The 56,653-nt window shown below is 60.8% G+C and carries 46 protein-coding genes (1 of these 46 running past the window's edge); 12 read left to right on the plus strand and 34 right to left on the minus strand.

From position 1 onward, the window contains the following. A protein-coding gene (nifJ, locus tag MM194_RS06330; RefSeq protein WP_241343057.1) for a pyruvate:ferredoxin (flavodoxin) oxidoreductase crosses the window boundary here: on the plus strand, positions 1–3,419 show its 3' portion. 112 nt of this gene lie to the left of the window's left edge; the window shows 3,419 of its 3,531 coding nt (coding positions 113–3,531); its start codon lies off the left edge, out of view; the stop codon is at positions 3,417–3,419. 76 nt (positions 3,420–3,495) lie between these two features. On the opposite strand, the gene MM194_RS06335 is transcribed toward nifJ, so the two are convergent. Continuing rightward, positions 3,496–4,860 (minus strand): MDR family MFS transporter, encoded by a 1,365-nt coding sequence (locus MM194_RS06335; RefSeq protein WP_241343058.1) that lies wholly within the window; start codon positions 4,858–4,860, stop codon positions 3,496–3,498. A 175-nt stretch (positions 4,861–5,035) separates the two neighbouring features. Here MM194_RS06335 and MM194_RS06340 point away from each other — a divergent pair, with 175 nt between their 5' ends. Further along, positions 5,036–5,632, plus strand: coding sequence for a beta-phosphoglucomutase family hydrolase (locus MM194_RS06340; RefSeq protein ID WP_241343059.1), 597 nt, complete (start codon positions 5,036–5,038; stop codon positions 5,630–5,632). 185 nt (positions 5,633–5,817) lie between these two features. Here the strand turns inward: MM194_RS06340 and MM194_RS06345 are convergent, their stop codons facing one another. From MM194_RS06345 to tapM, 22 genes are all read right to left on the minus strand, one after another. After that, the gene (locus tag MM194_RS06345) at positions 5,818–6,522 is read right to left on the minus strand and encodes an oligogalacturonate-specific porin KdgM family protein (protein WP_241343060.1); all 705 of its coding nucleotides are present in this window, start codon (positions 6,520–6,522) and stop codon (positions 5,818–5,820) included. A 112-nt stretch (positions 6,523–6,634) separates the two neighbouring features. Further along, entirely contained in the window at positions 6,635–7,945 is a 1,311-nt protein-coding gene (locus MM194_RS06350) for a lyase family protein (RefSeq protein WP_241343061.1), read from the minus strand. Between the two features lie 12 nt (positions 7,946–7,957). Then, positions 7,958–9,364: a C4-dicarboxylate transporter DcuC gene (dcuC, locus tag MM194_RS06355; RefSeq protein ID WP_347006498.1), complete on the minus strand. Its 1,407-nt coding sequence runs from the start codon at positions 9,362–9,364 to the stop codon at positions 7,958–7,960. Positions 9,365–9,416: 52 nt separating this feature from the next. Continuing rightward, positions 9,417–10,295 (minus strand): AraC family transcriptional regulator, encoded by an 879-nt coding sequence (locus MM194_RS06360; protein ID WP_241343063.1) that lies wholly within the window; start codon positions 10,293–10,295, stop codon positions 9,417–9,419. Positions 10,296–10,820: 525 nt separating this feature from the next. Next, complete coding sequence (locus MM194_RS06365; RefSeq protein WP_241343064.1) at positions 10,821–11,618, minus strand: DUF1338 domain-containing protein; 798 nt, start codon at positions 11,616–11,618, stop codon at positions 10,821–10,823. 188 nt (positions 11,619–11,806) lie between these two features. Beyond that, positions 11,807–13,273, minus strand: coding sequence for a succinylglutamate-semialdehyde dehydrogenase (astD, locus tag MM194_RS06370; RefSeq protein WP_241343065.1), 1,467 nt, complete (start codon positions 13,271–13,273; stop codon positions 11,807–11,809). 67 nt (positions 13,274–13,340) lie between these two features. Further along, positions 13,341–14,360: an arginine N-succinyltransferase gene (astA, locus tag MM194_RS06375; RefSeq protein WP_241343066.1), complete on the minus strand. Its 1,020-nt coding sequence runs from the start codon at positions 14,358–14,360 to the stop codon at positions 13,341–13,343. Between the two features lie 76 nt (positions 14,361–14,436). Further along, a complete protein-coding gene (locus MM194_RS06380; protein WP_033131021.1) occupies positions 14,437–15,654 on the minus strand; it encodes an aspartate aminotransferase family protein in 1,218 nt (405 codons plus the stop codon). A 278-nt stretch (positions 15,655–15,932) separates the two neighbouring features. Next, positions 15,933–16,514 (minus strand): aminodeoxychorismate synthase component II, encoded by a 582-nt coding sequence (locus tag MM194_RS06385; RefSeq protein ID WP_033131020.1) that lies wholly within the window; start codon positions 16,512–16,514, stop codon positions 15,933–15,935. Between the two features lie 21 nt (positions 16,515–16,535). Continuing rightward, entirely contained in the window at positions 16,536–16,751 is a 216-nt protein-coding gene (locus MM194_RS06390; RefSeq protein WP_033131019.1) for a hypothetical protein, read from the minus strand. 122 nt (positions 16,752–16,873) lie between these two features. Further along, entirely contained in the window at positions 16,874–17,878 is a 1,005-nt protein-coding gene (gene trpS / locus MM194_RS06395; RefSeq protein WP_033131018.1) for a tryptophan--tRNA ligase, read from the minus strand. A gap of 34 nt (positions 17,879–17,912) precedes the next feature. Continuing rightward, on the minus strand, positions 17,913–18,578 hold the full coding sequence (locus MM194_RS06400) for a phosphoglycolate phosphatase (protein ID WP_241343067.1): 666 nt from the start codon (positions 18,576–18,578) through the stop codon (positions 17,913–17,915). Beyond that, positions 18,568–19,239 carry a ribulose-phosphate 3-epimerase gene (gene rpe, locus MM194_RS06405; protein ID WP_241343068.1) on the minus strand — a complete coding sequence of 224 codons (672 nt, stop codon included), beginning with the start codon at positions 19,237–19,239 and terminating at the stop codon, positions 18,568–18,570. Before rpe ends, MM194_RS06400 begins: the two co-directional genes overlap by 11 nt. 290 nt (positions 19,240–19,529) lie before the next feature. Next, the gene (locus MM194_RS06410; RefSeq protein ID WP_033131015.1) at positions 19,530–20,402 is read right to left on the minus strand and encodes a Dam family site-specific DNA-(adenine-N6)-methyltransferase; all 873 of its coding nucleotides are present in this window, start codon (positions 20,400–20,402) and stop codon (positions 19,530–19,532) included. 70 nt (positions 20,403–20,472) lie between these two features. Continuing rightward, positions 20,473–22,026 carry an AAA family ATPase gene (locus MM194_RS06415; RefSeq protein WP_241343069.1) on the minus strand — a complete coding sequence of 518 codons (1,554 nt, stop codon included), beginning with the start codon at positions 22,024–22,026 and terminating at the stop codon, positions 20,473–20,475. Next, entirely contained in the window at positions 22,016–23,098 is a 1,083-nt protein-coding gene (aroB, locus tag MM194_RS06420) for a 3-dehydroquinate synthase (RefSeq protein ID WP_241343070.1), read from the minus strand. Before aroB ends, MM194_RS06415 begins: the two co-directional genes overlap by 11 nt. 16 nt (positions 23,099–23,114) lie before the next feature. Next, positions 23,115–23,633: a shikimate kinase AroK gene (gene aroK, locus MM194_RS06425; RefSeq protein WP_033131012.1), complete on the minus strand. Its 519-nt coding sequence runs from the start codon at positions 23,631–23,633 to the stop codon at positions 23,115–23,117. A gap of 191 nt (positions 23,634–23,824) precedes the next feature. After that, positions 23,825–26,044: a type IV pilus secretin PilQ family protein gene (locus MM194_RS06430; protein WP_033131011.1), complete on the minus strand. Its 2,220-nt coding sequence runs from the start codon at positions 26,042–26,044 to the stop codon at positions 23,825–23,827. 16 nt (positions 26,045–26,060) lie between these two features. Next, the gene (locus MM194_RS06435; RefSeq protein ID WP_033131103.1) at positions 26,061–26,588 is read right to left on the minus strand and encodes a pilus assembly protein PilP; all 528 of its coding nucleotides are present in this window, start codon (positions 26,586–26,588) and stop codon (positions 26,061–26,063) included. A 2-nt stretch (positions 26,589–26,590) separates the two neighbouring features. After that, positions 26,591–27,190 (minus strand): PilO family type IV pilus biogenesis protein TapO, encoded by a 600-nt coding sequence (gene tapO, locus MM194_RS06440; protein WP_033131010.1) that lies wholly within the window; start codon positions 27,188–27,190, stop codon positions 26,591–26,593. After that, on the minus strand, positions 27,187–27,756 hold the full coding sequence (gene tapN / locus MM194_RS06445; RefSeq protein ID WP_033131009.1) for a PilN family type IV pilus biogenesis protein TapN: 570 nt from the start codon (positions 27,754–27,756) through the stop codon (positions 27,187–27,189). The genes tapO and tapN overlap by 4 nt, the downstream gene beginning before the upstream one ends. Next, positions 27,744–28,805, minus strand: coding sequence for a PilM family type IVa pilus assembly protein TapM (tapM, locus tag MM194_RS06450; protein ID WP_033131008.1), 1,062 nt, complete (start codon positions 28,803–28,805; stop codon positions 27,744–27,746). The genes tapN and tapM overlap by 13 nt, the downstream gene beginning before the upstream one ends. Positions 28,806–29,102: 297 nt before the next feature. Here tapM and MM194_RS06455 point away from each other — a divergent pair, with 297 nt between their 5' ends. Beyond that, positions 29,103–31,592 carry a PBP1A family penicillin-binding protein gene (locus MM194_RS06455; RefSeq protein WP_033131007.1) on the plus strand — a complete coding sequence of 830 codons (2,490 nt, stop codon included), beginning with the start codon at positions 29,103–29,105 and terminating at the stop codon, positions 31,590–31,592. 66 nt (positions 31,593–31,658) lie between these two features. On the opposite strand, the gene oxyR is transcribed toward MM194_RS06455, so the two are convergent. From oxyR to MM194_RS06475, 4 genes are all read right to left on the minus strand, one after another. Next, the gene (gene oxyR, locus MM194_RS06460; protein ID WP_033131006.1) at positions 31,659–32,555 is read right to left on the minus strand and encodes a DNA-binding transcriptional regulator OxyR; all 897 of its coding nucleotides are present in this window, start codon (positions 32,553–32,555) and stop codon (positions 31,659–31,661) included. Between the two features lie 163 nt (positions 32,556–32,718). Next, a complete protein-coding gene (locus MM194_RS06465; protein ID WP_241343071.1) occupies positions 32,719–34,356 on the minus strand; it encodes a methyl-accepting chemotaxis protein in 1,638 nt (545 codons plus the stop codon). Positions 34,357–34,516: 160 nt separating this feature from the next. Further along, positions 34,517–35,167 (minus strand): DsbA family protein, encoded by a 651-nt coding sequence (locus MM194_RS06470; protein WP_241343072.1) that lies wholly within the window; start codon positions 35,165–35,167, stop codon positions 34,517–34,519. 82 nt (positions 35,168–35,249) lie between these two features. Next, on the minus strand, positions 35,250–36,107 hold the full coding sequence (locus tag MM194_RS06475) for a Vmh family MBL fold metallo-hydrolase (RefSeq protein WP_241343073.1): 858 nt from the start codon (positions 36,105–36,107) through the stop codon (positions 35,250–35,252). A gap of 123 nt (positions 36,108–36,230) precedes the next feature. Here MM194_RS06475 and MM194_RS06480 point away from each other — a divergent pair, with 123 nt between their 5' ends. Beyond that, on the plus strand, positions 36,231–37,133 hold the full coding sequence (locus MM194_RS06480) for a LysR family transcriptional regulator (protein ID WP_033131002.1): 903 nt from the start codon (positions 36,231–36,233) through the stop codon (positions 37,131–37,133). Between the two features lie 48 nt (positions 37,134–37,181). Here the strand turns inward: MM194_RS06480 and MM194_RS06485 are convergent, their stop codons facing one another. From MM194_RS06485 to MM194_RS06510, 6 genes are all read right to left on the minus strand, one after another. Then, positions 37,182–37,964 (minus strand): BPSS1780 family membrane protein, encoded by a 783-nt coding sequence (locus MM194_RS06485; protein ID WP_033131001.1) that lies wholly within the window; start codon positions 37,962–37,964, stop codon positions 37,182–37,184. Between the two features lie 37 nt (positions 37,965–38,001). Then, on the minus strand, positions 38,002–39,045 hold the full coding sequence (locus tag MM194_RS06490; RefSeq protein WP_033131000.1) for a fimbrial protein: 1,044 nt from the start codon (positions 39,043–39,045) through the stop codon (positions 38,002–38,004). Further along, entirely contained in the window at positions 39,038–39,766 is a 729-nt protein-coding gene (locus MM194_RS06495) for a molecular chaperone (RefSeq protein ID WP_241343074.1), read from the minus strand. The genes MM194_RS06490 and MM194_RS06495 overlap by 8 nt, the downstream gene beginning before the upstream one ends. Further along, a complete protein-coding gene (locus tag MM194_RS06500; RefSeq protein WP_241343075.1) occupies positions 39,763–42,342 on the minus strand; it encodes a fimbria/pilus outer membrane usher protein in 2,580 nt (859 codons plus the stop codon). Before MM194_RS06500 ends, MM194_RS06495 begins: the two co-directional genes overlap by 4 nt. A 75-nt stretch (positions 42,343–42,417) precedes the next feature. After that, positions 42,418–43,143, minus strand: a complete 726-nt coding sequence (locus MM194_RS06505; protein ID WP_241343076.1) for a fimbria/pilus periplasmic chaperone — start codon at positions 43,141–43,143, stop codon at positions 42,418–42,420. Positions 43,144–43,189: 46 nt separating this feature from the next. Next, positions 43,190–43,732, minus strand: a complete 543-nt coding sequence (locus MM194_RS06510) for a fimbrial protein (RefSeq protein ID WP_033130997.1) — start codon at positions 43,730–43,732, stop codon at positions 43,190–43,192. 258 nt (positions 43,733–43,990) lie between these two features. Here MM194_RS06510 and MM194_RS06515 point away from each other — a divergent pair, with 258 nt between their 5' ends. Then, a complete protein-coding gene (locus MM194_RS06515; protein WP_241343077.1) occupies positions 43,991–44,818 on the plus strand; it encodes a M23 family metallopeptidase in 828 nt (275 codons plus the stop codon). 88 nt (positions 44,819–44,906) lie between these two features. On the opposite strand, the gene MM194_RS06520 is transcribed toward MM194_RS06515, so the two are convergent. Continuing rightward, positions 44,907–46,244 carry an MATE family efflux transporter gene (locus tag MM194_RS06520; RefSeq protein WP_241343078.1) on the minus strand — a complete coding sequence of 446 codons (1,338 nt, stop codon included), beginning with the start codon at positions 46,242–46,244 and terminating at the stop codon, positions 44,907–44,909. 155 nt (positions 46,245–46,399) lie between these two features. On the opposite strand from MM194_RS06520, the gene mscM reads away from it, so the two are divergent. The 7 genes from mscM (at position 46,400) to frdD (ending at position 56,463) form a co-directional block, all read left to right on the plus strand. After that, positions 46,400–49,672: a miniconductance mechanosensitive channel MscM gene (mscM, locus tag MM194_RS06525; protein ID WP_241343079.1), complete on the plus strand. Its 3,273-nt coding sequence runs from the start codon at positions 46,400–46,402 to the stop codon at positions 49,670–49,672. A gap of 267 nt (positions 49,673–49,939) precedes the next feature. Next, entirely contained in the window at positions 49,940–50,617 is a 678-nt protein-coding gene (locus MM194_RS06530) for a glycerophosphodiester phosphodiesterase (protein WP_241343080.1), read from the plus strand. Between the two features lie 158 nt (positions 50,618–50,775). Continuing rightward, a complete protein-coding gene (locus MM194_RS06535; RefSeq protein WP_241343081.1) occupies positions 50,776–52,653 on the plus strand; it encodes a methyl-accepting chemotaxis protein in 1,878 nt (625 codons plus the stop codon). A 515-nt stretch (positions 52,654–53,168) separates the two neighbouring features. After that, positions 53,169–54,953 carry a fumarate reductase (quinol) flavoprotein subunit gene (gene frdA, locus MM194_RS06540; protein ID WP_033130992.1) on the plus strand — a complete coding sequence of 595 codons (1,785 nt, stop codon included), beginning with the start codon at positions 53,169–53,171 and terminating at the stop codon, positions 54,951–54,953. Continuing rightward, the gene (locus MM194_RS06545) at positions 54,946–55,680 is read left to right on the plus strand and encodes a succinate dehydrogenase/fumarate reductase iron-sulfur subunit (protein WP_033130991.1); all 735 of its coding nucleotides are present in this window, start codon (positions 54,946–54,948) and stop codon (positions 55,678–55,680) included. Before frdA ends, MM194_RS06545 begins: the two co-directional genes overlap by 8 nt. 16 nt (positions 55,681–55,696) lie before the next feature. Beyond that, positions 55,697–56,095 (plus strand): fumarate reductase, encoded by a 399-nt coding sequence (locus MM194_RS06550; RefSeq protein WP_033130990.1) that lies wholly within the window; start codon positions 55,697–55,699, stop codon positions 56,093–56,095. A gap of 11 nt (positions 56,096–56,106) precedes the next feature. Then, entirely contained in the window at positions 56,107–56,463 is a 357-nt protein-coding gene (gene frdD, locus MM194_RS06555) for a fumarate reductase subunit FrdD (RefSeq protein WP_033130989.1), read from the plus strand. The last annotated feature ends 190 nt before the right edge of the window (positions 56,464–56,653 follow it).

Below are 56,653 nucleotides of genomic sequence, written 5' to 3' on the forward strand. Positions count from 1 at the left end.
CCTGGTCGAGCGATCGGGGCCTGAACCTGTGGGGCGACGTGCCCAGGGTGGTCGAGATGCAGTCGGAGGGTGGGGCCATCGCCACCGTCCACGGCGCCTTGCAGACCGGCGCGCTGGCGACTTCCTTTACCTCGTCCCAGGGCCTGCTGCTGATGATCCCCAACCTCTACAAGTTGGCGGGTCAGCTCATTCCCTTCGTACTCCACGTGGCGGCGCGCACCGTCGCGACCCATGCCTTGTCCATCTTCGGCGATCACTCGGACGTGATGGCGGTGCGCCAGACCGGCTGCGCCATGCTCTGCGCCAGCAACGTGCAGGAGGCGCAGGACTTCGCCCTGATCTCTCAGGTCGCCAGCCTCAACAGCCGGCTGCCCTTTATCCACTTCTTCGACGGTTTCCGTACCTCCCACGAGATCACCAAGATAGTGCCGCTGGCGGACGACACCCTGCGTGCCCTGCTGCCGGAGGCGGCCATCCGTGCCCACCGGGATCGCGCCCTGAGCCCGGATCACCCCGTCGTGCGCGGCACCGCTGCCAACCCGGACACCTATTTCCAGTGCCGGGAGGCCACCAACCCCTGGTATGACGACGCTTACCGTCACGTGAGCGAGGCGATGCAAGCCTTCGGCGAGCAGACCGGCCGCCACTACCAGCCGTTCGAATACGTCGGTCACCCGGAGGCCGAGCGGGTGCTGGTGCTGATGGGTTCCGCCATCGGCACCTGTGAGGAGGTGATCGCGCGGCTGATCGAGCAAGGGGAGAAGGTGGGACTGGTGAAGGTGCGCCTCTATCGCCCCTTCAGGGCAGAGCATCTGCTGGCGGTCATTCCCGAGAGTGCCCGCAAGATTGCGGTGCTGGATCGCACCAAGGAGCCGGGCGCCCAGGCCGAGCCGCTTTATCTGGACGTGATGAGCGCGCTGGCCGAGGCGGTCAGTCGGGGCGAGCGTGCCAGCCTGCCGCGGGTCATCGGCGGTCGCTACGGCCTCTCCTCCAAGGAGTTCAATCCGGCCTGCGTGCAGGCCATCTTCGACGAGCTGATGCTGGACAACCCAAGGCCGCGCTTCACCGTCGGCATCTTCGACGACGTCACCGGCCTCTCCCTGCCGCTGCCGACGTTGGATTATCCGAGCCAGAGCAAGCTGGAGGCGCTCTTCTACGGCCTTGGCAGCGACGGCACCGTCTCGGCGGCCAAGAACAGCATCAAGATCCTCGGCAACCACACCCCGCTCTATCCCCAGGGCTATTTCGTCTACGACTCCAAGAAGGCGGGCGGCCTCACCGTCTCCCACCTGAGGGTGAATGAACGGCCGGTGCAATCGGCCTACCTGGTGGACGAGGCGGACTTCATCGGCTGCCACCAGTGGCAGTTCATCGACCTGTACCAGATGGCGGAGCGGCTCAAGCCGGAGGGGATCTTCCTGCTCAACAGCCCCTACGACGCCGATCAGATCTGGCAGCGGCTGCCCCAGGAGGTGCAACAGGTGCTGCGGGAGAAGCGAGCCCACCTCTACACCATCAACGCCGCCAAGATTGCCCGGGAGTGCCAGCTCGGCAGCCGCATCAATACCGTGATGCAGATGGCCTTCTTTCAGCTGACCGCCATCATCCCGCCAGCAGAGGCCACCGAGTTGCTCAAGCAGGCCATCGCATCGAGCTATGGCAACAAGAGCAGCGATCTGGTCGAGCGTAACTGGCAGGCCCTGGCCGCCACCTGCGAGGCACTGATCCCGGTGCCGCTGCAGGTGCTTGATCAGTCCAGCCACCAACGCCCCCCCGTGGTGTCGGCCAAGGCCCCCGACTTCGTCCAGACCGTCACCGCCGCCATGCTGGCGGGGCTCGGCGACAGCCTGCCGGTCTCCGCCTTCCCGCCGGATGGCACCTGGCCGGTGGGCACCACCCGCTGGGAGAAGCGCAACATCGCCAAGGAGGTGCCGATCTGGCAGGCGGATCTCTGCACCCAGTGCAACTACTGCGTGGCGGCCTGCCCCCACTCGGCCATCCGCGCCAAGGTGGTGGACAAGGACGCGCTCGAGGGTGCCCCCGCGACCCTGGACGCCCTCGACGTGAAGGCCCGCGACATGCGCGGCCAGCAATACGTGCTGCAGGTGGCGCCTGAGGATTGCACCGGCTGCAACCTCTGCGTCGAGGTGTGCCCGGCCAAGGATCGCACCGATCCGAGCCGCAAGGCGATCAACATGGCGTCCAGGCTCGACCACCTCGATGCCCAGAAGGCGAACTACGACTTCTTCCTGGACCTGCCTGAGCGCACCGCGGAGCAGCTGGAGCGCATCGACATCCGCACCTCCCAGCTCATCTCGCCGCTGTTCGAATACTCAGGCGCCTGCTCCGGCTGTGGCGAGACCCCCTACATCAAGCTGCTGACCCAGCTCTACGGGGACAGGCTGCTGATTGCCAACGCCACCGGCTGCTCCTCCATCTATGGCGGCAACCTGCCCACCACCCCCTACACCACCAACGCCGAGGGGCGTGGCCCGGCCTGGGCGAACTCCTTGTTCGAAGACAACGCCGAATTTGGCTTGGGCTTCAGGCTCACCGTCGATCAGCATCGCGATCGGGTACGCCGCCTGCTGACCGGTCTGGGTGACACTGTTCCGGCCGAGCTGCAACAGGGGCTGCAAGACGCCAGCCTGCCGGTCTCGGAGCAGCGCGCCCACATTGAGCAGCTGCGCAGCCTGCTGCAGGGTCGCACCGAGCCTGGCGCGGCTGAGTTGGCGAAGGACGCGGATCACCTGGTGGACAAGTCGGTCTGGCTCATCGGCGGCGATGGCTGGGCCTATGACATCGGCTTCGGCGGGCTCGACCACGTGCTGAGTCTCGGGGAGAACATCAACGTGCTGGTGCTCGACACCCAGTGCTACTCCAACACCGGCGGCCAGCAGTCCAAGGCGACGCCGCTCGGCGCCATCACCAAGTTTGGCGAGCAGGGCAAACGCAAGGGGCGCAAGGATCTCGGTGCCAGCGTCATGATGTATGGCCACGTCTATGTGGCGCAGATCTCCCTCGGCGCCCAGATGAACCAGACGGTGAAGGCCATTCAGGAGGCGGAAGCCTATCCGGGGCCGTCGCTGATCATCGCCTACAGCCCCTGCGAGGAGCACGGCTACGATCTGGCCCAGAGCCACGAACAGATGAAGCAGCTGACCGCCACCGGCTTCTGGCCGCTCTACCGCTACGACCCCCGTCGCAGCGAGGAGGGCAAGGCGCCGCTGGCGCTGGATTCCCGGGCGCCGACGGCTTCTCTCGCCGAGACTCTGCAGCAGGAGCCCCGCTTCAAGCGCCTCGAGCGCCAGCTGCCGGAGATCGCCACCCAGCTCTACCGGGAGGCGGAGCTGGATGCGAACCGCCGCTTCGCCTGGCTGAGCCAGCTCGCCGGCAAGGAGGCGCCAGCCCAGGAGTAAACGGCTGACGGCCGATCACAGCTAATAAAAAGAGGGCTCCCCATGGGGAGCCCTCTTGCTATGCGCGATACAGCCATCAGGCGGGCATGCTGGCCAGCTCGTGGCGCTTCAGGGCCAGCAGGGTGATGAGCAAGGCGGCGCTGGCAATCAACGCCATGCCGACGTAGGTGGCGCCGAAACCAGGTGCCAGCTCGGCCGGGCTCAGGCTCGCCAGATCCCGGCTGCTACCCGCCGGCAGGGCGGAGTGGAACAGCATGGCGCAGATGGCGACCCCGACCGCGCCCCCCAGCTCACGGCCGAAGTTGAACAGGGACATGCCGATGCCGCGATCCTCCCGTGGCAGGGCATTTTGCACCACCACGGAGAGCGCCGGCAGCACCAGTCCGAGGCCCAGACCGGCGAGCCCCAGCCCCAGATTGGCCCAGAGATCGAAATGAATTTGCCACAGTGCCAGCGCCGCCAGGGCAAAGCCCGTCACCACGAAGCGCCGGTAGTGACCGGTGCGGCCGATCAGCTTGCCGCCGATGAAGGCACCCGCCGTGATGCAGACCATGAAGATCACCATGTAAAGCCCGCTCTCGCTGGCCCCCATCCCCTTCTGCCACTGCATCTGCAACGGCAGATAGACCAGCACGGCGAACATCAGCAGCTGGGAGGCCAGCGCCAGCAGCACGCTCACCAGATAGCCGGGCAGCCGCACCAGATGGGCCGGCAAGATGGGATCCTGGGCGCGCCGCTCCACCAGGATCAGCAGCAACAGGGCCGCCGCCAGCCCCGCTGCCAGCCAGAGGGCGGACAGCGTGGTGTCCGGCGAGAGCAGCAGCAAGGTGAGGGTGGTGACGGTAATGAGCAGCCCTGCCCCCTTCCAGTCGAAGCGGCTGTGGCGACGCACATTGAGGTGGCCGAGGTTACGATTCACCAGCCAGAGCGCGAGCGCCCCGAGCGGCAGGTTGATCCAGAAGATCCAGCGCCAGCTCAGTTGCTCGCTGAAGTAGCCGCCGAGCAGGGGCCCGGCGATGCTGGAGACCGCATACACCGCCGAGATGTAGCCCTGATACTTGCCCACCTCCCGCGGCGGTATGCTGTCGGCGATCACGGTGAAGGCCAGGGCGATAAGCCCCCCGCCCCCCAGCCCTTGCAGCACCCGGGCCCCTAGCAGGGTCGGCAGATCCTGGGCGAGGGCGCAGGCCACGGATCCCGCCAGAAAGAAGCCGATACCGATATTGAGCATCCGCACCCGGCCAAAGAGATCGCTCAGCTTGCCGTAGACCGGCAGGGCGGCGGTGGCGGCCAGCAGGTAGGCGGTCACCACCCAGGTGAGGGCGGCCCCGGCGTTCAGCTCGGCGCCAATGATGGGCAAGGGGGTGGTGACAATGCTCTTTTCCAGCGATCCCAGGGCGATCACCAGGGCCACGCTTGCGAAGATGGTTTTGGGGGACATAGAGGGATCTCGCTACTATAAAATGCCAGGAACCGGGCGACAGGGCTCATTATTGTCTCATAGATCACCCGGCAATGGCGAAAACCACTGCCCCTGCCGACAAGCATGAGCCCGGTCGCGGCATCCGGCCGGCGGATCTGATACTGTGAGCCTTTAGCCAAGAGGAAGCAGTCCCATGACCGAGCAGTCCCGCTTTGAGCAATACGACGCCCTGATCTTCGATATGGATGGCACCCTGGTGGACTCCATGCCCCTGCATCTGGATGCCTGGGAGCTGACCAGTGCCGAGTTCGGCCTGCCGTTCGATCGGGCGCAACTCAATGAATATGGCGGCATTCCCACCCGCAAGATCGTCGCCATCCTGGCCGAGCAGCACGGGCTGAGTATCGACATCGAGGCCTTCGCCCGCCGCAAGATAGCGCTCTACATGGAGCAGATCGACAAGGCCGGCGTCTTCCCCCAGATGTGGGAGCTGGTCAGGCAGCACCACGGCAAGGTCCCCATGGGCATAGGCACCGGCTCACCGCGCAATCAGGCCGAGCGTATCTTGCGAAGTACCGGTCTCGATGCCTATATCTCGGTGCTGGTGAGCGCCGACGACGTGACCAACCACAAGCCCCATCCCGATACCTTCCTGCGAGTGGCCGAACGGCTCGGCGCCAATCCGGCCAACTGCCTGGTGTTCGAAGACACCCGGATCGGCATCCAGGCGGGCAAGGCCGCCGGCATGGCAACTGTGCTCGCCACCGAGGGCGAACTGCAGCTGGTGTAAACAGGAGATAGCGCAATAGGGTACGCGAATAGGCACGCGGCCCCATGCCGGCCGCCCATGTCGTCATGATATGAAGTCTGGTGGAGACCAGTGGAGGGGGAAATAGATGAACCGGCTTTCCGTGCCCGACCTCCCTATGAGGTCTGCGGCAACAGAAAGCCGGTGACTCAAACCTTCAGCCTGGCTTAGAAGTTGTATTTGATGCCGAGGCGGTAACGCATTTCCATCTCGTCGTTGTCGTGTTCGCTGTTATAACGCGGCACATAGCCAATTTCCGTGTAGGGCACCCACTGCTTGTTGATGGGCACGGCGACGACGACGTTATACAGCCAATTGCTGTGATCGCCCTTGTAGTCCTCGTAATTGGTAAACTTGTATTCGTAGTCCCCGGTGATGGTGAAGCCCTCTCCCTTATAACCGAGCTCCCAGTTGAGCTGGTTGTAATTCTTGTCGGCGGCGGTCGGCTTCTCATCCTTCTGGATACCACCACGCCAGCGCAGGGTGGTGAACCAGTTGTCGGTGATGGTGTAGAACGACTTCACCTGGACGCGATAGCCGATATAGGAATCCCCCACATCCAGGTTGATGGCCGGCGCCAGCGCCAGCTTGTCGGTTAGCTGAAACTTCTTGCCCACTTCCCACTCGCTGCCGCTGCCGCTCCAGTTGCCATTACCGTCCTTGAAGCCGTCCGCCTGTACGTCTGAGCCCTCCGCCATCTTGCCCTCGACGCTGAAGAACAGGCCATCCTCCGTGGCATGGGAGAGCTTGAGGCGATTGGCCTGGGTCTCGCTATCGGCCTTGTATTCATGGCGATAATCCAGGGTCAGGGCCTGTGCGCCCGCGGAGGCCAATGTCAGTGCGACCACACTCAGTTTTACAGCAAGTTTCATTATTTACTCCAACTGTTCTGTGTAAAAAATGTATATGGATGCCCCTCCTGCCGGAAATGTCAGGAAGAAGGGGAAATATAAAATGGGTTATTTAATTAGCGGGGAATGGCTATCAGCAATATTCCAGTCCGACATAGGATCGCGGGGCTATCGCCTTTTCAAATTCATCGACGGACAGGAATGCATGCAACTCAGGCTGGCGAATATAAGCTTCGCTGAAAGAGATGGCCTCTTTCTTGGCCCGCATGATGATGTCATATACGGCCTCATGAGCTTTCGCCTTCCCCAATCCTTTTTTCGACAGCACCATCATCACATTCTCGGCGCTGATCATGCCCTGGGTAATATCGAGGTTGCGCTGCATGGCCGCACGGTCAATAAAGAGATCCTGCAACAGCGCCTCCGTCTTCAGCATGATTTCATGGGTGAGCAGATTCGCCTCCCGCAGTGAATTGTCGATGATCAGGTTGCTGCAGCCATCGGCTTCGAAGGGGCGAACGGCCATGTTCAGCATGGTGCTGGGCAGGTTGAACAGGATGCGCGCGTTGCCGATGATACCGTAGCAGAGGGCCGGGTTGATCTTCTGAGGCATGGTGCTACTCCCTATCTGACCCTCGGAGAAGCCCTCGCTCATCTCCGAATATTCCTCGGATGAGCTGATGTAGACCTCCTCGGCAATCTTGGCGCAGCTCTGGGCAATCAGGGTCAAGTTGTTGACGTACTGGCACATATGCACCCGGATCGAGCGGCTGGGGATCTTCATCTCCCCCATCTCCAGCAGCTCGGCAATCCGCGCCTGCATGCTGGGCCCCACCTCTGGCAGGGTATGGAAGCCCCCCACGGCGCCCCCCATCATGACCTGGAAGATGCCTGGCGCCGAGCCGACCAGAATATCCTTGCACCTCAGCAGTTCGTCTTCCCACACGGCGAACTTGGTATTCAGCAAGATGGGCAGCGCATGCCTGGAATGGGTCCTCGCCGCGATGACGACATCTTTATTCCGCCGTTTCAGTTCACCTATATTGACCACCATCTTGTCGATGAGGGTAATAAACTCCTGATTGAATTGCTTGCAGAGGTACAGCTCGGCCGTCTGCTGAATATTCTGGGTGGTGATGCCGTAGTGAATATATTTGGCGGCCTCATCACCCACTATGCGCCCCAATTCATTGAGGACAGGCACCAGCGGGTGTTTGGTCTTGATATAGCCCTGGATGATATTGTCCCGATCGAGCAGCCCGATATCACAGTGCTGAATGATCACCTCCCCCGCTGCCTTTGGGATGATGCCGAGCTCAATCTGTACCTTCGCCAGAATGGCCTCTATGTCCAGCCAGGTCTGATAAATATGAGTGTCTTCGTAGATATTCTCGAACCCGTTGCGGTTCAGGGTATAGCTCGTCGGATCGTAGCATGTGGTCATTTTATGGCACCATTAAGAGAAAATAAGCTGGGTGTAGAACAGGGTGGAGAAGATACCGACGATGCAAGGGATCAACGCCCGCTTCAGCACCTCGAACGGGCTGACATTGGCCGCCACTGCCACCGCAATCACCACGGCCGCAACGGGGGACAGGGAGCGGCCAAAACCGGCGGCGTGTTGCATGGGCACCAGCATGAGCACCGATTTCACACCGGCCGCGGCCGACAGCTCGGAACCCAGGTTGGAGAAGCTGACGAAGGCGGCACTGCCTGACCCGGTCAACATGGCGGTAAAGGCGATGATCAGCATGCCGAACAGGGTGATCAGCAGATAGTGGACATCACCCGCCAGGATCATCGACTTCATCGCGTTGACGGCACCGATGGCATCCAGCCCCAGCGTGAACATGGTGGCGGCCACGATCAGGACGACCACGGTGCTGAACGCCCCCGCCATGCCTTTGAAGAACTCGAAGGAGTGATCGAGCGCCAGTTGCAGACTCTTCACCCTGAAGGCATCGATCACCACGATCATGATCAAGGAGGCAAACATGGCGATGGGCGCGTTGATCTTGACGCTGGCGATGCCAATGTCGGAGAAGATGAGCAGCAGCGCCAGGGGGAGGAAGGGCAGCATGGCATAGAGTCGCGAGTAAGGGGCGCCCTGTCGATCGTCCTGCTCACCGGCGACCTTGACCTCGGTCTGCGGACGCTTGTGGCCATCACGCTTGTCAAACCACTTCTGCACGAAGAAATGGGTAACCGCCACCGTCAGGGTGACCGGTATGGCCACCAGGATCTCGGTGCTGGCAAAGTATTCGGTGATCGACATATCCAGCAGCTCGGCCGCGACGTTGGAGTTGCCAGAGCCCGGGCCCAGATCGAGAGAACCGCAGGTACCGATCACCACGGCGGCCGAGAGCGGGCTGACCCCGGCTTGCAGCAGGATCGGGTAGAAAGAGATGAGCAGCAGCATGGCCAGCCCGGCCGGGCTCGGGATCACCAGGTTCAGGGTCTGCCCTATGATGAACGCCAGGGCCAGGATGAGATAAGGCTTGTTGATGAGCTGCAGTGGCTTGGCACAGGCCTTGACCAGACTGTCGGCGGCACCAATCTTGCTCATGTAGGAGGCGAATCCGGCCGAGGTCATGGCGATCATGCCGATGGTCGCGGTGCGCTCCGACATGATGGCGCTGAAGGCCCCGAACAGGTCGAAGAAGGTGGATCCCGTCGAACTGAATTTATATTGTGCCCCCATAAAGTCGGCAATGCCGCCCTGGGTGAATACGACGCCCACGGTCAGCATCAGCAGGCCGGAAATCGTCAAGGTGGTATGAGTCTGATAGTTCTTTATGATCATATACATCGTTATAAAAACGATGGGCACAGCCATATAAGCAATCATGGACAGCTCTCTCATTTAACAGAATAAATCATGGTGAAGGCAGCAATCACAACCCAACCGACAGGATTTAATTAATGCCTTGTTTGTATTGCCTTGGAGATAGATTGAAATAACGCTTGAATTGATTCGAAAATTCGTATTGCGATGAATATCCCAGTTCGTTGGAGATCTCGGATATCCGCAGATTGGTCGTTCTCAGCAGGGTGCAGGCTTTATCCAACCGACACCTTACGATATATTTCATCAGCGACAGTCCGGTCTGCTCCTTGAACTCCTTGCGAAATACCTCATAGTTCAGCCCCAGCTCATCACAATATAGTTTTAAATCTATGCGCTGATGACAGAGTTCATCCAGTGCCAGCTTGACCTGATTGACCATGTTGTTTTCATGGTGCTCAGGATGATTCATCGAGCCATTAAAGAGGGCGCCGAGCAACTCGATGAACTTGATATACACGCTGGGCATATCCAGCTCGCTGGCGTTCTTCACAAACTCCATGAAACTGGAGAAGTGATCGATGGCCTCCAGCGGGCTGGCCGTTTGAAAGACGACGGCGCCGTGCTCAGGGATCAGGAATGAAGCCAGGTGTTCATACAGAGCCCGGTCGCAATCCAGATAGACTTCTTTCCAGGCGGGCAGGCTCTCGCAATGGCTGGAATGGCGCTGGCCGGGTCTGCGCAAGAAGACGCTGCCCTTGCCAAGGGAATATTGCTGGCCTTGCTCATCGATATAATTTCCCCTGCCATCCAGCACCAGTACCAATGAAAAATAAGGGAAGCTGACATTGACAAGCGCCTTCGATTTTCCGTTCCGGTTTATATATCCACAGCCAATCCAGCTATCGCTCGACCCCAGCGTCTTGGAATAGTTGACCGAAGGCACAGACTGGTTTCCAACAGGCTCTATAAATGGCACCAGAATCTGATATTTGTGTTGGTTTTCCATATATTGACTCTAGAGTGTTATTTCGTGAGTCCGATTCACTTCATAAACAGCTGAATTACATCGACTGCATATCAGTATGCTTTACATACTATGTCGCCCAAAACTACAATAACATGTCAATTCTGGATTTAAAGATATGTTTATTGGGATGGGTCAAGGGCTGGATCACATATTTGACAAGCCGTTTGGAAAGCGGACCTGAACTACTCTGTATAATGAATGGGTGATCCAAGCCGATATATTACGTTCACAAGGCCGCAAACTTATTAGTGTCTTCCGTATTATTTCAAGGCGATAGAATAAGCCGCTCGCCCATGAATAGTATCCGCTGGAGACCACTCGGACGCATCTGACAACAAATATTCCACGCCATGACGCGAAATAACCCCATATGCCGCTCTCTGCGCCCATGAGCGCGCAGGCACGTGAACGGATCCATCCGAAAAGGTGGGGCAGAGACGATGCCGGCCTGTGCCAGCACCATAAAAAACGCCCCATGCGGGGCGTTTTTAGCGTTCTGGGCCATCACATGGCGTTGGTGGATTCGAAGATCTTGTCCGCCGAGGCCTCGACGAAGCCCGGGTAGAGCACGCCGTCGGCCTGGGGATAGCGCCGGGCAAATTCGTAGAAGCAGCTCGGGATGGCGCGCACGCCATCGCTGAAGGGCACGTCCGCCTTGTCGGCCATGGTGGAGGACTGCTCCAGCATAACCTGAGGATCCCCCTTCACCTCGCCGCCCACGGTATTGAGCACAAAGCCCGCCGCCTTCAGGGCTGAGTTGACCTCTTCTATGGTCTCAAAATCGGCCAGCCGGTTGATGTTGACCGTGAAGTGGTTGGCGCGATAGCCCCAGGCCGCCATCCAGGCCGCATACTCGCTCTCGGCCAGCAGGGTCTGGTAATCGCTCCAGGAGACCTGCCAGGGGGCGCCCGTATAGAGGAAGGCCGGGGTATCGGTCAGGTGATCGGGCACCTGATCCACCAGCTTGTGAATGATGGCCTGAGCCGTCTCGGAGAGCTCTTCCACCTTCAGCTCGCTGATGAACACCTTGGGGGCGTCTGGATCGGCGTGTTCGAAGTGCTTGGCGTAGAGCTTCTTGGCCTTGAACACATACTCGCCCTTCTCCTCGTACCCCAGGGCACGGAAGTGGGTAGCCAGTTTCTCCAGCCCCAGCTTGGGCAGGTTGTAGGTACGAAACGCCACGTGATCGTTGATGATGGGGGCGCCGCCCCCCAGCAGCTGATGAACCTGATGGGCGCTCGGGGTGACCTGAATGTAGTTGTCCCACAGATGGCCAAACAGGGTCTCGATATCCTTTTGCATCTCTCTTTCCTTTGATTGCGGGTACAGACAAGGGCACCTCTGAGTGCCCCTCTTTATTTTCTTGTTATCAGAAGGTCAGGCCGGGGGACAACTGATCCGGCATGGCGGCTTTGCTGTCCTCGACGGAGGCGACCGGGCAATGGGTACAGTAGTCGGCCAGCACCTGCCTGTTCATATCGGCCTCTTTCCTAGAACGTCAGGCCAGGCGACAGCTGATCCGGCATGGCGGCTTTGCTGTCTTCCACCGAGGCGACCGGGTACGCACAGTAGTCTGCGGCGTAGTAGGCGCTCGCCCTGTGGTTGCCGGAGGCACCGATGCCGCCGAAGGGCGCGGCACTGGAGGCGCCTGTGATGGGCTTGTTCCAGTTGACTATGCCGGCACGGATGCGCTTGAAGAAGTGCTGCCAGTCTGCCTCGTTGTCGCCGAGCAGGCCGGCCGACAGGCCGAAGCTGGTGGCGTTGCCCTGATCGATGGCGGCATCGAAGTCGTCGTAACGGATGAGTTGCAGCAGCGGGCCGAAGTACTCTTCATCCGGCAGTGCGCTCACCGCGGTCACGTCTATGATGCCGGGGGAGACGAAACCGGTGCCCGCTTCAAGATGCTTGAGCACCAGCAGGCTCTCGCCACCGAGGCGCTGCAGCTTGGCCTGCGCCTCCACCATGCCGAGCGCCGCTCGCTCGCTGATCATGGCGCCCATGAAGGGTTGATCGGCGGCGTCATAGAGGCCAACCTTGATCTGACCGACCACGTCCACCAGCCGCTTGACCAGGGCATCGCCCCTGGTGCCGCGCTCGACAAACAGGCGGCGCGAGCAGGTGCAGCGCTGACCCGAGGTGATGAAGGCGGACTGGACTATGGCGTGGACGGCGCCGTCCACATCGCTCACGTCTTTGACGATCAGCGGGTTGTTTCCCCCCATCTCCAGCGCCAGGATCTTGCCCGGCTGACCGGCAAACTGCTGGTGCAGGAAGTGGCCGGTGCGCGACGATCCGGTGAAGAAGAGGCCGTCGATGTCCGGATTGCCGGCCAGCGCCTTGCCGGTCTCCACTTCGCCCTGCACCAGGTTCAGCACGCCCTTGGGCAGCCCAGCCTCCTGCCAGATCTTCAGCATGGCCTCGGCCACCATGGGGGTCAGCTCGGAGGGCTTGAACACCACCGCATTGCCGGCGATGAGCGCCGGCACTATGTGACCGTTGGGCAGGTGACCCGGGAAGTTGTAGGGGCCGAACACCGCGACCACGCCGTGAGGCTTGTGGCGCACGAACGCCTTGGCACCCGGCATAGGATTCTCAACGGTGCCGGTGCGCTCGTCATGGGCGCGGATGGAGATGGCGATCTTGCCCTGCATGGCGGCGACCTCGGTGCGGGTCTCCCACAGCGGTTTGCCGGTTTCACGGGCGATGGTCAGGGCCAGCGCCTCCTTGTGCTCGCCGAGCAAGTCGGCGTATCGGCGCACTATGGCCAGACGATCCTCGAGGGCCAGATCGGACCAATGGTAGAAGGCATGGCGAGCGGCACTGACGGCGGCATCGACCTGGGCGGCGCTGGCTGCCCCCCCTTGCCAGATCACTTCATTCTTGGCCGGATCCTTTGACTCGAACGGCTTGCCTTCACCGGCCAGCCACTGCCCATCGATAAGTTGCACTAAAGACATATTCACTCCCTGTGGTTCACAGGCAGCCGTGGCTGCCTGCTTCAGATGTTATGGCCTCGCCGAGCCGTCACTCCAGATCGACGACCCGCACCATGTCGCCATTCTCCACCTTGAGGGCGGTCGCCATCTTGGGCGGAATGATGGCTTCGCGCTTGTCCAGATCGACCCGGATGTTACCGTAACAGGCGCGGTACTGATCGAAACGGGTATTGCACAGCAGATAGGTATGACCGCCAATGGGCTCACCGACCAGCACCCGCAGCTTCTGGCTGCGGCGCACACTGCGAATGTGTTTCACGTCGCACTCGACGGTGGGGCCCGCATCGAAGATGTCGACGTAGCCGCGGTTCACGAAACCCTCGTCCTGCAGCATCTTGATGGCCGGGCGGGTCTTCTCGTGGGTCTGGCCGATGACGGCCCGCGCCTCGTTGCTCAGCAGGTTGACGTAGATCGGGTACTTGGGCATCAGCTCGGCGATGAAGCGCTTCTTGCCGATACCGGTGAGATAGTCGACGGTGGGAAAGTCCATCGAGAAGAAATGCGTCTGCAGCCACTCATAGAAGGGGCTGTGACCGTCGCCATCGGAGACGCCGCGCATCTCGGCAAAGACGGTTTCATCGAATAATTCCGGGTGCTCGGCCATAAACAGGAAACGGTGCTTGGAGAGCAGTCGGCCATTGAGCCCCTCGCGGGCGCATTCACGCAGGAACAGGGTGCACAGCTCGGAGTTGCCGGTGTAGTCGTTCGACAGGGTGAGCGTCTCGACCACGTTGTAGATGCCGAGCTTGGGGGACGAGTGCACCACCTTGCCGATGTGATAGTTGTAGAACGGCTGGGACAGGCCGACGGCCGCATCGATGGCACAGGTGCCGACCATTTCGCCGGTCTCCAGATCCTCGGCCACGAAGAAATAGAGGCAGTCTCCCTTGCCGGCAGGCTTGTCCAGGAAGGTCTGGGTCGAGGCATCGATCTTGCGTTGCAGCAGCTCGTCGTTGACGGGCAATGAAGTCATGCCGGTGCCGGATTCGATGGCACAGGTTTTGAGACCGGCGAAGTCGCGCTGCTCGATAGGACGGATAACCAACATAAATGACAACTCCCTTTCATTGACGACAGGTGGGGTCCCGGCTCCTGCCGGGAGGGCTCCCCACCTCAATTCCTGATCAGGCGTTGATAACCTGAGCGACCGCTTTCTCGAACCGGGCCAGACCTTCCTTGATGTCCGCTTCCGGGATAACCAGTGAGGGTGCGAAGCGCACCACGTTAGTGCCCGCTACCAGCGCCATCAGCCCCTGGTCGATGGAGGCCAGCAGGAAGTCACGGGAGCGGCCCTTGAAATCATCGTTGAGCACGGCTCCCAGCAGCAGCCCCTGACCACGCACTTCGCTGAAGCAGTGGTACTTGGCGTTGATGGCCTCAATGCCGTCACGGAACAGCTGCTCGCGCTGCTTGATGCCGTTGAGCACTTCGGGGGTGTTGACCACATCCAGCACGGCTTCCGCCACGGCGCACGCCAACGGGTTGCCGCCGTAGGTGGAGCCGTGAGTGCCCACTTTCAGATGAGCCGCGATCTCGCTGGTGGTCAGCATGGCGCCGATGGGGAAGCCGCCGCCGAGCGCCTTGGCGCTGGTGAGGATGTCCGGGGTAACGCCCAGACCCATGTAGGCGTACAGATCGCCGGTACGACCGACGCCGGATTGCACTTCGTCATAGATCAGCAGGGCATTGTGCTTGGTGCACAGCTCGCGCACCCCCTTGGCAAACTCGTCGGTGGGACGAATGATGCCACCCTCCCCCTGCAGCGGCTCCATCACCACGGCACAGGTGTTATCGGAGATGGCGGCAGCCAGCTCGGCCAGATTGTTGTAGGTGACATGGGTGATGTCGGCAGGTTTCGGGCCGAAGCCGTCCGAGTAGGCAGCCTGGCCGCCGACGCTGACGGTGAAGAAGGTACGACCGTGGAAGCCCTGATGGAAGGCGATGATCTGGGTCTTGTGGGCACCGAACTTGTCGATGGCGTAGCGACGGGCCAGCTTGAGGGCGGCCTCGTTCGCTTCGGCACCGGAGTTGCAGAAATAGATCTTCTCGGCGAAGGTGGCGTCGACCAGCTTCTTGGCCAGGCGCAGGGCCGGCTCGTTGGTCATCACGTTGGAGAGGTGCCACAGCTTCTCACCCTGGGTTTTCAGGGCCTCGACCAGCTTGGGATGGCAATGACCGAGGCCATTGACCGCGATCCCGCCCGCGAAGTCGACATACTCGCGGCCTTCCTGATCCCAGACACGTGATCCCTCGCCGCGCACCGGAATGATCTTGGCGGGCGCATAGTTGGGAACCATCACTTCATCAAACACTTCACGTGTCACTGCCAACAACTCTGACATATCGCTCTCCTGCTAGCTGGCGACAGAATAATCCACCGCTTAAAAGTTAAATCCATGTAAACACATCGGCATTGTCACAGAAAAAAAGCTAAAAGTCTGCAACAAGTCGAGTTACAGGGAACAATGTTCGATTGCCTGTGAGATTTTAGGCAGCCACATTGCATAACGGCTCAGGGGGGGTTGGCAAGAGATAATTTGGGCAGGAAGAGGGGTGAATAAAGTGTCAGAGAAAATATTTTTGGCCTCATTCCTATTCTGGGATGGGCATCACGATTTTTTCAGGAGGCGGCTAAAAAATTGTCCAGCAACTGGTGGCCCTGCTCGCTCAGAATACTCTCCGGATGGAACTGAACACCTTCCAGCGCCAGTGTTTTATGCCGCAATCCCATGATCTCGTCGACGCTGCCATCGGTGTGCTCGCTCCAGGCGGTCACCTCGAAACAGTCGGGCAGGCTCTCGCGCTCCACCACCAGCGAATGGTAGCGGGTGACCCGCAGCGGATCCTTCAATCCCTTGAACACACCTTCTCCCCTATGGCGAATGAGGGACGTCTTGCCATGCATCACCCGGCGGGCACGGACCACACGGGCGCCAAACGCCTGGGCCAGGGATTGATGGCCGAGGCAGACGCCGAGGATGGGGATCTGGCCCGCGAACTGGCGGATGGCGGCAAGAGAGATGCCCGCCTCGTTCGGAGTGCAGGGACCGGGGGAGATCACCAGATAGCGGGGGGCGAGCCGGATGATGTCATCCAGGCTCAGCTCGTCGTTGCGCTTCACTACCACCTCCTGTCCCAGGGCGCCAAAATATTGCACCAGATTCCAGGTAAAGGAGTCGTAGTTATCGATCAACAACAGCATGGGATAACCGAAGGCAGAGGATCAACGATCCAGATAGCGGCCCTGTTCCATTTCACGCTCGCGCTGGCATTCGGCCAGATAGATGGCGGCGGCGATGGCCGGGGTCTTGTGGTATTTGTCGATGGCGTTGGAGACCATCAGTTGCAGGGTGTTGAGGTTCTTGGCCTTGCGAAACTTGCGCAGCCAGTGACCCTTGTCACCCAGTTCTTCAATCACGGAATTTGATTCGACAGACATGCTTTCTCTTGGGGCAAATACCCGCGTTTGACATTGGAAGAAGGAATCGCGAATAAGGGTCGGGTAAAACAAAGAAAGCCAGGCAGATACCCAGCTCTCTCCTACTACACCTTCCCAGTATGTCAGGCTCGAGGAACGAAGCCGACTACATCATATACGCTGGTCAGGGTTTTTTCAGCCCTTTCCCGCGCCTTTTGTGCTCCAGCCGCCAAAATTGCCTGCAGATGAGTCTCATCCTGACGCAGCGCGTGGAAGCGGGCCTGGATGGGCTCCAGCAGGGCGACCACGGCCTCGGCGGTTTCGGTCTTGAGGTGGCCGTACATCTTGCCTTCGAAGTGCTGTTCGAGCTCGGGGATGGAGCGACCCGTCACCCCGGACATCAGGGTCAGCAGGTTGGAGACCCCCGGCTTGTTCTCAGGATCGAAGCGCACCACTGCCGGCTCGTCGGAGTCGGTCATCGCCCGCTTGATCTTCTTGATGATCTGCTTGGGATCTTCCAGCAGGCCGATGAAGTTTGCCTCGTTGTCATCAGACTTGGACATCTTCTTGGTCGGATCCTGCAGGCTCATCACCCGGGCGCCATCGGCCGGGATAAAGGGCTCCGGCAGGGTGAACACCTCGCCGTGCAGGTTGTTGAAGCGGGTGCAGATGTCGCGAGTCAGCTCCAGATGCTGCTTCTGATCGTTGCCGACCGGCACCTGATTGGCCTGATACAGCAGGATATCCGCCGCCATCAGCACCGGATAACCGAACAGGCCGACGTTGACGTTGTTCTCGAAGCGGGCGGACTTGTCCTTAAACTGGGTCATGCGCGACAGCTCGCCCATCTGGGTGTAGCAGTTCAGGATCCAGCCGAGCTCGGCGTGTTGCGGCACATGAGACTGGATGAAGACGGTGCTCTTGGCCGGATCGATCCCCACCGCCAGATAGAGGGCGGCGGCATCCAGGCAGGCCTTGCGCAGGGCAGCGGGCTCCTGGCGGGTGGTGATGGCATGCAGATCGACGATGCAGTAGAGGCAGTCGAAGTCATCTTGCATGTTGACCCACTGACGCAAGGCCCCCAGGTAGTTGCCGATGGTCAGCTGGCCCGAGGGCTGGGCCCCGCTCAATACGATTGGTTTAGTCATGAGAGTGTGAATCCTTGTTGTTCAGCCAGCGGCATTACTCGGCCAGCAGGGCATCGAGCTGGACAAATTGCTCGCATACCCAATCCGGGCGGGAATCGGCGATGGGGCGGCCATAGTTGTAGCCATAGGTGAGCCCCGCCACCTTCATGCCGGCGGCCTGGGCGGCCAGCACGTCATTTTCGGAGTCCCCTACCATCAGGGTACGGGACGGGCTGACACCCAGCTCGTGGCAGGCGTGCAGCAAGGGCGCCGGGCTCGGCTTCTTCTCGGGCACGCAGTTGCCCCCCAGCCAGAGCGCGAAGCAATCGGCGATGCCGAGGGCATCCAGAATGGGCTGCACGAAGTGGCTCGGCTTGTTGGTCACTACCGCCTGGCGGTAACCGAGCCGTTGCAGGCGACGCAGGCTCTGCTCGACCCCCTCATACATGCCCAGCCCTTCCAGCAGGCAGGCCTGATAGTGCTGGTCGAACAGCGGGCGCGCCCTGGGGAACAGCTCGGGGGCCTCGCGGTAATCCAGCGCACGCTGGATCAGCTTGTCGGCCCCGTTACCGACCCAGGTGCGCACCACGGCCTCGTTGGCCTCGGCCAGCCCGAGATCGGAGAGGGTACGGTTGACCGCCAGCGCCAGCTGGGGGGCGCTGTCGATCAGGGTGCCATCCAGATCGAACAGCACCAGATCGAAGGGACGTTCAACGGACATGAGCCAGCTCCGCCCGCATCTGATCGATCACCGCCTTGTAGTCCGGCTTGCCGAAGATGGCTGAGCCGGCCACGAACATGTCCGCCCCGGCCGCGGCGATCTCGCGGATGTTATCCACCTTGACACCACCGTCGATCTCGAGACGGATATCGCGGCCGCTCTCGTCGATCAGGCGACGCACCTGACGCAGCTTGTCGAGGGTACCGGGGATAAAGCTCTGACCACCGAAGCCCGGGTTGACCGACATCAGCAGGATCACGTCCAGCTTGTCCATCACGTACTCGAGGCAGGTGAGCGGCGTGGCCGGATTCAGCACCAGGCCAGCCTGACAGCCCTGCTCCTTGATGAGACCCAGGGTGCGATCCACGTGATCGGACGCTTCCGGATGGAAGGTGATCAGGTTGGCGCCGGCCTTGGCGAAGTCCGGGACGATGCGGTCCACCGGCTTGACCATCAGGTGCACATCGATGAGCGCCTCGATGCCGTAGTCACGCAGGGCCTGACAGACCATGGGGCCTATGGTCAGGTTGGGGACATAGTGGTTGTCCATCACGTCGAAATGCACCACGTCGGCACCGGCGGCCAGCACCTTGGCGACATCCTCACCCAGACGGGCAAAATCGGCGGAGAGGATCGAGGGGGCAATCAGAAAGTCTTTCATCAGCGTCATCCATTGGCAGCGTGGCAGAAAAAACGGCGCAATTTTACCGCAAATATCCGATGAAAACGACCCGAACACGGGGAGGAAGCGCAAGCCACTGGCTTTACCGCCCATATCCACCGAAAACAGCCCGAACAGGGGGAAGAAAAAGTGGACCGCCAGCGTTACCGCCAATATCCGATGAAAACGACTCAAGCGCGGGGAGGAAACCGCAGAGGCCAGCGGCTAGCCACCGAAACCGGTCTCTGGGCCCGAAAACGCTAGCGGCACCCGAAGGTGCCGCCAGAGGATCAACCCAGAGGAACCAGCTCGGTCTCGCTCGGATAGTAACCTTGTTCCGGCGCTATGCCCGGCGGGTAAAGTGCCAGCAGCTCGGCCACCTTGTTGCGACTGCCGCCATTGCGGCTGATGGTGCGCTTGACCAGGATTTCATCCAGCCGGGCACCGCGATACAGCTCCCGCGTCAACTCGAGGTCGTGATTACTGATGAGCACAGGCACCCCCTTGTGGGCGGCGGTGTGGCGTGCCAACCGGGCCAGCAGGGCCTGATCGTCCAGGGTGAAACCACCGGCCGAATAGCTGGTGAAGCTGGCCGTGGTGGAGAGCGGCGCGTAAGGGGGATCGCAGTAGATCACCCAGTCTTCCTCTGCCCTGGCCATGGCATCGGCATAGCTCTCGCAGATGAAGGTCGCCTTCTGTGCCTTCTCGGCGAAGGCCCACAGCTCCTTCTCCGGGAAATAGGGCTTCTTGTAAGAACCGAACGGTACGTTGAAACCGCCCTTCTTGTTGTACCGACACAGGCCGTTGAAGCCGTGACGATTCAGGAACAGGAACAGCTGGGCCCGCTCAAAACCGGCTTCGGTCTGGTTGAACTGGGTACGCAGTCGATAGTAAGCGGTCTTGTGGTTGTACTCGGCCACAAACAGCTTGCGCGCCTCGCCGATGAAGCTGTCCGGCTGCTGCTTGAGGTGATTGTAGAGACCGATCAGATCCGGATTGATGTCGTTGAGCACGTAGGCATCGTAATCGGTGTTGAGAAACACCGAGCCCGCCCCGACGAAGGGCTCCAGCAACACACGCCCGGCCGGCAACCGCTCGGCTATCTCTTCAACCAGGGAGTATTTTCCCCCGGCCCATTTTAAAAATGCGCGTGTTTTTTTCATGGAAATCCGGTGTTAAGAAGGCAACGCTCAAAAAAGGGGGACGATTCTACCCCCTTCGCAGGGCGAATGGCTATTGCTTCAACTCTTTTTGTATCTGGGCAAACGACTTGGGCCAGGGTTGTCCCTTGAGCAGGGCCGGGGACAGCTTGCGGATCGCCGCCTTGGCCTGGGTGCTGTTGGCGTAATCCCCCTGCACCACCACATACCAGGGGCTGCCACGGAAGCGAGTCTTGTAAACCCACACCTTGCCCGCCAACCCATGCTCGGCCACGAAGCTATCAACCGCCTGGGTGTTACTCGCCCCCATCAGCTGGATGCTGTAGTGATCCTTGGCCTTCTGGTTCAGGGTCGCGGCCGGCGTCAGCGCCACCTTGGGGGCCGGCGCCGCCACAGGGGCCGCGGTCACGGCAGGCTTGAGCGCCGCCTGAGCCGCCGCAGATCCACTCTGGCTCTTGGCCGAAGTGGTGGGCTGGCTGGCTTGCGCCACCAGTCCCTGGGTCGAGACAGCCTGGGAGCCGGCGCCTGTCAGCTCGTCCACCACCGCCGTGGGCAGGGCACCGCTGACATTGGGCTGCTTCATCAACTGTTCGACCACCTCGTCGGAGATGACGACCCGGCGCCCCTCGTAATTGGTCGACTCGGTCGTGACCGTCTCGCTCTCGACCTTCTTGGGCAGCGGCTTGGCCTCGGGTTGCCAGTCTCGCGCCACCTGATTACCGCCGGTGGTCTGGGCGGCGCTGGTGCCACCGACACTGAGCGGATCCTTGGCGACGGGATCGGGCAGGGCCGTCCCTTGCGAGGAAGTCTGGGAGCCATCCTTGCCCGCCTCATCGAACCCCTTGCCATCAAAAAACGGCAGGTAACTCAGGGCCAGTAAACCGGCGGCGACCAGGGCCAGCACGGTCGCTATCTTCTTGACGGGCAACTCGGCCTGACGCTTCTTGGGCCTTCTGTCGGTCATGATATCCTCCAATGACTGCATGATGGCGGACGGGTGTCCGTTTGCCGCACTCAGCATCTCTTCAACTTTCGACTTGGGCAAGAGCGCCGCCGGGATCTTGAGCTCTTTGGCCTTCTCGTACAAGAAGATGCGTTGCTCCGGTGCGCTCAGGGGCGCGACTTCCAGCTCGAGTGCGGGCATAGCCCGTCCCTTGAGCGCCCCCTTCCGGCTGCGACACCAGGCGTCATTGCCCGAGAGCAGGATCGCCAGTTTGTGGGGATTCTCGAGGGTGTCATTATGGCGACAGAGCGCCCACAACTCCCCGACCAACTCGGCAGGCAGCTCGTCGGCGCGCTCGATCAGCAGCAGCAGGGTCGAGGACTTGCCCTCGAGCATGCGGAAGAAGCTGTCGGCCAGCGCATCCTGCGGATTGAACAGCGGCCTGGCCACCACCTGCTGCAACAGCAGCTGGCGCACATCCGTTATCTTCATGGCGGCGCTGCCGATGAGGCTCACCACCCGCACCTGGTCCGGCAGCTGGCCCAGCAGAGACTCGCACAGGGTGCCACGGCCGCTGCCGGCCTTGCCGGAGAGAAAGATGAAGGGGTGATTGAACTCAATCAGGTGCAGCAGCCGGTCAACCAGCTGCCGCTGGGAAGGGAATTTCAGCAACTTATTGGTCACGACCAGACTCGATCACCGCCATCAATTGGGCATCCGTCACATCGGCCACCACCTGGGCGTGGCCGATCCCGACCGGCAGCACCAGCCGCAGCTTGCCCTCCAGCACCTTCTTGTCACGGCGCATATGGCGAATGAAGGCCGCAAAATCCATCTCGGCCGGCGCCTGAACAGGCAAATCTGCCGCCAGCAGCAGGGCGCGGATCCGTGCAACCTGTTGTTCGGTCACATCGCCACGGGCCAGGGCCGTGTCCGCCGCCAGCATCATGCCCGCCGCCACCGCCTCGCCGTGCAGCCAGTTGCCATAGCCCTTCTCAGCTTCGATGGCATGGCCGAAGGTGTGACCCAGATTCAGCAAGGCACGCACGCCGTGTTCGGTCTCATCTTGCGCGACCACATCGGCCTTGATTTCGCAGCAGCGGCGAATGGCATAGGAGAGCGCATCCGTATCGAGTCGCTGCAGACGCACCATGTTGGCTTCGAGCCAGGAGAAGAATTCAGCATCCCAAATGATGCCGTATTTGATCACCTCGGCCATGCCGGCTGCGAATTCGCGGGCAGGCAGGGTCTTGAGGCATTCGGTATCGATGACGACATGTTTGGGCTGATAGAAAGCGCCCACCATGTTCTTGCCGAGGGGGTGATTGACGGCGGTCTTGCCGCCGACGGAGGAGTCAACCTGGGAGAGCAGCGTGGTAGGCACTTGAATGAACGGAATGCCACGTTGGTAGCTTGCCGCAGCAAAGCCGACAACGTCACCTATCACGCCACCTCCCAGAGCGATGAGGGTGGTGTCACGACCATGGTTGGTTTCCAGCAGAGCAGACATGATCCGCTCGAAGGTTGCCAGGGTTTTATGGGCCTCGCCATCCGGCAGGATCAGGTGTTCCACCTGAAAACCGGACAGCAACTGAATGATCTGCTCAAGATACAAGGGGGCAACGATGGTGTTAGTCACTATCATGACCCGCTTGCCCTTGATGGTCTGCGTCAGCACCTCGGGGCGTTGCAACAGACCAGCAGCTATCTCAATCGGGTAGCTGCGTTCACCCAATTCGACCTTCAACCTTTCCATGGACGTCCTCTATTGATTACATGCCAATCAACTTAACAATTTGATTAGCAACAATTTTTGCACTTTGATCATCGGTCTGGATGACAAAGTCAGCCACTTCTTCATACAGGGCATTGCGTTCTTGCGCCAGACGCTCAAGCACTTCACGCGGCGGCTCTTCGGTTTGCAGCAGGGGGCGACGCTTGTCTCTCTGGGTACGTGCCAGCTGCTTTTCAATGGTGGTTTCGAGGTAGACCACTATGCCACGCGCAGAGAGCTTGTTACGGGTTTCGCGACTCTTGATAGCGCCGCCTCCCGTGGCCAGCACGATGCCTTGCTGTTCAGCAAGATCACCGATGACCTTCTCTTCGCGGATCCGGAAACCCTCTTCGCCTTCAACATCGAACACCCAGCCGATATCGGCACCACTGCGGCGCTCAATCTCATGATCCGAGTCGAAAAACTCCATGTGCAGTTGTTCTGCCAGATGTCTACCTATGGTGCTCTTGCCCGCACCCATGGGACCTATCAGGAAAATATTGCGTTTCTCAGCCATGTCTTTTCGTTAGTAATTACAAACTGTATGGCCCCGGTAAACACTCGACCGGGGTACCTATGAACCTTATCTTGCGATGGATCAGGAGGGGGATTATCTCAATAGAAATCAGGACTGGCAACCGCAGCCCTTACGCCCCAGCCTCATTGGGGCGTAAGGTTATATGTGTTTTACCCTCATATGTAAAGTTTTCAGAGGGCGTCGGTGACTATCCGCGGGGTCACGAAGATCAGCAATTCCCGCTTCTTGTTCTCACTGGTGGTTTTCTTGAACAGATAGCCAAGGCCGGGAATATCGCCCAATAATGGCACCTTGCTGACATCGCTCTTGATGGTCTGCTGATAGATGCCACCGAGCACCAGGGTCTCGCCGTTGTTGACCAGCACCTGAGTGGTGATCGACTGGGCGTTGATGGAAACGGCATCCCCGGTACCGGTCGGGACTGTTTCCCCCTTGGTATCCTGGGTCACGGTAAGATCCAGAATCACCCTGTTGTCCGGGGTGATCTGCGGCGTCACCTTGAGACTCAGCACCGCCTTCTTGAAGGTGACCGAGGTTGCCCCGCTGGAGGAAGACTCCACATAGGGGATCTCGGTACCCTGCTCAATCAGGGCCGGCTTCTGGTTCGCGGTAGTGACACGCGGGCTCGCGATGATCTCGGCCTTGCTCTCTTTTTCCAGTGCCGAGAGCTCGAGATCCAGTAAGGTACCGTTCGCCAGGCGCGCCACCTGGAATGCCAGGGTACCGGCGGCATTGGTCACCGGCAGATTGACGTTCAACCTGTCCTCGACATCTGGCCGGGTAATGGCGGAGGTACTGGCATTGTTGCCCGACCCGTCGTTGCCCTCTATGGTGCCCGAGGTGCCATTGCCATGACCATCGGTCTTGGTCACCCCCCAACGCACCCCCAGCGCCTCATCGAAGCCGTCATCTATGGTCACCATGCGCGCTTCGATCACCACCTGCTTGACCGGGATATCGAGGATATCCAGCATCCGCTTGACGTTGCCAATGACATCCGCCGTGTCCTTGACCACCAGTACGTTGGTCCGCTCGTCTACACTCACCGCCCCCCTGACAGAGAGCAGCTTGGTACTCTCGGAGGAGAGCAAGGCCGCAACCTCGGCCGCCTTGGCATAGTTGATCTGCAGATATTCGGTATACAGCGGCGCCAGATCGGCCACCTGATTGCGACTCTCCAGCTGTTGCTTCTCACGGGCGGCAATCTCATCCGCCGGCGCCACCAGCAGAATGTTGTTATCCAACCGCTTATCCAGCCCCCTGACCTTGAGAATGATGTCCAGCGCCTGCTCCCAGGGCACGCCGTCGAGACGCAGGGTGATGTTGCCGGAGACGGAATCCGTGGTCACCAGGTTGAGATTATTGAAGTCGGCGATGATCTGCAGCACGGTTCTCACAGGAATATCCTGGAAGTTCAAGGAAATAGGCTTGCCCTGATACTGCTTAGCCGCGGTCGTGGCGACACGCTTCTTCACCTCTATGATGAACATCTTGTCGGCCTGATCGTAGCGATAATCAAACTGACCATTGACCGAGATCTCAAACAGGGTGTCGTTGCCCTGGCGGAAGACCTCCACCTGGGAAACCGGGGTTGCGAAATCCTGCACGTTGATGAGATTGAGCTGATCGTCCGGTATCCGGGTCCCATGGAACTTCGCCAATACCTTCTGGCCACGGCTGCTGACGTCTACCGCCGCCGAGCTGTTGTCCAGGGTAACGAGAAACTCCCCCTGTCCCTCCTTGCCACGGCGAAAATCCACCCCCTTGACTGAGTTGAAATAAGCACCGTCTGTATTCGCCTGCGAGACGGACAACACAGGTTTACTGGCGGCAACAGGGGCGGGAGCCGCCACGGGAGAGGAGACAGCCGCGGGCTGGTACTGAGATTGGTTCTGGGCGATCCGCTGGGTATCAACCAAGGCCGACTGCGTCACCGGCTGGCTCCTGACAAGCGCCGATGAAGTCGTCGTGGGAGACGCTGCAGCGGTCACAGTCGATTGACTGACCTTTTCTCCCAATGACACCAGCAGTTTATTGCCTTGTTGATGGACCTGATAGGGCGTCAACTGATCGAGCGCTATCTTGATATCGAGCCCCTCTCCCTTGCCCTCTACCTTGAGGCTGTCCACCCCTTGTTGTTTGATGGGCAACGGATTGACCGTCAACGCTCCTACTGCACCTGGCACATGCAGCAGTAGCTGATTGGGTTCATAAGAGAGTCTGTCGGTAAAGCTGCTCACCGGCTCGCTGAAACTCAGTTCCAACAAGAGCTGATCGGCCAACAGTGGATTCACCTTGACCTCCTGCAACGTTGGTACTGCCCACACCTGACCACATACACCAAGACACAGCAGCGCCACGCCGGTCATCCTGCTTATTGTTGTTCTCATCTCTGCTCATCCCTGATCATAGTTTTGCGTCGAGATTGGCCATGGCCAGCTGAGTTTCTCGGGTGACCCAGCATCCTTTGCCATCCGGTACCGTCTCCATCAAGTCAACATGGGTGTTCGTGATCTTGATGACTCTTCCCTGATCCAGCCCTATGTATTGATTCAGCCCGACCCGTACCGCCTGTCCGTCTGGCGTATTGATCAAGGCCCACAACTGTCCTTGTTTACCAATCGAGCCCTTCATGCTCAGGCTGGCCAGCGAATAGCGCTCCAATACCTCCTTGTCTCGATTGGCCACTATCTGGGCGCAATCCGGTTTGGCCTTGGCATCGATCCTGGAGCTGGTCTCTGGCTGAGGCTCAATGAACGGGCTGCGTTGATCACTTCGCTGATAGGCCATTGGAGTAAATGGCTTTATTTCCGGCAAGGGCTCGATAGGAATGGGCTGCCTTGCCTTGGTTTGCTGCACATATTCATCCATGTCTTCCTGTCCGCCACAAGCCGTTAACAACAGCACCGGCAAGAGGAGGCCGATCACTCTCATGCTCATGGCTTCTGCTCCACGGTTTTACCGTTGTATTTGTAAGTTTTGGCCTGCATGGACATGCCAATCATCTCTCCTTGCTCCTTGCTTTGATTGAGCAGGAAGGACTCCAGGATCACGATACGCGGCAAGGCGGCCATGTCGGCCGTGAATTTACCGAGCTCGTGATAGGTACCCACCACCTCGATACGCATGGGAAGCTCGGTTGAAAACTCGTGCTGGATCTCGGCCTCCCAGTTGATCCTGTTCAGTTTGAGACCGTTGTCGGTGGCAATGAAGCTGATGTCATCCAGCAGCCCCGCCACTTCATGGGTATTGGGCAACTGCTTGAGCTGGGTATCCACCAACTGTTCAAGCTGCACCATTTGTTTCTTGTATGCTCCCAGGTTGGCAGCCAGCATGGCCTTGCTCTCGAACTGGGCCTTCAACTCATTCTCTTTGCCCGCCTCCTGGCGCAATGCCGTCAGAGAATTGGCAATCACGTAGTAATAGATGGCGCCGCCAAGCAAGGCACAACAGAACAAAATGAAGACCCCCTTTGCCACCTTGGGCCAGCGGGCTATGTCATTGAGATCCAGATCATTGAGCTGTTGCAGGTTCATTCTTGCCCCTTAGCGACATTCAGGGTCGTGCCAGCAATCTGGAACATCATGGAGAACTGGCTGAGTGCAACGGGAGCCACGTCTGCCGTGAAGATGGTGCTGATTTGTGATTGCCCCAGCCAACCCGAACTGTCGATGCGCCTCATCATGCTGGCAACCCGTCCATAGGCTTCGGCCTTGCCGTTGACATCGATCCGATTGTTTTGCAGTGCAAGGGTATTGAGGTAGACCCCGTTGGGCACCAGCACGGGTAACTGGTTGAACAGGCGCACCGGTATGTTGCGCTGCGTCTGTAATTGCTCGATGAGTTGCATGCGATCGATCAGCTCCTTGCGTCGATCCTTGAGCAACCGTATCTCCCCGAGTTGGGCATCGAGTATGGCCATCTCCTGTTGCAGCCGTTGATTGCGCTGTTGCTGATAACCAATCTGCTGCATCACCAACCAGTCGATGGCAAACGCCAAGGATGCTGTCGCCGCCAGAAAAATCCCGATCATGGCGCCAAACTGCTTCTTCTGGTGCTGGGCCCTGGCCACTCGCCAGGGCAGGAGGTTTATATTTGACATGGTGTGAAGCTCCGCAGTGCCAGACCCAACGCAGCCATGTACTTGGCCCCATGAGTTTCCCCCCCATCTCCCTTGGGTTTGCCAAACAACACGAAGGGATCGGGATGCAAGACATCGCAATTAAGCTCGCGACCTATCTGCTGAGCCAGGCCCGGCAACAAGCTGCCACCTCCTGTCAGCACCAGTCTGGATAGTTCCTTGTTGCCCGACGAGCTGCAAAACAGCTGCACATTGCGCCTTACCTGAAGCACAAGCGAACTGAGATGGGGTGAGAGCACATCGACTTCATGATCCGCAGGCAAGTTGCCCTTGATCTTGGCAAGCTCGGCCTCCTCCAGACTCATGCTGTAAAAAGACGCCAGGGCCTGGCTGTATTGATCGCCCCCGAAGTTCTGCAAGCGGGAGTAGATGATCTGGCCTCTGAGCAGGGCGGCAAAGGTCATGGCACTGGCACCGATATCGATGATGCCGATCGGCTTATCCGCTGTCTGCAACTCGGGCAGACAGGCCAGCACAGCGCGTCCGAGCGCATGAGCCCCCACGTCCACCACCTTGGTGATCATGCCCGCCTCGGTGAGCGCACTGACCCGGCCGCTGACGCTTTCGGTACGGGCCGCGCTGAGCAGCACCTCCTGGCGGGCCTCGTCGGTCGTCATGCCGAGGATCTCGAAATCCAGGCTGACCTCATCGAGGGGGAAAGGGATGATTTGCTCCGCTTCCAGCTGGACTTGACTCTCCAGTTCGCTGTCGCTGATCTTGGCATCGACCTGGATGACCTTGGTGATGACGTTGGAGCCAGTCACCGCGGTGGCCACGTGCTCGCACTCCCCCTGAATGAGGCGCTTGAGTGACTTGAGGGATTGGCTGACCCGTTCGATATCCTGCAATTGGTAATCGACCAACGTGCCCTTGGGCGTGGCTATCTCGGCGACCGATTCGAGATGCACCTTGCCGGGACGTCCGCTGAGGGTGACGGCCTTGATGGTTTGACTGCCAAAATCAATACCCGCCAAGGAGAGGAGGGATCCTTTGCTGAATAGCCCAAACATATACACATCCATGCGTTATTGGGTTTTAGGACTTATTGTAGGACAGCTCATCACGAGGTGATGACTTACCTCAATATAATGCTCTATCTATCAATGTCATAAAGTTTATGTCAAAAATTGACGCGGCTCTCCTTTCGGCCATGGCCGCCGCCCCCTTGGTAATTGCGCCATGGAATGCTACCCTCGCGCCTCTTCTCGAGGTCAGGGTCTGTGGACAGGAAAATCTCGAATCTGCGGGGGTAAAAAGGCTATACTCTGCGCCCGTTGGCTAATTTTAAGACGATTGGTAGTTCTTCCATGCTGAAATGGCTCGTTCGCCTGTTTATTGTCATGATGCTGGGTGCAGCGCTGGGTGTTGCCAGCCTCATCGGCATCTATTTCTACATCAAGCCCCAGTTGCCGGATGTGAGCGCACTGCGCGACGTCAAGCTGGCCACCCCGATGAAGGTGTACAGCCGGGATGGGGAACTGATCTCCCAATTTGGCGAAATTCGTCGCATCCCGTTGCGGCTGGACGAGATTCCCCAGCCCATGATCGATGCGGTGCTCGCCACCGAGGATGCCCGTTTCTATGAGCACCCGGGTATCGATCCCATCGGCATCATCCGTGCCGCCACCGTCTGGGCCGTCTCCGGCCAGGCCCGTCAGGGCGCCAGTACCATCACCCAGCAGGTGGCCCGCAACTTCTTCCTGAGCAACGAGAAGACCATTGTGCGCAAGGTCAAGGAAGTGTTCCTGGCCTGGCGCATCGAGCAGAATCTCTCCAAGGACGAGATCCTGACGCTCTATCTCAACAAGATCCCGCTCGGCTATCGGGCATTCGGGGTCGGCGCCGCCGCGCAGGTCTATTTTGGCAAGGAGGTCAAGGATCTGACCCTAGACGAGATTGCCATCATCGCCGGCTTGCCCAAGGCGCCTTCCATGCTCAACCCCATTCGCTCCCCCGAGCGCGCCTTTGCGCGCCGCAACGTGGTGCTGGGGCGCATGCTGGAGACCGGCAAGATCACCCAGGCCCAGTTTGATGAAGCCTCCAAGATGCCGATCAAGGCCCGCTATCACGGCGCCGAAACGACCCTCGATGCCCCTTACCTGAGCGAGATGGTGCGCCAGAAGATGGTGGAGCAGTTTGGCGAAGACGCCTACACCATGGGGCTGCACGTCTACACCACCGTCACCGCCAAGCGTCAGCGCGCCGCCCACCAAGCACTGCTGGACGGGGTATTCGATTACGACACCCGCCATGGCTATCGCGGCCCGACCGCCTTGCTGTGGAAGGCGGGGGAGCCCGCCTGGGATTACGAACAGATCATGGCCCATCTGGCCAAGCAACCCACTTACCAGCCGCTGATGGCGGCCGTGGTCACCAAGCTGGGTGACAAGAGTGCCACCCTGACCCTCAAGAACGGCAAGCAGGCCGAGCTCGGCTGGAACGGCATCAAGTGGGCACGCGCCTTCATCACCGATGATCGCCAGAGTTATGCACCGAAATCGGCGCGGGATGTGCTCAAAGTCGGCGCCCAGATCTGGGTACGGGAGAAAGGGGAAGAGCTGCTGCTGTCCCAGATCCCCGACGTCAACGCCGCCCTGGTCGCCATGAACCCGCAGGACGGGGCCATAGAGGCGCTGGTCGGCGGCTTCAGCTTCGAGCTGTCCAAATTCAACCGGGTCGATCAGGCCCGTCGCCAGGTCGGCTCCAACATCAAGCCCTTCCTCTATGCCACCGCGCTGGAGCAAGGCTACACCCTGGCCTCCCTGATCAACGATGCGCCGATCAACCAGTGGGATCCCGCCAAGGGCCCCATGTGGCAGCCCAAGAACTCCCCGGCCATCTATGAAGGCCCCACCACCCTGCGTCTGGGGCTCGCCAAGTCCAAGAACGTGATGTCGGTGCGGCTGATGCGCGCCATCGGGCTGGATACCTACATCGACGGCCTGACCCGTTTCGGCTTCGCACGGGATCATATCTCCGCCAACGAATCCCTGGCGCTGGGCGCCGCCGAGTTCACCCCGCTGGAAGTGGTGCGCGGTTACTCGGTGCTGGCCAACGGCGGCTTCCAGGTCACCCCTTACTTCATCACCGAAGTGACCGACAGCTTCGGCACGCCGCTGTATCAGGCCAATCCGGCCGCCGCCTGCCGCGATTGTGGCGTGCTCGCCGCCGCCGGCCTCGACAGTGCCGATGCTTATGCCAATACGGTTGGCGACTGGAAGGCTCAGTGCCCGATAGACCCCGTGGTGCCCAACAACATGGCACCGCAGACCATCAGTGCCCAGAGCGCCTTCCTGGTGACCGACACCCTGACCACCGCCATCTGGGGTGGCAACGGCTGGCGTGGTACCGGCTGGCGCGCGGCCCGTGATCTCAAGCGTCACGATATCTCGGGCAAGACCGGGACCACCAACGAATCGCGGGATGCCTGGTTCTCCGGCTACACCCCGAATCTGGTCGCCACCTCCTGGATCGGTTTTGACAACCACCAGCGTGGTCTGGGACGGGCCGAGTTCGGTGGCGGCGCCGCTCAGCCCATCTGGATCGACTTCATGAAGACCGCGCTGCAACAGGTACCGGAGCGCAAGATGCCGGTGCCGGAGGGGGTCATGCAGGTGCGCATCGATCGCGAAACCGGTCTGTTGACCAATCGCACCGACGGCAGCACCACCGAGGAGTTCTTCAAGGAAGGGACTGAGCCTACCCGCTACGCGAGCCAGCTCTCCGACGGCAATCAGGTCTACGGTGGCGATGGCTCCAGCAGCGATGGTCCCGTCTCGACCGACGATATCTTCTAAGCAGAACCCCGACATGTAAAAAAACCGGCGCCCTTGGCGCCGGTTTTTTATTTGGCATGCCGAGCATTATCCCAGTAATGGTCTCATCAGCAGTGAGATGCGAGCGGCCAGCTCATTGAAACAGGGCCTTCGCACCGAATAATGGCGGTAAAGCAGCGAGATGGCGCGGCCCGGCACCGGATCCACCACGGGCCGGTAGCTGACACCGCCCTCCTCGGGATTGGCCGGCACGGCAAGTCGGGGGATCAGGGTCAGGCCACTGCCCGCCGCCACCATGTTGCGCAGGGTCTCGAGACTGGTGCCCTTGAAACGCTGATCCTCACCAATGCCGGCGGCGAAGCAGAAGCCCAGAGCCTGCTCCCGCAGGCAGTGGCCGTCGGCCAGCATCAGCAGCTTCTTGCCCTTAAGGTTGTGCAGTGGCACCGCCTTGGCGTGCGCCTCGGGATGCTGCTGAGGCACGGCGAGCCACATGGGCTCCTGATACAGCGGTATAGAGCCAAATCCCTCCATCCCTTCCAGCTCGGCCAGTATGATGCAATCCAGGGTCCCCTCCTCCAGCCGCTTGAGCAACGCCTGGGTCTGCTCCTCGTAGAGGTAGAACTCCAACTTGGGGAAATGTTCCCGCAGATCCTGAATGATGTGGGGCAAGAGATAGGGGCCCACGGTGGGAATGAAGCCGATGTGGATCTCGCCGGACATGGGTTCGGCAAAGTGCTGGCCGATGCTTTTCAGCTCGCGCACCTCCTTGAGCACCTTGCGGGCCTGCAGGGCCATGGCGTCGCCGGCGGGGGTGAACAGCACCTTGCGGGAGGTGCGCTCGATCAGGATCACCCCCAGCTCATCTTCCAGCTTGCGCAGCTGGCCACTCAGGGTCGGCTGACTGACGAAGCAGCGCTCCGCCGCCTTGCGAAAGTGTTTCTCCTCTTCCAGCGCTACCAAATACTCGAGATCGCGAAGGTTCATACATCCAGAATCCGGCCAATCAATGGGGCCATTAGGATGCCCAAGAACGGGCGGGGGGACAAGGGATGAGCATCAAACGGGAAGAGCCGGCCCGGCACAGCAAAACAAAACGGGCCCGGATACGAGATCCGGGCCCGTGCTAAGGGCCATCGTCAGCGGGTGCTCACACCCTGAAACGACGCACCATCTCCTGCAACTGCGTCGCCAGCAGATTGAGATCCTGACAGGCATTTGCCATCTGGGTCGCCCCGGCCACCACCTCCTCCGAAGCATGGCTGATGTTGACCACGTTGCGGTTGAGCTCTTCGCTCACCGCCCCCTGCTCCTCGGTCGCCGTCGCTATCTGGATGTTCATTTGGGAGATGCTCTCGACCGAGCCGCTGATCTCGGTGATGGAGGCCCCCGCCTCCCGCGCCGTGCCGACGGTCGCCTGCATCAGCGCCTGGCTCTGCGCCATGGTGCTGCCGGCCTGCTCCGCCCGCTGCTGCAGCTCGGAGATGATGGTGTTGATCTGGGCGGTGGAATCCTGGGTCCGTTTCGCCAGGGTACGCACCTCATCGGCCACCACCGCAAACCCACGCCCCTGTTCACCCGCCCGGGCCGCCTCGATGGCGGCGTTCAGGGCCAGCAGGTTGGTCTGCTCGGCGATGCCGCGGATCACCTCCAGCACCATGCCGATGTTGCGGCTGTCATCGCCGAGCTGGCGGATCACCTCGGCCGTGCTCTCGATGGCGGTCGCGACCTGCTCGATCCGCACTATGGAGTCGTTGACGGTATGGGCGCCCTGCTCGGCCGTGCTGCTGGCCAGGGTGGCCGCCCCCGCCGCGTCGTTGGTGTTGCGGGAGACCTCCTGCACCGTGGCCTGCATCTCATTCATGGCGGTAGCAAGCTGATTCAGCTCATGTTGCTGGTTGTTCATGCTGGATGCCGACTGCCTGGCGACCACACTGATCTCCTCGGCGGCCGAGCTGAGCTGCACCACGGAGCCGGACACCTCGCTGACCAGATCCCGCAGACGCCCCTGCATCTCGCCAAAGCCCCTGGCCAGCTGCCCCAGCTCATCACTGTTGAACTGGGCCAGGCTCAGCTCGGTCGCCAGATCCCCCGCCGAGACCTTCTGGGTCTGGGCCAGCAACAGCATGACAGGGTTGCGGATGAGCCGGGTCAGCAGCCAGGCCACCACCACCACGAACAGCACGGCGATCGAGCCGACCAGGATGTTGAGCAGCCGGGAATCTTCGTACACCCCCTTGATGGTGGTGGTCATGTCACGGGCGGCGTTGTCGTTGATGCTGCGCAGCAGCAGTGCCTGCTTGCTGACCGCCTCCAGCGCGACCAGGGTCTCCCCCTTGCGCAGGGACATGACCCGTTCCAGATCCCCCTTATGCAGGGCCGCCATCAGCTGCTCATGGGAGGTGAAGTACTGGCTGGCCGCCGCCTTGAGGGCCATGAACTCCTGCTCTTCCTGCCCCGAGGTGAACGGCATGGCGCCATAGGCCTGGGCCGCGGCGTCGAACTCCTGCCTGGCCGCCTGGTAGGTCTTGTCGTGCAACGCGATTTCCTGCTGATCTTCCCGCGCCGCTATCACCATGTTCAGCTCGGCCCGCCGCGCATCCAGCAGGGCAATCTCCATCTGGTTGGCGGCCTGCATGCTCGGGATCAGGTTGCCGGTGATCTCGGTGCTGTCACGATACAGACCCGACAACTGGGACACGGAGAACCAGGCAAGGGCGACGATCAGGACGCCCAAGACGGCGAATCCACCGCTCAGTTTCTGGCTAATAGACATGTTGTTGAACATGGTGAAGATCCTTGCCGACAAGAGACACATTCGGGACATTGGTGCCCGACATGATGACTATCCATAAATGGATATTTTTAGCTGCGTCATCCTATATCGTCGGCACGGCTCCAAGCATGAGCAAATATGGCTCTGAAAGGCACTGTTCAGACCAGATCCCTCATGCCGAGGCGTGCCCCTGCCCAATCGCCTGAGCGAGATGAGCGGCGAAGGCGGCCGGATCCCCGAGGAAGGAGGCGGTCGGCAACGAGGTGATCCGCTCACCTTGCATCAACCCCAGGGTCGGGAACCCCTGACCGCCGAGGCGGTGCAACCAGCGCTGGCTCTCCGCCAGGTGCCCGGCCAAATCCACCCTCTGGCAGGCCAGCTCGAACGCGCCTCTCGTGATGCCCTGCTCCGCCGCGAGTTCGCCCAGGTTGTCCAGGGAGCCCACCCAACGGCCATCGCGATAGTGGCACTGCTGGATGCGGTGCAGCAGCGTCAGGCCATCTCCCCCCAGCTCCTCGATCGCCAGGATGGCGCGAATGGGCGGCTCGGAATCGAGGGACAGGCCCTCGCTCAGCAGCAGCTCGTCGAAGTAGCGTGTCCCAAACGGCTGGCCGGTCAGGGCCTGGATCCGCTCGTCATGGGGGCGCACATAGTCACGCAACGCCTCTCCCATCGGCTGGCGACGCGGGCCCAGCCAGAGGCCGCCGGCATGCAGCGCGATCCCAAGGCCGGGGATCCCGGCCGCGGCCGCGAGCAGGGGTGCAGCGCCATAGCACCAGCCGCAGAGGGGGTCGTACACATAATGCAAGGTGGTTTCGTTCATAGGTTCGCTCCGGGCGCCATCAATTGAAAAAAACCGGGCTGCTGCTGCCCGGTAAAAAACACAGGGAAATGGACTCAGGCCATTACCACTTCATCTCGCCGGTATTGACCTTGGCGCCTATGGCCAGGCCGTCGTCGACCGGCAGGGCCGGGAAGGCCTGCTTCAAGCCGTCGATAAGCTCGGCCGACCCCTTGGACTTGGCCAGCACCTGCTCGAAGCGCTGCACATAGTCGCGGGTGAAGGTCACCGCCTCAACGCCCTTGGGTTCAGCCCCGAGGAAGTGACCCGGCACGACCCGCTCCGGTTTCAGGGCCAGCAGCTCATTGAGGGTCTGCACCCAGAGCGCTCGCGCCGCCTTGGTCTGGCTGTCGGCCATCCACACGTGAGTACCGCTGTATACCGGCACGCCGCCAAACGCCGTCTTGATGGAGGGAACCCAGAGGTAGGCACTCGGGGTGTTCATCGCCTTGATCTCGATCGTCTTCCCTTCCAGGGTCAGCTGGGAAGCTGTCATTACCTCTGGCACTATCAACTGTTTGGGCGCCTGCTCGGCAAGGATGGGGCCCCAGTAGGCCAGTTTGGCATCCTTGGTCTGCCTGATATGGTCGACCACGTGCTGGCTGGCCAGGATCTTGACCTCGGGGAAGGCGGCCTTGATGGGCTCAAGCCCGAAGTAGAAGTCAGGATCCCCGCCGCTGATGTAGACGGTGGTCAGCTTCTTGCCGCTCTGCTTGATCAGATCCACCAGGGCCTTGCCGTCATTGACCCCGAACTGGGCGTCGATCAGGATGGCCTCCTTGTCGCCGGTCACCAGCTCGGAGGAGACCGGGAAGATGGCCTTATCGCCGGGATTGTAGACGGTCACGGTCAGCGGGCCCGCCAGGGCGGCGCCACTGAGCAGGGTGGTGGCCAGGGTCAGGGTACGAAGTGCTGTGTTCATCGGGTATTCCTCATAAGGTCGCTTGTCATCGAATGAACACAGTTTATTGGAACTTTATGAGCGCAAATACCGCATAATGAGCGCATCACTGTTGCACAAATCGAGCATATTGGAGGGCGGAACATGGATCGACTGACGGCACTGCGGGTCTTTGTCGCTGTGGTCGAGCAGGGCAGTCTGAGCGGTGCCGGGGACAAGCTGGAGATGTCCCGCGCCATGGTGTCGCGCTATCTGGCGGAGCTGGAGCGCTGGATGGGCGCCCGCCTGCTGCACCGCACCACCCGCCGGCTGAGCCTCACCGGACCGGGGGAAGAGGCGCTGAACCGGGCAAGATCCATGCTGGTTTTGGGGGAGGAGATGGAGCAGCTCGCCATCCGCAGTGACGAGGCCCCCAAGGGGCAATTGCGCATCACCAGCAGCTACTCCCTCTCGGAAGCCTTGCTGGTCAAGGCCGCGAACGACTATCTGGCCCATTACCCCGGCACCGCCATCGACATCCTGCTGCTGGACAGAACCGTCAACCTGGTGGAGGAGCGGATCGATCTCGCGGTGCGCATCACCAACGATCTGGATCCCAATCTGGTGGCGCGCCGTCTCGGCACCTGCCACTCCGTGGTCTGTGCCAGCCCGGCCTATCTCGCTCGTCATGGGACGCCGCAACGGGTGCAGGATCTGGCCCTGCACAACTGCCTCACCTACACCTATTTCGGCAAGAGCCTGTGGGAATTTCAGGGGCTTGATGGGCCCGAGTCCGTGCCGGTGAGCGGCAACCTCAGCGCCAACATCTCCAACCTGCTGCTGGCGGCGACCCTGGATGGGGCGGGGATCAGCCTGCAACCACGCTACTCGGTGCAGGCGGAACTGGAGAGCGGCGCCCTGGTGCCCTTGCTGACCCAGTGGCGGCCCAAGCGGCTCGGTGTCTATGCCGTCTACGGCACCCGCAAGCAGATGTCCCCCCTGCTGCGCAGTTTCCTCGACTTCCTCATCGCCCGCATGGCGGACGATCCCCTGTGGCAAACCGAATAGGCGCGCAATAAAAAGGGGCCCGAGGGCCCCTTTTTATGCTGTGCTGGCTTACGCCTCGAAGCCGAACGCCTTGACTGGTGGCGGCGCGTCTGTGCACTCCTGCTCTTCCAGATAGATGTCGCGATAGGCCGCGTAGATGGAGTAGTTGATGGCCGGCAGCACCACCAGCAGACCGACCAGAAACAGGAGGGCACCGAACAGTATCAGGACGGCTCCCAGCAGCCCCCACCAGAGGAAGGGCCACATGTTGCTCAGGCAGCCCTTGAAACTCAGCCTGGCTGCCTGCCAGATCCCGACACCGTGGAAGAAGATGAGGGCGGGGGCGAAGGTGATGGCCATCAGCACGGGCACCAGCAATGCCAGCCCCAACAAAAGGCAGAGCAGGAATCTCTGCGCCTGCTCGGGTGTCACCGTCAGGGTTTCCGGATCCTGAGACAGCAAGCCGGTCAGATCCCACAGATGCAGCAGGCCAAAGCAGATCAACAGGATCAGCGTGAACAGGCAGAGCACCATCAGCCCGCCCAGCATCAGAGGCGTCAATCGGTGACGGAAACCGGAGAAGAAATCGGAGAATTGCAGAGCGTTGCCCCCGTAGCCCCGCGCCGCCACCGCCACCCAGCCGGCGCCCCACACCATGTACAGCAGCTGGGAGATGAAACCGCCCGCCGGTAACTGTTCCAGCACCAGTCCCACCAGGAACCAGAGCACTATCATGGCCACACTGACACCCATGCCCTTGTTGAAGATATCGAATCCCGTGCGGACCCAGGCCCAGCCTCGCCCTATGGGGTGGCGCCTGGGTTCGCTACGCAGGATGTTGTCACTGTTCATCATCGACCTCGTTGAAAAAAAGCAGGAAGGCACGCGATCAGGGCACGCTCACCGTGACCATGATGGTGCCAGTGTAAGCGCCGGTGCGCACCACCTGACCCGGCAACCGGGTCGGATAGAGCCTCACCTTGTAGTTGGTGTTATTGGTGGCGGCTAAATAGGGTACCGCGATGGCAGTATCAAATGGAATAGCGGTCTGGGTGTCCTGCTCGAGCATTCCGACCCCGACCCCGGCCAGACTGGTGGTGATGAAACGATTCTGGCTGCTGAGCGCCCCCCCGAAGCTATAGCTGAGCGGCACCACGTAGTCACTCGGGATCTGGCTGCAAGTGACGCTCACATTGACGCTACGCGGAGCATAGCCTCTGGGTACCTCTCCCTCGACGAAAGCACTCTGGGCCACGGCCCCGAGATCGATGGGAATGCTGGTACCGGCCGGAAACTGGCAAGTCGGGGTCGAAGTAACGCTGATGTTCATCGCCAATGTGCTGAAGGCATTGGCCGGGCTGGTGTCGGGCAGGTTGGAACGTCTTACGAACAGATAGGCGACGGTACCGTTGAAGGTTTGGGTGCCCGTCACCCCCTTGAGCAGTTTCAGGGTATAGCGGCCGCCAGTCACGTTGATCCCACCCAACGCCAGATTCACCACGTTACCGATGCAGAGGCTCAGCAACCCGCTCGAGGTCGCATTGAACGGCACCGTCTGATAACTGCCAGCCGCATTGAATTCGGCCTTGAGGCCAAAATAGGAGTTGAGCTTGATGAGGGTCCCCGAAGGATCCGCGACGGTAGGCAGGCTGGTGGAGCCCTGATAATAGACAGTAACCAACAACCCCACCGAAATCCCGACACAATCACAGGTAGCCGAGCTGGTAGTCGAGAAGGCGGTGGGACCGCTGGTCGCACCGGGCTGATAGAGGGTACTGGTGGCGGTAATGGGCCCGGTCGCCACGAAGGGGCTGGTGCATTGGCCATTGACGGCATGGGCGCCGGGCTGCCACAGCAGATAACTCAGCAGCAAGACTCCCAGCACCCAGAGGATCGGCCTACCCGGCCAATAATGCCCCGTTTGTTCAGTCATGGGTGTTGCCTCCCTGCTTGCCAAGCACAAACCCCTGCTCGTGATAGTTACCATCATCATCTATCCAGCGCATCCTCCCCTTTCCACCAGTCGTTTCGACCACCTGGATGGGTATTTGCAGCATGCCATAGGGTGGGATCAGACCCGCCTGTTGCCAGCTGGCCCTCCGTGTTTCCGTCTCGAACAGCACCTCGCTCAGGCTGATATGGAAGGGGCTCGGATTGCTGACGCTCAGCCCTTGTGCCTGTGCCTGCCAGTGGAGCCGGGTAACCGCGTCCGCCACCGCTCCCTGCAACCCGGCCGGGCGGTAGAACAGCTTGATGCGAGTGCGATAGGCCAGCTGTACGCTGGCCTCTGAGCTGCTCGCCTTGGGGGGGAGCCCGAGCACATTGAGCCAGAACAGGGATTCCCTGTCCTTGGGCAGTTGGTTCAAATCCGCCCCCAGGATACGCAGCGTCTGCCCCTTGTCCGGCCCGAGCCGCATCATGGGTGGCACCACCAGAAAGGGGGTTGAAACCTCGGCCGGCCCCTGATGTTCGTTCCCCCCATCGACCCAGGCCTGCAACAAGCTGGGCTCGGCCCCTCCGTTGTGAACCATCAGGCTCGCCTCCCCACCCCCCTCATAGATCAACCGGGTACGCAGCAGGTTGAGCGCGGCCTCCGTGTTCTGCCCCCACAGCAAGGCACCCAGGACAAGACCACAGCACCAGCAACCTCTCATGATCCTCCCCCCGTCGTGACACAACGTGCGGACACCTGCTGATAAGGCACGGCCGGATCAGGCTTCGGCACCCGATAGTCCAGCCGACACTGTTGATCGGGCTCCTTGCCCCACTGAACATACAGTACGGACTGCTCGCCACGCACGAAGATGAGCCCCCCCTGCCCGACCACGGCCACCGAATCGCCCGAACCATCCATCACCTCGGCACCAAAAGGCGGAGCGCTGCCATCGGAACGCTGCACCTTGAGCAGCAACGGCTGGCCGATGTGGGTCTCGTACGCCAGCTTGACGATGGCTCCCCGACGGGGGGCCACCATCTGGGCGCTGCCGTCTATCTCCACGTCCAGCGGCAAGCCGCTCGGATCCAGGCCGATCACGTTGGTGCGATAGGGGTTGAGACCGGCCAGCACGGCGTAACCATCCCCGTCCACCTCGCTGCCGATGCCGTGGCTGACCCTGGCCCCCTGGGCGCCCTTGGCCTCCACCAGCGCCATCGTCTCACCTTGTGTCTGCCCCAGCACCCAGCCGTCTTCATGCACCAGCAGGGTGCCCTTGGCCGAGGCCACATACTGGGAGTAGCCGTCTCCCTGACTGGTTGACAGGCCGAGCTGGGTGGCCGCCGTCTGATACTGCAGGTTGGCACCATAGCCCTGATAACCCATACCACCGCCCCGGCTCTGACTGCCATAGAGCCCGTAATAGAAGCGGCCATCCCGGGCCCCCCCGTTGAGATCCAGTCTGGCGCTGTATCCCTGTCCTTCCTGATAGGAGAGAGTACTGCTCAGCCGTGGGGCTCCGAGCCGGTTCCCGATGGGAATGCTGAGACTCAACATGTATTGATCGCCGACCCCGTCGTCGAGAGAGTGGCTGGCCGAGAGCGTCAGGCTGCCCCAGTCAAAGCCCCGGTTGTATCCGAGCTGGAAACTGCTGCTCTCGGTCTGGCCACCCCAATAGTCGCGGCTGATGCCGTTGAAGTAGATATCCCCCCACTCCCCTATGGGCTGGTTGATGTTGAGCTGGAAGCGATTGCGCTCGCGCTGCAACTGATCGAAGGTCTGCGACTGCACGGCGGCCACATCGCTCAAATCCAGGTAGCCCTCGCTGGAGAAACGGTAGGCTGCCAGGGTGAAGTAGGTCTGGGTCACATCCATCTGCTTGCTGTAAGTGAGGCGGTAGCTCTGCCCGGAGAGTGACGAGGGCAGGTCGGACATGGCGGGCAGATCCCGCGCCCAGGAGCCGGTGATGTCGAGGGCCAGGGCGCCGTAGTCCGAGCCCACTGCGGCGCCGCCCAGCAGGGCTGCATAATCTTCGGCGGCTATGGTGCCGCCATACAGGGTCAGGGTGTTGGAGAAGCCGCGGCGATAGGTGCCTTGCAGAAAATCCGGGCCATCGGGACCAGACTCGTTTCGATAACGGCCAAGGGTCAGACTGAAGCGGGAGGTGTCGTCTCGCAGCATCTGTACCACGGAAGAAAATGGCAGGGTGAAGCTGCGGGCACTGCCATCCGCCTCAGTGATGGTCACATCCAGATCCCCGGCGAAGCTGGTGGCATAGAGATCGTCGATGGCAAAGGCGCCGGGGGCGACCTGGGTCTCATAGATGAGGGCACTGCCCTGGCGAATGCTGACTCTGGCATTGCTCTGGGCGACGCCACGCACCACGGGGGCAAAGCCCCGCTCAAAATCGGGCAGCATGGCATCGTCGCTGGCCAGCTGCACGCCGGTAAAGGGCACGCTGTCGAAGCTGTCCCCCGGGGTGAAATACTCCCCCAGAGTGAACTGGGCGGTCTGCCCTGTGACATCGCGCTGGACATAGCTGTTGAGGGGCTGGTAGCTGCCGCCATCATTGCCCTGATAAGAGCCGTTGTGACGCAGGCGCCAGGCCCCCAGGTTGATGCCGGTATTGAGGTTGACGCTGTTGCTGAACGGCTCGTCGACCCCGTCCTGCTCACTGTAATAGAGGTTGGCGTTATAGCCGACGAAGGCCGCATCGATCCCCTGTACCCACTGATCCGGGCCGACATAGTCGCGTCTGACCTGACCCACATACGCCTGTGGCAGGCTGAGTGCCCCGCTGAGGCTCGCCAGATCGAAGACGAAACTGGCCCCCGGCACCAGGGAAGCCACTTCGATGCAGTCACTTTCAAGCTGTTGTTTTGCCGATGCTTGATTGGGCAATTTGTCGACGAGCAGGCCCCACTGCGTCACTTGGCCCGGTTTGAAGCAAAATCGGGGCACCTTGGGATCGGTCCCCGCTCGTACCTCTACTTGCTGGCTCATCCGCTCCTTGCCGTTGATGGTGATCTCGAGTTGATAGAGGCCAAGAGGGACGAAATCGGCGCGGGCGAAGCGGGCAAGATCGATGTTCACCCCCAGGCTGTCGAGCAACCGGCTGTCAAACTCGACATCCGTGGCGACGCTATCAACCCCGGTCGCCGCCGGGCCGGGTGCGGTCTCATCCGCCATGGTCAGGGAGCCCCAGCAAAGCAAGGGCAGCCACCAGCATTCGCGAAGATGGCGCCAGGCATGGATACGGGGGAAGGACATGGATAACGGGAGAACGCTGGCAATCACGGCATACCTCCCCTCTCAGAGCCAGCAGAGGTGCAGGGAGAGGCGGCCTGGCCATCCGGCTCCCACACCAAGGGTTCAGTTGAAGACGAATTGGCCCACCTCGCGGGCGCCATAGTCATTGAGCCAATAGAAGGTCACCGCCTTGGCATGCACGGTGCCAGAGAGACGATCGACCGGGAAATCGAAACTGCCCCCCGGGGCTACCATGCCACCGCTGAGGTTGTTGTAGCGCGTCGTCTGGGTCGTTTGCAGTTCCAGATTGCTGATGCTGACGTGGTAGAGGCTCGGGTTGCTGGCTCGCAGCGCATAACCCGCCCCTTGCCTGACGAGACTCCAGCTCAGGTGATGGGCGGAGTGCTCCATGTCGCCTGCCAACCCTTCGGGTCGGTAAAACAGCTTGATCCTGGAGCGAAAGGCGAGCTGAACCAGATTCTGGCCCGCTTGGGTGGACTTGGCGCTCGGCGGCACCTCCAGCACATTCAGCCAGAATACCGACTCGCGATCCTGGGGCAGCCCCTGCCCGACATAGGCGAGGCGAAGCGACTGCCCACGCTGCGCCTCGATGCGGGTGATGGGGGGAGTGATAAGGAAGGGAACCGCTTCGGCACCCGGGCGGATACGGCGATCACCGGAATCGATCCACACCTGTACCAGCGAGGGCGTATTGCCCTTGTTGATCAGCTCCAGCGTGACTTCTCTGGCACTGGCAGGATAGATAACCCTGGTGCCGGAAATCTGGACATAACTCCAGGCCTGCCACGGAAACAAGAGAGCCAAGCACCAGAGCAGACGACCCAACACAATTCCCTTTCCTTTCCAACTACCGAGCCGCCTCATGGGACGGCTCTCAGTGATAATCCAGCGAATAGATAAGATCCGCCGAGACCAGACCGGCACCGACGGCTCCCGTGGCGACATACTGGGCGCTGTAGTAGAGGGTGGCCGTCCCGGTGCCGCTGAAATTGACCAGGGAGTTGTTGGTGTTGGTGCGAAGGTCGATGGGACTGCTGTTGGCCGAGAGGATCTGTACCTCCACATTCTGGGCCGGATTTTTGCCACCCGCGGCCACGGCCTTGTTGGTCAGGTTGCCCGTGGCCTGGGCCACCCCGACATTCTCGAAGTAGGCCCGTACCGATCCCGTTACTGGGCAGCCGGTCAGCGCCAGATTGAAACCCGTCGCCCCCGCGGTCTGGCCTATGCTGGTCAACGCATTGGTGCTGACGGTGGGCAGGGTCACGGTGGCCGATGCGGTGCCGCCATTGACGGCGATGGCACAGGTGCCGGCAGTCACTTCCCCATTGATGGTAATGGTGCCGTTGAAGGCGGCAACGGGGACCGATACCAGCCCGCCCATGGCGAGTGCGAGCATTAAGAGAGCGTTCGTCTTCATCACAACCTCCATTTACCCTGGGTGCCGCCAGCGACCGCCATTTTCCCTGCCAGCGCTTATATCCCTTCTGTCACAATGGGTTTCATTCAACAACCAACATTTAGTGACACATTAGTAAATAGCACAGAGTTGTTAAGCTTGCTCAGTGCCGGGCAACATCTTTGGCCGGCGTCCTTGTCCAAGGTGACGGACAGCCCGGCAGGAATGTGGCATCATTTTCCCCTTTATCTCATCCCCTTGTTATTCGATGGAGTCGTAATGCGTCGACTGTTCTTTCTCGTCCTGCTGCTGGGTAGCACTCATCTCTATGCCGAGCCCGGTTTCATCAGTCGGCTGCTCAATCACCCCGTCCCGGGTGGCGTCGCCGTAGTAGCACTGGGGGACGGGCCAGAGGCGCCCAGCGCACGTTATCAAGACAAGCCGGTGCTGGTCGTGCGTGAGGAGGGTCGTCGCTGGATAGCCATCGTCGGCATCCCGCTCAAGAGTGCGGCTGGCCCCCATCAGCTGGTGTTGAACGATGGCCGCCGCCTCAGCTTCCAGGTCGGGGAGAAGCACTACCGCGAGCAACACATCAAGTTGAAGAACGGCCGCCAGGTCAACCCGCTGGCCGAAGACATGACACGCATCAACCGCGAGCTGGCGGAACAGACCCAGGCCTATCAGACCTTCAGCCCCACCCAGCCCAGCAACCTGCTGTTCGACAAACCGGTCAACGGCCCGCTCTCCAGCCCCTTCGGCCTGCGCCGCTTCTTCAATGGCGAGGAACGCAACCCCCACTCCGGCCTCGACTTCGCGGTCGGTGCCGGCACCCCGATCAAGGCGCCGGCCGCAGGCAAGGTGATCCTGATCGGCAACTACTTCTTCAATGGCAATACGGTGTTCGTCGATCACGGTCAGGGGCTGATCAGCATGTTCTGCCACATGTCGAAGGTCGACGTGAAACTGGGTCAGAGCCTGCCCCGTGGCGGCATCGTCGGCCGGGTCGGCGCCACCGGCCGCGCCACCGGCCCCCACATGCACTGGAACGTCAGCCTCAACGATGCTCGCGTCGATCCCGCCATCTTTATCGGGGCCTTCAAGCCCTGAGCTGGCTCACGTCATAAAAAAGAAGAGGCAGCCTGGGCTGCCTCTTCTTTTTTCACATCCGTCACCCAGGGGCCGGTGGCAATCATATTCAGCTCGCGCCGGCATGCAGCCCCACCTCCTTGCGCATGGCCCGCCACATCACCAATACCAGCACAGTGCTGCAGATCGGCAGCGCCAGCCAGACCCCGGCCACCCCCCACAGGGAAGAGAAACCCCACAGGAAGCCGCCGATCAGTACCAGCTTGCCGCCGGTGAGCAAAGAGGCGATACGAGCCCGGTTGATGGCCTGGAAGTAGGTCGCCCCCACCAGCAGCAGGCCCTCCATCGGCAGGCCCCAGAAGTAGAGCCAGATGCCGAGAGTCGCCACCGGCAGCAGAGCCGCGTTGTCCCCTGCAAACAGATAAACCACTGCCTCTGGCCACAGATAGAGCGGGATCATGCCGCACAGTGCCACCACCATAGTCACTCCTAACGCCAGATTGCGTACCCGCAGCACCCGCTGCCAGTTGCCCGCCCCGGCGTTGAAGCTGGCGATGGGCTGGATACCCATGGCGATCCCCTCGAAGATGAGGTAGAAGAAGGCCTCGCTGTAGCTGATCACCCCGTAGGCGGCCACGTGCAACGAGGTCCCCACCGACAGCAGCGCCTTGTTGTGCAGCGCCAGCACCACCGACAGGTAGAGGTACATCAGGAAGCTCGACACCCCGAGTCGCAGCGTCTCCCCCATCAGCCGCCAGTCCGGCACCAGGGTATCCCAGCGAATGCGCAACTGGCTGCGCGGGGTGAAGAAGTGCCACAGGCAGAGACCCCCGGTCACCGCCTGGGAGAGCATGGTGGCGATGGCGGCCCCCGCCAGCCCCCAGGGGATCACCGCCATCAGCAGGTAGTCGAGCAGCACGTTGAGCACGCCGCCGCCCACCAGGATCCAGGTGGTGAGGCCGGGTCGTCCGTCGTTGCGCAGCAGGGCGGTGAACGCCATGGAGAGCACGGCGAAGGTCCCGAGCCAGGCATACCACTGCAGATAGGCGAGTCCTGCGTCGAAGATCTCCCCCTCGGCCCCCATCCAGGCCAGCATTGAATCGCCGTAATTAATGCCGATAAAGGCGAGCACGGCCGAGGCGATGAGCACCATCACCAGCGCGTTGCCGACGATGTGACGCGCCTTCCCCTGCTCCCCCTTGCCGAGGTAGAAGGAGGCCAGCGACGAGGAGCCCATGCCGATCAGCGCTCCCACCGCATAGAGCACGGCGCAGATGGGGTAGGCCAGCATCATGCCGGCCAGGCCATCCTGACCCAGGATATGGCCGACGAAGATACCGTCTATGGTCACATAGACCCCGGTGACCAGCATGGCCGCCACCGTCGGGGTGACATAACGCAGGAAGAGGCGAGAGAGGGGCGCAGTGCCCAAATCGAGGGAGGACATAAGATACTCTGCAACAGGAGAAACGAGCGGGATAATAGCCAAACAAGGCCCTGATCACCCGTCATTTATGTTGTGAATCATTAACCTGGAAGGCTTTACCCGCCCTGGCCCCTGCTTTAGGCTAAGGCGACTTTTCATGAACGGAAACGTGCGCCATGTTGCAACGCCTGCTCTGTCTGCTGATCTTCGTCAGCCTCTTCCCCTCTCTCGCTCAGGCCGATGACGCCATCACTCAAGTTGAAGAGCTGCTGCAGAGCGTGCCCAAAACCGACATTCCGGAGAACCAGCAACTGCGGGAGAGCTACCAGCAGGCGCTGCAATACGCCCGGGATGCCCAGCGCTACCGGGAGCAGGGCAAGGTCTACCAGCAGATCCTCATCGACTACCCCAAGGAGTCGGCCCGCCTCAAGGAGAGCCTGCACAACTATCAGCCCCAGTCCCGCCCGCCCCTCTCCTCCCTCAAGGAGGAGGCACTGCGCCAGGCCATCAGCCTGAGCAGCAACCGCCAGATCAACCTGCGCAAGGAGCGCCAGGCGGTGATGGATGGCCTCAATCAGCTGGAGAGCACGGGCCAGGAGTATCACCTGCGGGTCGACGAGCTGCGCAAGCAGCTGCTGCAGACCCGCGCCCAGCTCGATCGCCTGAGTTTCAGCAACGAGTCGGATCGCCTGCAGGAGGCCCATCAACTGGCCACCCGCCTCAAGGAGCAGAGCCTGTCTGACCGGATCCAGATGCTGGAGCTGGAGCAGCTCTCCGCCCAGCAGCGCAACGATCTCGGCAAGCTGAAGCTGCAGGAGCTCAACCTCGCCATCACCGATGAGGACGAGTGGCAGAACAGCCTGCTGACGCAACAGAACCTGCTGCGGCGGGAGAAGACGGAGCAGGCGCTGGCGGAAAGCGAGCGGCTGCGCCGGCAGCTCACCTCGGATCTGCCCCTGCTGCAGGAGCAGCAACAGCAGAATCAGGCGCTCTCCCTGCAACTCGGCGCCCTGGAGGAGCAGATCGAACGGGTGCAGGACGAACAGCGGGACATCGACAAGTCCCTGTCCGGGCTCAACGATCTGGTCAACTCGGTGCGCGAGCAGCTGGAATGGCTGCAGATCAGCAACGCCTATGGCGAGAACCTGCGCAGCAAGCTGGCCGATCTGCCCAACTACTTCCCGCTGGAGAAGCTGGAGTCCGCCATCGTCAAGGCGCGCATGGCGAAGTACCAGTACGAGACAGAGCAGGATGCCCTCAAGGATCCCGACCAGATCCGCAACAACCTGCTCAGCGGCGATGACATCACCCTGGATCGCGCCCAGCAGGCGGTGCTCGACAACCTGCTCAAGGCCAGACGGCAACTGCTGACCCGGCTCAACGACGCCTCCGACACCCTGATCCAGGAGCAGACCCGGCTCAAGCTGCTCTACAGCCGCCAGAACAGCAAGATCGACGAGATCCGTGACATCAGCGCCAGCCACCTGTTCTGGATGCCGGATGTGCGCCCGCTCACCCCGACCGTGCTGCTCGGGGTGCCCACCGCGCTGAGCCTGCTGATCGATCCCGCCAACTGGTTGCAACTGCCCAGGGCCATCGTGGAAAACAACCCCATGAACCTCACCCTGGCCGGGCTCGGCCTGCTGGTGCTGGCCTGGTGCTGGGCCAAGCTGGGGCGCCACCTGGTGCAGTACAGCCAGTACATAGCCCCGCGCATCGGCAAGGTGACCCAGGACAAGTTCAGCCTCACCAGCCGGCTGCTGGTGCGCTCCCTGCTCGCCGCCCTGCCGCTGCCCGCCATGGTGCTGATGATGCGCGGCCTGCTGGACGGCGCCTGGCAATATCCGTTCGCGGTGGCAGTGGCCCGGGGCCTTGGCGAGATCTGGTTTCTGCTGCTGGCGCTGCTGGTCGCCCGCCATCTGACCCTGGAGAAGGGGATCCTGATCCTGCATTTTCGCTGGCCGAAAGAGCCGGTGCAGCGGGTGTGGGGCCAGTTCCGCACCCTGCTGCTGGTGCTGATCCCGAGCTTCTTCGTGCAGGGCATGGCCAACAGCTATCAGGAGCACGCCTTCTACGACTCCCTCGGCCGGCTGGCCTTCATCGTCGGGGCGCTCTGGCTGCTGCTGTTCTTCGCCCGCCTCAACCGGGAGAAGCTGCCGCTGACCTGGGGTCAGGCCGACATGACCAAGCCCCATTTGCTGCACCACTTCATCTGGAACAGCCTGATGCTGGCTCCCCTGCTGGCGGTGCTGGGCTCCCTGTTCGGCTACTTCTATACCTCCCGCACCCTGCTGCGCCAGCTGGAGCTGAGCCTGCTACTGGGGCTCGGCTGCCTGCTTGTCTATTACTTGGCCCATCGCTGGATGCTGATCCAGCGCCGCCGCCTCGCCTTCGATCGCGCCAAGAGCAAGCGGGCCGAGATCCTGGCCCAGCGGGAACGGGACGAGGACGATCTCAGCTCAGAGATCCCGGACGTGGTGGAGGAGCCCGAGCTGGATCTGGACACCATCAGCGCCCAGTCGCTGGGGCTGGTGCGCACCCTGCTGATGCTGGGCTTCACCATGCTGGTGGTGGTGCAATGGTCGGATCTCAACTCGGCCTTCAGCTTCCTCAGCAGCATCGAGGTGTGGCAGGTGAGCAGCAAGGTGGCCGGCATAGAGCAGCTCTCCGCCATTACCCTGCAGGATCTGATGCTGACCGCCTTCGCCTTCATCCTGACCGTGGTCACCGCCCGCAGCCTGCCGGGGCTGATGGAGCTCACCCTGCTCCAGCATCTGAGCCTCTCCCCCGGTACCGGCTTCGCGCTGACCACCGTCAGCAAATATATGGTGATCCTGATAGGCGCCCTCACCGGCTTCTCCATGCTCGGCATCGACTGGTCCAAGACCCAGTGGCTGGTGGCGGCGCTGTCGGTGGGCCTCGGCTTCGGCCTGCAGGAGATCTTCGCGAACTTCGTCTCCGGCCTCATCATCCTGTTCGAGAAGCCGATCCGGCTCGGCGACACCGTCACCATCCGCGATCTGACCGGCACAGTCACCAAGATCAAGACCCGCGCCACCACCATAGTCGACTGGGACAGGAAGGAGATCATCGTCCCCAACAAGGCCTTCATCACCGAGCAGTTCATCAACTGGTCCCTGTCCGATGCCATCACCCGGGTCAAGCTGCGCATCCGCATCGGCCTGACTCAGGAACCCAAGCGAGTGCAGCAGTTGCTGGAGCAGTGTGTGCAGGAGTCCAGCCTGGTGCTGGATACCCCGACTCCCGAGGTATTCCTGGTCGAGTTCACCGACTCGGCGCTCATCTACGAGATCCGCCTCTACGTGAACAACATGGATCACCGCATGCCGATCACCCATGAGGTCCACTCGTTGATCCTGGAGAAGCTGCATCGACTGGGCATGCATCTGCCGCACCAGCAGATCGATATCAGGATGAGCCGCGGATGAGCGGGATCACCCCATGTCCATCGTGCACCCATGAAGTCCATTCGTTGATCCTGGAGAAGCTGCACAACATAGGCATGCATCTGCCGCACCAGCAGATCGATATCAGGATGAGCCGGGGATGAGCTGGATCACAGCATGCCGATCACCCATGAGGTCCACTCGTTGATCCTGGAGAAGCTGCATCGACTGGGCATGCATCTGCCGCACCAGCAGATCGATATCAGAATGAGCCGGGGCTAGCCCCGGTAGATGAGAGAGGAACACAGCATGCAGATAATTGCCCATCGCGGCGCCAGCGGGCTGGCGCCGGAAAACACCCTCAAGGCGATGGCGCTGGCCATCGAACTCGGGGTAAGCGCCATCGAGCTCGACGTGCAGCAAGCAGACGGCGAGCTCTGGGTATTCCACGATCGGCGGCTGGAGCGCTGCACCGATGGCCACGGCGTGCTCGCCCAGCAATCTCGCGCCTATCTAGCAAGACTGGATGCGGGCGAAGGGGAACATATTCCGACCCTGTGGCAGGTGATGACCCTGATTGCGGGGCGCTGCGAGCTGCACATCGAGCTCAAGGGAGCCCATACCGCCGAGCCGGTGGCGGCCCTGACCCGGCGGGCAGAGCGCGAGCTCGGTTTCACCCCGGCCCAGTGGGTTGTCTCTTCGTTCCATCATCCCGAGCTGGCACGCTTCGCCCGGTTACGGCCCGAGCTGCGCCTTGGCGCCCTGACCGCCAACCTGCCGTTGCAACATGCCCGCTTTGCCGAGCAGCTGGGGGCCTGGTCACTCAACTGCGATGTGGACTTCGTCGATGCCGGGCTGGTGGCGGATGCCCACCGGCGAGGGTTGAGAGTCTTGGTCTATACGGTCGATGAGCCGAGTGACAGAGACACACTCGCAGCCATGGGTGTCGATGGTATCTTTACCAACCGGCCAGATCGATTCAGCTGAGTATTGACGCGCCTTGGCGGACTATAAGAAGGTGAAAAAAACGGAAAAATAAGTGCGCATCGGGATACATAAAGTGCAATTCAAGCCGATACAACATTGGCTCATAACAATAACAGACCACACCCAGATCTCAGATTGACGCTCACAAGGATGTACACATGAATCTATCCATCAAGAACAAGCTGGTCCTCGCCATCGGGGCCATCATCCTGGTCATCACCGGCCTGCAGGTCTGGTACAACACCTCCCAGCTGCGCAGCGAAACCCAGCGGCTGATCTGGAGCTTCATCGACGACAGCTCGGCCTCCAACGTGAAGGGGATCTCCCGCTGGCTGGACGCCCGCATCAGCATGGTGAGCTCCACCAAGGAGGCCTTCGCCAAGGAGGATGAGCCCATCAGCCACCTGGCCCAGTCCATGAACGCGGGCAACTTCGATCTGGTCTACGTGGGCACCCAGGATGGCCGGATGATCCAGAGCAAGCAGACCAGCCTGCCGGCCGGCTATGATCCGCGCCAGCGTCCCTGGTACAAGGACGCCATGGCGGCGGGCAAGCTCGCCATCACGGCCCCCTACGCCGATGCCGCGTCGGGCAACCTCATCATCACCATCGCCGAGCCCTTCAGCCGTGGCAACACCCAGGGGGTGATCGCCGGTGACGTCTCCATCGAGGGGCTGGTGCGCGACGTGCTGGCCATGAACTCCGAGGGCACCTACGCCATCCTGGTGGACAGCAACGGCACCATCATAGCCCACCCGGACAAGGCGCTGACCCTCAAGCCCGCCACCGCCCTCTCCCCCGAGCTGACGGCGGCCAAGGTCAACGAACTGGCCCATGACAACACCATCTCCGAGATGGAGATCAGCGGCAAGGCCAGCGTGTTCGATCTCACCGAGATCCCCAACACCAACTGGTACTTCGGCATAGTGGTGGACGAGGCGGTTGCCTATCAGTCGGTGTCCCGCATGGTCAGCTCCGCCCTGCTGCAGGCGCTGCTCACCATTCTCATCGTCGCGGGCTTCTCCTACGTCGCCATCAACAGCTCCCTGGCACCGCTGAAGACCCTCGGCGAGGCGATTGCCGATCTCTCCCGCGGCAACGGCGACCTGACCCGCCGCATCAAGATCGAGCGGGAAGACGAGGTGGGCACGGTCGCCAGACACGTCAACACCTTCATCGAGCGGATCCACGTGATGGTACAGGACATCTCCAACTCCTCCGGGCAGCTGAACCAGCAGGCCAGGTCGTCCCACGACATGGCGGAGAAGTCCAACCAGGGTCTGGCGCGCCAGCAGAACGAGATCTCCCAGATCGCCACAGCGGTGCACGAGATGTCCGCCACCGCGGTGGAGGTGGCCAGCAACGCCGAGCAGACCGCGGATGCGGCCCGCAGCTCCTCCAGCAGCTGTGAGCACGGCAAGCAGGTGATCGCCCGCAACCAGCGCTCCATCACGGATCTCGCCACCCAGGTCAAGCAGGCCTCCGGCATCATCCAGGAGCTGGAGAAGAACGCCCAGGAGATCAACACCATCCTCTCCACCATCCAGGGCATCGCCGAGCAGACCAACCTGCTGGCGCTGAACGCCGCCATCGAGGCCGCCCGGGCCGGTGAACAGGGCCGCGGCTTCGCGGTGGTGGCCGACGAGGTGCGGGTGCTGTCCCAACGCACCCACAGCTCCACCGTCGAGATCCGCAGCATGATCGAAACCCTGCAACGCAACACCCAGGGCGCCGTCAGCACCATGCACGAGGGCCAACTGCTGGCCCAGAACAGCGTGGAAGATGCGAACGATGCCACTCAGGCGTTGGAGCAGATCACCACCTCCATCAATCAGATCTCCGACATGGCGACCCAGATCTCCAGCGCCGCCGAGGAGCAGCGGGCGGTGACCGACGAGGTCAGCCGCAACATCCAGGCGGTCAAGGACGTCTCCGACGAGCTGGCGGTGGATGCCGACAGCTCTCGCAATCTGTCGGCTCAACTCAAAAATATTTCAGGTGAGCTGAACAATCAGGTGGGCATGTTCCGCATCTGAGATCATTCAAGCCAAGGGGCCATCCAGGCCCCTTTTTTTCGTAAAAACCCTTTTGTTTCAGTAGTTATTACCAGATGACCACCCCGGTCATTTTTGTGACACCCCTCTCCATTCAGGTCACATACAGCCTATTCGTGCCTCAACTCCACTATATTCGCATTACTTTTTTGAAGTCTTTTTACGTGCAAAAGGCATGAGAATAATTATTATTAAATATTTTTGATAAAAAACTTAAAAACTTTATGGGTAATACCTAAAAAGAGAGGCATTTCTCATTTTTTTGAAAGAAAACTACATATAATCTTGGGGTTAAAATAACCATAGCAATGTTAATGGCTGATCCGGATGACTGATGGATGGCGATAATGACGGCGTTTTTATCCAAGGAATGGGGTGGTTACAGTAAAAACCACCATTGCCACGCACTAAAACAAACCAGTTTGACTTGCATCAAGCCTGAATTTTTTTAATCGAGCAAAATCGTGCCCAGCAAATCTATCCCTAAGGAGGCAGATGTGGATATTATCAAGACCGATGTCGCCATCATCGGTGCCGGTGGTGGTGGCCTGCGTGCCGCTATCGCCATAGCAGAGGCCCACCCTGAGCTGGAGATCGCCCTGATCTCCAAGGTTTACCCGATGCGCAGCCACACAGTGGCCGCAGAAGGTGGCGCCGCCGGCGTCGTCCGTGATGATGACTCCCTCGAAAACCACTTCAACGACACCGTGTCCGGTGGCGACTGGTTGTGCGAGCAAGACGTGGTGGACTACTTCGTCAACAACGCCACCAAGGAGATGGTCCAGCTCGAGCACTGGGGTTGCCCCTGGAGCCGCAAGCCGGATGGCAAGGCCAACGTACGCGCCTTCGGCGGGATGAAGATCCCCCGCACCTGGTTCGCGGCCGACAAGTCCGGTTTCCACATCCTGCACACCCTGTTCCAGACCTCCATCAAGTACCCGAGCATCAAGCGCTTCGACGAGCACTTCTGCATGGACTTGATCGTGGAAGATGGCCGCGTACAAGGCGTCCTGACCTTCGACATCCAGAACGGCATCACCCGCTTCATCCAGGCCAAGTCCGTCATTCTGGCCACCGGTGGCGCCGGTCGCGTGTATCGCTACAACACCAACGGTGGCATCGTCACCGGTGACGGCATGGCGCTGGCCTACCGCCACGGTGTGCCCCTGCGTGACATGGAATTCGTCCAGTATCACCCGACCGGCCTGCCGGGCACCGGCATCCTGATGACCGAAGGTTGTCGTGGTGAGGGTGGCATCCTGCTCAACAAGGATGGCTACCGCTACCTGCAAGACTATGGCTTGGGCCCGGAAACCCCGGTCGGCCAGCCGAAGAACAAACACATGGAGCTGGGTCCCCGCGACCGCCTCTCCCAGGCATTCTGGCAAGAGCAGCAGAAAGGCCGCGTGATCCAGGGCCCCATGGGCGACGTGGTTCACCTCGACCTGCGCCATCTGGGCGAGAAGTACCTCAAGGAGCGTCTGCCCTTCATCTGCGAGCTGGCCAAGGCCTACGTGGGTGTGGATCCGGTCAAGGAGCCGATCCCGGTCCGTCCGACCGCCCACTACACCATGGGGGGCATCGAGACCAACGGCCAGTGCGCCACTCGCATGCCGGGTCTGTATGCCCTCGGCGAGTGTGCCTCCGTCGGTCTGCACGGCGCGAACCGTCTGGGCTCCAACTCCCTGTCCGAGATCGTGGTCTTTGGCAAGGTGGCCGGTGAACACGCCGGTGAATTCGCCAAGACCCAGGCCCACGGCGACACCGCCGCCCTGGCCGCCAAGGCCGAGGCCTTGATCAAGCAGCACCTCTCCTTGCTCGACATCGACGGCACCGAAAACCCGGCCGATATCCGCAATGAGTTGGGCATGTCCATGGAAGCCGGGGTCGGTATCTACCGTACCGAAGAGCTGATGCAGGGCACCATCGACAAGATCAACGAGCTGAAAGCCCGTTACAAGAAGGTCAAGATCAACGACAAGTCCTCCGTCTTCAACACCGATCTGCTGTACGCCATCGAACTGGGCTACATGCTGGACGTGGCCGAAGCCATGGCGCACTCCGCCATCAACCGCAAAGAGTCTCGTGGTTCCCACCAGCGTCTGGACGGTTACGAGGATCGCGACGACGTGAACTTCCTCAAGCACACCCTCTCCTTCTACAACCAGGAAGGCGTCCCGACCATCGATTACTCCGATGTGAAGATCACTAAATCCCAACCGGCAAAACGTGTGTACGGTTCCGAGGGTGAGAAACAAGACGAGGCTAAGAAGAATGGCTGAGATGATCGAAATTGAGATCCTGCGCTACCGACCGGAGCAGGACAACGAGCCCTGGATGCAGACCTTCCAGGTTCCTTACCTGAAAGAGATGTCCCTGCTGGACGCGCTGCAGTACATCAAGGATCAGCTGGACTCCACCCTGAGCTTCCGCTGGTCCTGCCGGATGGCGATCTGCGGTTCCTGCGGCATGATGGTCAACGGCATTCCCAAGCTGGGCTGCAAGACCTTCCTGCGGGACTACCTGCCGGGCAAGATGAAGATCGAGCCGCTCAACAACTTCCCGATCGAGCGCGATCTGGTGGTCGACATGTCCGACTTCATCGAGAAGCTGGAGAGCATCAAGCCCTACATCATCCCGTCTGAGCCGCGCAACCTGTGCGATGGCGAGTACATCCAGACCCCGGCTGACATGGCGAAGTATCACCAGTTCTCCATGTGCATCAACTGTGGTCTGTGCTACGCCGCCTGCCCGCAGTACGGCATCAACAAGAAGTTCACCGGTCCTGCGGCCCTGGCACTGGCCTATCGCTACAACGCCGACAACCGCGATGGCGCGTCCAAAGAGCGGATGAAGATCCTCAGCCAGGACGAAGGCGTCTGGGGCTGTACCTTCGTGGGCTACTGTTCCGACGTCTGTCCCAAGGGCGTGGATCCGGCCGCCGCCATCCAGCTTGGCAAGGTCGAGAGCGCCAAGGACTACATGATCGCCATGTTCAAGCCGGATTGAGACCAGGAGTGAGACCATGAACAACACCAATAGCAAACGTAAGCCCTACGTGCGCGAAATGAAGAAAGACTGGTGGCTGAAGAACGCCTTCTACACCGGTTACATGATCCGCGAAGGCACCAGTATCTTCGTCTCCATCTACGCCGTGGTGCTGATGTGGGGGCTGATGCGCCTGGTCCAGGGTCAGGAAGCGTTCAACGGCTGGCTGGAATCCCTGCAGAGTCCAATCGCCATCCTGTTCCACGTCATCGCGCTGGCAGCCTGCCTGTTCCACGCCAAGACCTGGTTCGCCCTGGCGCCCAAGGCCATGCGCATCTTCCGCGGTGAAGACCTAGTGCCGGAGAAGCCGATTGTCATCGCCCAATACGTGGCACTGGCGGTGGTATCCCTGCTGATCCTGATCATCGTGGCTTGAGGAGATAAATGATGAGACGTTCTGACGAACCCATTTACTGGGGACTCTTTGGTGCCGGTGGCATGGTGGTCGCCATGCTGCTGCCGGTGATTGTCCTCATTACCGGTCTGCTGGTGCCCATGGGCATCATGGACGTGGAGACCATGAGCTTTGAGCGCGTACACGCCTTCGCCAGCTCCTGGTGGGGTGCCTGCATCCTGCTGGTGATCATCGCCCTGCCGATCTGGCACGGCATGCACCGTATCTACCACGGCCTGCATGACCTTGGGATCCACACCACCAAGCTGCACCACTATGTGTTCTATGGCTTCGCCTTCCTGGTATCTGCCATCACGGTCGGCCTGCTGATGGTGCTGGTTCTCCAGTAACAAGCAGCTAGCAGTTCGACACGCCAAACCGGGCGCCTCTCACCAAGGCGCCCGGTTTTTATTGGCGCTGTCCCAATTACGTGTTGAAAGGCTAACCTTGAAATAGGTCATCCCCCTGAGGGCCACCATCATGGATACCCAAGCCTTTCAACATCTACTGTCTCTCTTCCCACTGCTCACCTTGCGCCAG

The organism is Aeromonas sp. MR16 (assembly GCF_022549315.1).
GTDB lineage: Bacteria > Pseudomonadota > Gammaproteobacteria > Enterobacterales > Aeromonadaceae > Aeromonas > Aeromonas aquatica.

Coding starts and splice junctions, on each gene's coding strand:
- MM194_RS06470 (WP_241343072.1), bottom strand. CDS start 35,167: ATGAACGAAACCACCTTGCATTATGTGTACGACCCCCTCTGCGGCTGG.
- MM194_RS06400 (WP_241343067.1), bottom strand. CDS start 18,578: ATGTCCGTTGAACGTCCCTTCGATCTGGTGCTGTTCGATCTGGATGGC.
- astD (WP_241343065.1), bottom strand. CDS start 13,273: ATGTCTTTAGTGCAACTTATCGATGGGCAGTGGCTGGCCGGTGAAGGC.
- MM194_RS06535 (WP_241343081.1), top strand. CDS start 50,776: ATGAATCTATCCATCAAGAACAAGCTGGTCCTCGCCATCGGGGCCATC.
- mscM (WP_241343079.1), top strand. CDS start 46,400: ATGTTGCAACGCCTGCTCTGTCTGCTGATCTTCGTCAGCCTCTTCCCC.
- MM194_RS06545 (WP_033130991.1), top strand. CDS start 54,946: ATGGCTGAGATGATCGAAATTGAGATCCTGCGCTACCGACCGGAGCAG.
- MM194_RS06490 (WP_033131000.1), bottom strand. CDS start 39,045: ATGACTGAACAAACGGGGCATTATTGGCCGGGTAGGCCGATCCTCTGG.
- MM194_RS06390 (WP_033131019.1), bottom strand. CDS start 16,751: ATGTCTGTCGAATCAAATTCCGTGATTGAAGAACTGGGTGACAAGGGT.
- MM194_RS06530 (WP_241343080.1), top strand. CDS start 49,940: ATGCAGATAATTGCCCATCGCGGCGCCAGCGGGCTGGCGCCGGAAAAC.
- MM194_RS06465 (WP_241343071.1), bottom strand. CDS start 34,356: ATGTTCAACAACATGTCTATTAGCCAGAAACTGAGCGGTGGATTCGCC.
- MM194_RS06365 (WP_241343064.1), bottom strand. CDS start 11,618: ATGCAAAAGGATATCGAGACCCTGTTTGGCCATCTGTGGGACAACTAC.
- astA (WP_241343066.1), bottom strand. CDS start 14,360: ATGTTGGTTATCCGTCCTATCGAGCAGCGCGACTTCGCCGGTCTCAAA.
- MM194_RS06435 (WP_033131103.1), bottom strand. CDS start 26,588: ATGAGAGTGATCGGCCTCCTCTTGCCGGTGCTGTTGTTAACGGCTTGT.
- MM194_RS06360 (WP_241343063.1), bottom strand. CDS start 10,295: ATGGAAAACCAACACAAATATCAGATTCTGGTGCCATTTATAGAGCCT.
- MM194_RS06410 (WP_033131015.1), bottom strand. CDS start 20,402: ATGAAAAAAACACGCGCATTTTTAAAATGGGCCGGGGGAAAATACTCC.
- frdD (WP_033130989.1), top strand. CDS start 56,107: ATGAGACGTTCTGACGAACCCATTTACTGGGGACTCTTTGGTGCCGGT.
- MM194_RS06430 (WP_033131011.1), bottom strand. CDS start 26,044: ATGAGAACAACAATAAGCAGGATGACCGGCGTGGCGCTGCTGTGTCTT.
- MM194_RS06350 (WP_241343061.1), bottom strand. CDS start 7,945: ATGACCACATGCTACGATCCGACGAGCTATACCCTGAACCGCAACGGG.
- rpe (WP_241343068.1), bottom strand. CDS start 19,239: ATGAAAGACTTTCTGATTGCCCCCTCGATCCTCTCCGCCGATTTTGCC.
- MM194_RS06340 (WP_241343059.1), top strand. CDS start 5,036: ATGACCGAGCAGTCCCGCTTTGAGCAATACGACGCCCTGATCTTCGAT.
- MM194_RS06520 (WP_241343078.1), bottom strand. CDS start 46,244: ATGTCCTCCCTCGATTTGGGCACTGCGCCCCTCTCTCGCCTCTTCCTG.
- MM194_RS06455 (WP_033131007.1), top strand. CDS start 29,103: ATGCTGAAATGGCTCGTTCGCCTGTTTATTGTCATGATGCTGGGTGCA.
- aroB (WP_241343070.1), bottom strand. CDS start 23,098: ATGGAAAGGTTGAAGGTCGAATTGGGTGAACGCAGCTACCCGATTGAG.
- oxyR (WP_033131006.1), bottom strand. CDS start 32,555: ATGAACCTTCGCGATCTCGAGTATTTGGTAGCGCTGGAAGAGGAGAAA.
- MM194_RS06480 (WP_033131002.1), top strand. CDS start 36,231: ATGGATCGACTGACGGCACTGCGGGTCTTTGTCGCTGTGGTCGAGCAG.
- MM194_RS06485 (WP_033131001.1), bottom strand. CDS start 37,964: ATGAACAGTGACAACATCCTGCGTAGCGAACCCAGGCGCCACCCCATA.
- aroK (WP_033131012.1), bottom strand. CDS start 23,633: ATGGCTGAGAAACGCAATATTTTCCTGATAGGTCCCATGGGTGCGGGC.
- MM194_RS06495 (WP_241343074.1), bottom strand. CDS start 39,766: ATGAGAGGTTGCTGGTGCTGTGGTCTTGTCCTGGGTGCCTTGCTGTGG.
- tapO (WP_033131010.1), bottom strand. CDS start 27,190: ATGAACCTGCAACAGCTCAATGATCTGGATCTCAATGACATAGCCCGC.
- MM194_RS06335 (WP_241343058.1), bottom strand. CDS start 4,860: ATGTCCCCCAAAACCATCTTCGCAAGCGTGGCCCTGGTGATCGCCCTG.
- MM194_RS06515 (WP_241343077.1), top strand. CDS start 43,991: ATGCGTCGACTGTTCTTTCTCGTCCTGCTGCTGGGTAGCACTCATCTC.
- MM194_RS06385 (WP_033131020.1), bottom strand. CDS start 16,514: ATGCTGTTGTTGATCGATAACTACGACTCCTTTACCTGGAATCTGGTG.
- MM194_RS06510 (WP_033130997.1), bottom strand. CDS start 43,732: ATGAAGACGAACGCTCTCTTAATGCTCGCACTCGCCATGGGCGGGCTG.
- tapN (WP_033131009.1), bottom strand. CDS start 27,756: ATGTCAAATATAAACCTCCTGCCCTGGCGAGTGGCCAGGGCCCAGCAC.
- tapM (WP_033131008.1), bottom strand. CDS start 28,805: ATGTTTGGGCTATTCAGCAAAGGATCCCTCCTCTCCTTGGCGGGTATT.
- MM194_RS06550 (WP_033130990.1), top strand. CDS start 55,697: ATGAACAACACCAATAGCAAACGTAAGCCCTACGTGCGCGAAATGAAG.
- dcuC (WP_347006498.1), bottom strand. CDS start 9,364: ATGAGAGAGCTGTCCATGATTGCTTATATGGCTGTGCCCATCGTTTTT.
- MM194_RS06380 (WP_033131021.1), bottom strand. CDS start 15,654: ATGTCAGAGTTGTTGGCAGTGACACGTGAAGTGTTTGATGAAGTGATG.
- trpS (WP_033131018.1), bottom strand. CDS start 17,878: ATGACTAAACCAATCGTATTGAGCGGGGCCCAGCCCTCGGGCCAGCTG.
- MM194_RS06345 (WP_241343060.1), bottom strand. CDS start 6,522: ATGAAACTTGCTGTAAAACTGAGTGTGGTCGCACTGACATTGGCCTCC.
- MM194_RS06475 (WP_241343073.1), bottom strand. CDS start 36,107: ATGAACACAGCACTTCGTACCCTGACCCTGGCCACCACCCTGCTCAGT.